Genomic DNA, 50,094 nt, shown 5'->3' with positions numbered 1-50,094 from the left:
GCCTTCCGGCGTGGCATCCCCATCCCCGGCCTCCAGAGTGAAGGAGACGAGTGCGGATCCGCTGCTGATCAGGTCAGCCAGAGAGGAAAACTGGAATGTCCGGGTATTGACAGCCCCCGATGCATCGGGAACCCCCCATGAGAAGGTGAAGGATTGAATGTCATCCAAACCATCGGGATCACCGATGTTGATAACACCAGAAGTTCTAGCAAAGAGGGCGTAGTCAGGGTCACCCGCCAGAGCTGCAGGATCGATGCCGATTTCCGCCACCTCACCTTCACCCAGAACGATGCCGATCCCGCCCGGCCCCTGAAGGGCGTCGTTGGTGGTGGTGGGGGTGGACGGATCTGGAAGCACATCAACGCTCGGAAGTTGATTAACCTCCGGGGTGGTCGGGGTGATGTTGGTGGTGTTCACCACCGTGGTGTTCTCCACGTTGTTGTTCACCACCGTGGTGTTCTCCACGGGGTTGTTCACCACCGTGTTGTTGACCACCGTGTTGTTCACCACCGGCTGAGGCTGGGGCGGCTGCGGCTGCTCTTCCGTGGTGCCCGTGGGGAAGTCTTCGAGCTGCTGCAGCAGCGGGTCCGACTGGGGGACGGGCGTCTGGCCCACCCGGCTCTGCTGGATCGGGGAGAGCGGGGTACCGGGCAGATCGGCCGAGCCGCCGCCACCGCCCTCGGCCACATCAGGGCCCGGAGGTTTCGGCGCGGGCGACTGGACCCTCAGGTTGCCGATGTCGTTGGGACCGCGCGTCTCGACCTGGGTGTTGTCCTGGGCATCACCGAAGCGGGTGTTGCCCCCGGGGTTGTCGAAGCCGCCACTGGGGTCATACACCCTGGCATCCGTGATGTTGCCGGCCGCTTCGTTCTGCCGCTCCAGGCCAGCAGCCGCCAGCTCCACGCCGCTGGAACTCGCAACGCTCTCCTCAGCACTGGGAGTAACGATGGTGACGTCGTCAGCCATGACCTGAAAGCAATGGAACGGTCCGGCCAGCAGGGGGAACCCGGGAGCTGGCTTCTCTTGTTCCAACGTATGCAGGCCGGCGGGTTTGGCTGCAGCGTCAAGGGCAATGCAACAGCTCCGTTCAGTGCCCACCGGTGATCAGGGGCCACAAAAAGCCTCAGAACCCTTGCGCCAGCTCAGGCCTCAGTCTTCTGAGAAGAAGCTGAGAGATTGGGGATGTACAGCCAGGCGGCCCTGCGGAAGGCCTCGCGCAGCAAGCTCCGCCACACAAAAGCCACCCCAGGGGGTGGCAGAAGGACCGGGGTCCGGCAGCAGAGCGGACCCCGGATCGGCCTGGGTGAGGGGCTCAGCGGGATTCCCGCAGGGCCGAATCCAAGGTGCGGGTGAAGGGCTGGAAGATGTAGCGCAGCACGCTGCGTTGGGGCCCCTTGATGTCAGCCACCAGGGGCATACCCACCTGAATGGGGTAGCGGCGGTTCTCGGCATCCATGTACTGCCGATCCAGCTCAATGCGGGCCTTGTAGTAATAGCGGCGGTCATCCGGATCCTGCACCGTCGAAGCGGCGATGCTGCTCACGCGGCCGGGGATGGAGCCGTAGATGGTGGAATCGAACGGCTGCAACTTCACTTCCACCTTCTGGCCCGTTTTCACAAAGCCGATGTCCGAGGAGGGCACCCGCACCTCCACCAGCTTGCGGCTGTCGTTGGGCACCACGGAGAGCACCACCGCGCCCGGACCCACCACGGCTCCAGGGGCCTTGAAGCGCAGATCGCTCACCACCCCGGCCACCGGGGCGGTGATCCGGGTGCGCTCCAGCTGGTTTTTCACCTTCTTGATGTTCTCGGCCACCACCGCCTCCTCGTTCACCAGCTGGGCGATCTGGGAGTTCTGCTCCAGCAGCAGGCCGGACTGCAGACCCCGCAGGTTGGCCCTGGCCTCATCGAGCAGCTTGGTGGCCTCATTGCGCGCGCCGGTCAGCTCGGCCAGCTTGGTGCGGGCGGCGGCCTCCTGCTGCTCCACATTCAGCAGGTTGAGGCGGGAGGCCGCACCGGTGGCCACCAGATCGGCGAACATCTGACGCTGCTCGCCATAGAGCTGCAGCTCGCGGCGGAACTTGCCGATCTGGTCATTCAAACCATTGATCTCCGCCTGCTTCTGGGCGATCTGGGCCTGCACCCGGTCGATCTGATCGGCCCGGTTGTCGATACGGCTGTTGAGCAGATTGCGCTGGGCATCGCCCACCTTGCCCGGCTCGGCCACGAACACCCGATCGCCGCGGATGGCCGCCTGGAGCTGGCGCTGCTGGGCCATCAGGTTCTTGAGCTGCTGCTCGGTGGCCTTGTATTCGCTCTCCACCAGGTTGGGCCGCAGCTCCAGCATCACATCGCCCTTGCTCACCTCCTGGCCATCGGTCACATCCACCGAAGCCACGATGCCGCCCTCCAGGTGCTGCACCACATTCACCTCCCCCTCGGGAATCACCTCCCCGGAGGCATTCACCACCTGGGTGATCGGCGTCAGCGCCGCCCAGGGGAAGAAGATCAGCGCCGCCGCCCCCAGCACGTAGAGGGTGAGCCTGAGGTAACGGTTGTCCGGCTTTTCCTCGAGTTCGAGCGCCTGGCTGAGCCGGTTGCGGCCCACCAGGGTGAGGGCATCGGGGCTGTCCATCCCAGGCAGCCTGGCCAGCAGGCCACCGGCGGGTGGAAGGGCGAGGGACTCCTCGGGAGGGGTGCCCTGGGGAGCGGAAGCGGAAGAGGAGGTCATGGCGGAAGCGCGAAGGAGGATGAACGGGGCAAAAGGGGTGGGGGGCCTCAGGCGGGACCCATTCAGGTGGTTTTCTGCATCCGAGCGCGCAATTCGTCGGGTGTGCCGTTGAAGGAGGTGACGCCCTTGTCCAGGATGCAGAGGCGATCCGCACGCTCCAGCAGCAGCTTGTTGTCCGTGGCGAGAATCACACTGCGCTCCTGCCCGCTGAAGGTGCAGGTGCGCAGGCTGGGCAGGGCCTCCAGCACGATCTGGAACTGGTCGGGGGCCAGACCCTGGCTGACATCGTCGATCATCAGGATCGGGGTGTCCTTGATCACCGCCTGCGCCAGGGACATCAGCTTGCGCACGCCATTGGGAATCCGGTAGACGATCTCATCGGTGAGCTCCGTCTCCAGACCCTGGGGCAGGCTGTCGAGGAACTCCAGCAGGCCCAGCTGACCGCAGATGCGCCGCACGCCGGTGAGCGAGGCGTTCGGGTTCATCGCCGTGAGATTGGACCAGACGCTGCCGGGCAACAGGGCCGTGTCGGCCATCAGCAGGGCGATGTTCCGCTGGATCAGATCGGCGCTGAACTGGCGGTGGTCCTGGCCGTCGAACAGCAGGGTGCCACTGGCCAGGGGGTAGAGCTGATCGATCACCCGCAGGGTGGTGGACTTGCCGCAGCCCGGATTGCCGGTGATGGCCAGGATCTGGCCCGGCGCCACGGAGAGGGAGACGCGGGTGATGGCCAGGGCGCCGTCGGAACCCAGGCGACAGGCCGCCGAATCGAGCAGGATCGAGCCGCGCATCTGGGCCGCGCTCACCGCCGCGCCGCTGGTGCGGCTGGGGGAGCGCAGCCGCAGGAACTGGTTGAGCTGCAGGTACTGGTTCCGCATCGTGGTGTAGCGGAGCAGGGCGTTCATCAGCTGCTGGAACGGCGTGAACACGCGCCACACGAAGAACATGGCGGCGATCAGATTGCCCATCGCCGCCGGGCCCTGGTTGGAGCCGTAGGCCATCCAGACCCCCACAGCGAGGGTGAGGACCCCCGCCAGCTGGGAGGTGGTGCTGGTGATGACCTGCAGCCGCCCGACCTGACGGTTGAGCACCAGGGAGCTGGTGGTGCTCTGGGCCGACAGACCGCGCAGGCGCTGCAGCCACACCCACTCGACGTTGGCGAGCTTCACCTCGAGGAAGCGGCTCACCATCTCCTGCTGGGCCTGGCCGATGCCGAGGCCGCTGGCCAGGTTGAGCTCGGCCGCCCCGGTGTAGTAGCGCGACAGCAGCCACACCAGCAGACCGCTCACCACCATCAGGGCCAGGGGCACCAGCACCAGCCAGCCACTGATCAGGGCAATGGCCCCCAGGTACAGCAGCACGAAGGGGAAATCGAGGCAGGCCACGGCCAGGGGGCCCTGGAGGTAGCCGATCAGGCTGTCGAGATTGCGGAGCCTGTTCTCCAGGCCGGTGCGACCGAGCGCTTCGATCTGGCGGTAATCCAGACCGAACAGCTTCTCCATCAGCGTGACGCCGACCAGCGCATCCAGCCGACCGGAAAGCTGGGAGAGATGGGCCGAACGCCACTGCCGCAGGATCCAGTCCAGAACGAACAGCAGCACCACCCCCAGAAAGATCCAGAACGTGGAGAGCAGGCTGGAACTCGGGATCGAGATGTTGTAGATCGCCCGGATGTAGAAGGGCAGGGTGAGGGCCAGCAGCGCCAGGGCGAAACTCAGCCCGTAGAGCACCCCGATCCGGTTGGTGAAGCGGTAGAGGATCTGCTGCAGCAGGGTGACGCGTTCGGCGCCGGCCTTCTCCTGCAGGAACACCACCCGCCCACCGGTGGGCAGGTCGTAGAGATCGCAGCGGCCGTTCACATTGCCGGCCACCAGCTCGCCCCGGGCCGTGCGGGAGAGCACGAAGGGCACGTTGTCCGGCGCCACGTAGAGCGCCGGCAACAGCTGGGGGTTTAGCTGGTTCCAGGTCTCGAGCACCTCCATCCGGCTGCCGTAGCCCAGCCGGAGCAGCAGGTTGCGGGCATCCACCAGATCCATCTGGCGCGGATCGCGGCCCAGCAGCTCGAAGAGTTCCTCCGGCCGCCCGGTCCACAGCATCTGCTGCAGCAACAGCCGCACGCAGAACGCCATCGGGGCTTCGGGACTGAGCGTCAGATCCCGCAGCAGCATTGAACGCGGTGTCATCGTGGTCATGCCGCCACCTCCCGGCGGATCGCGGGAATCTCCACTTCCTGATCGGTGAAGGAGCTGAGCACCCGGCCGGCGCCGCTGATCAGCACCGTGGTGCGGCCGTGGGTGCGGCGCAGCAGGCGCTGCAGGCCATCGATGAAGTCCTTGCCGTAGGCACAGTCACTCAGATCGAGCAGCAGCAGCTGGGGCCCCCGGGCCAGGGCCGTCACCACGTGGAACAGCTGCTGGGCATCGCGGGAGAGGCCGGTGGGCTGGCTGGTGCCGACGGCCGTGTTGTAGCCGTTGGGCAGGCCCCGCACCATCGCATCGAGCCCGATCAGATACGACCAGAACAGGGCGCGCCGCTGGTAGCGACGGGGCTGGAAACTGGTGATGTTCTGCAGCAGGGTTCCGTCGAAGAAATCCCTGGAGGGATCCACATAGGCGATCCGCTGGCGCAGTTCGTCGCGGTGGTAGTTGCCCACCGGCAGGCCGCTGACGCTGAGCTGGTCATCCGGCTCGATCTGGATGAGCCCCAGGAACAGATGGCGCACATCGGCGCCGAAACTCTGGTCGCGCATCACGACCGTGCTGCCCGAGGTGATGACCGCCAGGGGCTGGCCGGCCCGGCTGAGGCTGATGGCACCCTCCAGCGGAATGGCGAGTTCGGCCTGGCCCCCTTCCGGCTCCACCGGGGTGGCCATCAGGGCATCGAACTCGTCGCGGGCGTGGCTGAGGCGGCGGTAGCTGCTCCAGAGGGCCATGGCCTGCTGCCACGGGGCGAGGATCTTGCCGCCGAGCAACAGGGCCGCCGCCAGGGCTCCCACCAGCAGCTGGCCGCGGATCACTAGCAGCGCCCCCCAGGTGACGATCCCCGCCAGGGTCAGCTGGCTCATCAGGTTGCCGAAGGCCTGCTGCTGGCCGGTGAAGCGGTTGTTCACCATCCGCTGCCAGGCCAGCTCCTCCTGGCGCTGCTCGTTGCCCACCAGGAACTGGCGGCCCAGCCCGGAGTTGGACTTGATCAGATCGATCGCCCCCATGAGCTTGCCCTGGTAGCCCACCCGATCCAGCTCCAGCAGGTCGCGGCGCTTGGCCAGGGCCTCGAAGTCGCGGGCGAAGGCCAGGGCCCTGAGCAGGTAGACCACGATCGCGACCACCGCCACCAGACCGACGCTGCCGGCGATCAGGAACAGCACCAGCACGAACAGAAGCGAGAAGGCCAGGTCGATGGCGGTGGTGAGCGCCTGCAGGGAACTCTCATCCCGCAGCAGGTTGATGCTGTTGAGCCGCTCGGCGTGGGCGGCCGGCGAGAGGCGCAGGTAGTCGCCCAACCGCATCTGGGAGAAATGGATCAGCGCCTCCATGCGGCGGTGGTGCTGCAGCCGGGCCCCATCCGAACCGGTGAGCCCCAGGCGCACGGTCTTCAACCAGCCCCCCAGCACCATCAGCACCACGACCCCGACCGAGAGCACCAGCAGGCTCGACATGGAGCCGGTGGGGAGGATCGAGGTGTAGACGATGTTGATGTAGAGAGGGGAGGCCAGTTCCAGCAGGTTGATCAACACCGAGGCGATCAGGATCGGCCCCAGCTGGTAGGTGCTCCAGTCGACATCGCGCAGGGAGCGGAAGAAACGGTGGTGGACCAGCTCATCGATCAGGTCGAAGCTGGTCTCGAAGGCAGTGCGCCCTCGGCTGCGGGCAGCCTGCACGAAGCCTCCCAGCGCGCTCAGCAGACCGGCGCGTTCAGGCTCCGTGGAGGGGGATCGGGCCACTCGGATCGAGCATATGGCTGAAAGCTAGGCATGTTGACGCTGTTTGCCACCGCCCCGAGCAGCCATGCGCAGGGTTTTGATAACAAGCCGGCCAGAACGGCAGGGCGGCTCTAGCTTGAGCCCAGAATCGCAGCCGGCTCAGGGCCGGGCGAGTGGATGTTCCGCTTTCGCCTGACATCAGGTCATGTTCAAGTGGAGCTGATCGGCAATGGCCGCTCAGCTCGCCTTCCCTTTCAGGTGGTCGGTCCCACCACCGAGGTGGCCTTCCTCGAGGAGTTGATCGAGGAGCGCTTCGGCAGCCTGAGCCTCAACCCCCGGGAGCTGTTCACCTTCCTCCAGCAGGACCCGTGGGTGCAGGAATTCTTCCAGCAGCCCCAGTTGGTGGAGGGTGATCTCGAGGCGGCGTCGGAAGGCAGCCGCAGCTTCACCAGCCAGACCCTCGGCAACAAGCTGGTGGAGGCCGGCGTGCTCGAACTCGAGGATCTCGATCGGCTCCTCGAGGAGTACCGCCCCTTTGCCGCCACCCAGCGCTTCGGCGAGTTCCTGCGCCTGAATCTTCAGGTGTCGCCGCAGATGATCGATCTGCTGCTCAACCCCACCCTGTTCGACGAGCAGGGCTTCAACGAGAAACGGCTGGGCGAACGCCTGCTGGAGCTGGGGGCCATCAGCGCAGAGCAACTGGAGGATGCCCTCAAGGAGCAGCTCCAGCGGGGTGGGCGCATCGGCGAGATCCTCGCCGCCCGCGGACACATCTCCCCCACCATGGCCCGGTTCTTCTCCGAGGCGAAGGTGAACGCCAGGGGCGAGATCGAGTACGCCGCCAGCGTCTGAGCCCTGCCGCAGCTCAGCCCCGGGGACCGGCTGTGATGGCATCGACCATCCGCGCCGTCTGCACGATCGGCCCCACGTCGTGCACCCGCAGCACGGCGGCCCCCATGGTGATGGCCTGGGCACAGACGGCAGCCGTGCCCCAGATCCGGGCCCGCGGACGGGGCTCGGCCAGCACCGCGCCGATGAAGCGCTTGCGGGAGGGTCCCACCAGCACGGGGAAGCCCCCCCCGCACAGCCGTGCCAGCCCCCGCAGCAGTTCCAGGTTCTGCTCGGTGGTCTTGGCGAAACCGAGGCCCGGATCCCAGACGATCTGCCCGGCCGCCACGCCGGCGGCCAGGGCCGCCTCGCTGGCCGTGAGCAGTTCCCGGCGCACCTCCTCCACCACATCGGCATAGACGGCGCGGCCGTCCATCCCCGCGCTGTCGCCGCGGCTGTGCATCAGCACGTAGGGGCAGCCGGCCGCCGCCACGACAGCCGCCATGGCCGGATCGCGGCGATCGGGGCTGCCGCCGCGCACATCGTTGATCCAGTGGGCACCGGCCGCCAGGGCCTGTTCCGCCACGGCGGGGTGGAAGGTGTCGATCGAGAGCAGGGCGCCGGGATGGCTGGCCCGGATCGCCTGCAGCACCGGCCGCAGCCGCGACCATTCCCGCTCGGGGCCCACCTCCTCGGCGCCGGGCCGGGTGCTCTGCGCCCCCAGGTCAAGGAGATCGGCCCCCGCCGCCAGCATCCGGCCCGCCTGGCGCACGGCGTCCTGGGGCCGCTCCCAGCGCCCGCCATCACTGAAGGAGTCCGGCGTGAGGTTCAGCACCCCCATCACCTGGGTGCGGCGGCCCCAGGCCGGCGGCCAGGCGGGATCGCGGCTGGTGGCGGTGGCGCTCAAACGGTGGCGGAAACCCGGAAGTTGGCGATCCGGGCGAAGCTGGCGGGGTCCAGGGACGCTCCACCCACCAGCACCCCGTCGATGTCGCTCTGGGCCATCAGATCATCGATCGTGGCAGGGTTCACCGAACCGCCGTACTGCACCGTCACGTCCTTGTGGCCCACCCAGCCCCGGATCAGGCCGCAGATGCGGTTGGCTTCATCGGCGGCGCAGGTCTTGCCGGTGCCGATCGCCCAGATCGGCTCGTAGGCCACGATCAGCCGGGTGGGGTCGACGGCCTCGAGGCCCTGCTCGATCTGGCGGTGGATGACCCGCTCGGTCTCCCCGGTCTCCCGCTGATCCAGGCTTTCGCCCACGCAGAGGATGGGGATCAGGCCGTGCTTCTGGGCCGTGCGGGCGCGGAGGTTGATCTGCTCGTCCGACTCGCTGAAGTACTTGCGCGGCTCGCTGTGGCCGACGATGGCGTGGGTGACCCCGTGCTCCACCAGCATCGCCGCCGACACCATACCGGTGTAGGCCCCCTTTTCATCCCAGTGCACGTTCTGGGCGGCGATGGCCACGCCGGTGCCCTCCAGGTGGCGGCTGAGGGTGGGGATGGCGGTGAACGGCGGGGCGATCAACACCTGGCGGTCATCCGGAAGATCGCTGATCAGCGGGCGGAAGGCAGCGGCGAACTCCCGCGTCTCCGCGCAGGTCATGTGCATCTTCCAGTTGCCTGCGATCACAGCCTTGGCCAACGGTCCACTCCACGCGACGTGCTGAAAAGCTAATGGGCCGTCCGTCAGCGCTCACGCCGCACCGGGGTGACCAGCAGCTCGTGGCCATCGAGGCTCACCGCATCCCCGCAGGCCAGCTGGCGACCGCGGCGCGTTTCGATCACCCCATTGACCCGCACATCGCCGCGCTGGATGCGCAGCTTGGCCTCGCCGCCGGTGGCCACCAGGCCCTGGAACTTGAGGAACTGATCGAGCTTCAAGGAAGTGGCCGCAGTCACGGGCGATAGCGTGCCCGGATGCTCGCATCGCCCACGGCCCGTCCTGCGCCCCCGGCCGGCATCGGCAGCACCCTGCGCAGGCTGTGGCCCCTGCTCCGCCCCCACCGCCGGCGGCTCGCCGCCGGCGGGGTGTGCATCCTGGTGTTCGTGCTCTGCTGGCCGCTGCTGGCCTGGCTGGCGGGTCGTCTGATTCCGGCGATCGGAGCCGGGAATGTGGTGGTCACCCTGCAGACCATCCTGGCGGCCCTGGCGGTGTTCGTGGTGCAGAAAGCCGCCCAGTTCGGCCAGGACACCCTGCTGGCCGCTCCCGCCCTGCATGTGAGCCAGGCCCTGCGCCACGAGCTGTTCGCCCGGCTGCAGCGGCTCGACTTCAACGCCCTCGAGAAACTCTCGGCCGGCGACCTCACCTACCGCCTCACCGAGGACGCCGACCGGGTGGGGGAGGTGATCTACAAGACGATTCAGGACACCACCCCCAGCGCCCTGCAGTTGCTGGCGGTGCTGGGCTACATGGTGTGGCTCGACGGCACCCTGGCCCTGGCCACGCTGCTGCTGGCACCGGTGGTGGCGCTGCTGGTGAGCGGCTTCGGCGCCCGGGTGATGGGGGCCGCCGAACGCAGCCAGCAGCAGGTGAGCGAGCTGGCCAGCCTGCTGGGCGAGGCGATCGCCGGGCTGCCCCTGGTGCGGGCCTTTGCGGCCGAGCCCTGGCTGCAGGAGCGCTTCGACCGGGAGATCGCGCTGCACCGCCGCGCCCGTTACCGCACCCTGCGGCTGCTGGCCCTGCAGCATCCGGTGGTGGGCCTGCTCGAGGCGGCGGGCATCCTGGCGGTGCTGCTGATCGGGGCCTGGCGGATCCAGTCGGGCGACCTGAACAGCCAGGGCTTCAGCAGCTATGTGGCCGCCCTGCTGATGCTGATCGATCCGATCGCCCACCTCACCACCAACTTCAACGAATTCCAGCAGGGCCAGGCCTCGCTGCAGCGCCTGCGCGCCATTGAACTGGAGCCGGTCGAAACCCCGGACCGCGCCGATGCCCCGCCGCTGGGGCCCGTGAAGGGCGCACTGGTGCTCGAGGACGTGAGCTTCGCCTACAGCCCGGGCCAACCGGTGCTGCATCGGGTGGACCTGCGGGTGCACCCCGGGGAGGTGGTGGCCCTGGTGGGTCCCTCCGGCGCGGGCAAGAGCACCCTCTTCTCGCTGCTGCTGCGCTTCAACGCCTGCCAGCAGGGGCGGGTGCTGCTCGACGGCCACGACCTGGCCGATCTGCGCAGCCGCGATCTGCGCCGGGCCGTGGCCCTGGTGCCGCAGCAGAGCAGCATCTTTTCGGGCAGCGTGGCCGAGGCGATCGCCTTCGGCCGCGAGGCGAGCCCCGAGGCGATCCGCGAGGCCGCCCGCATCGCCAATGCCGATGGCTTCGTGCAGAACCTCCCCCAGGGCTACGCCAGCCGGATCGAGGAGCGGGGCAGCAATTTCTCCGGCGGCCAGCTGCAGCGGCTCGCCATCGCCCGGGCCGTGCTGGGCAACCCGGCCGTGCTGCTGCTGGATGAGGCCACCAGCGCCCTCGACGCCGAGGCCGAGGAGGCCGTGCAGTCGGGGCTGGAGGCGGCGATGGCCGGGCGCACCGTGCTGGTGATCGCCCACCGGCTGGCCACCGTGCAGAACGCCGACCGCATCGTCGTGCTGGAGGCGGGCAGGATCGTGGAGGAGGGCAGCCACAATCAGCTGATGGCGCAGGCCGGTCGCTACCGCGATCTCTGCGAGCGCCAGTTCATCCACCTCGAATCCTGACGCGCACGGCCATGGCCTGGGAGTACCGGGTGATTCACATCAACGTGGAGAGTGGCGCCCCGCCCGAGCCGCCCTCCCCCCGGAGCGACAGCGAGAAGCTGGGCGGAGCGCTCAGCCCGGAGTTTCTGCAGCGGGAATTCCCCCAGCAGTACGGCGCCCTGAATGCCAGGCCCCGCCACCCCGCCGAGCAGCTCCAGTTCTTTCTCAACGCCCTCGGGCGGGAGAACTGGGAGATGGTCGAGGCCGCCCAGGTGGGGCCCCTGCTGATGTTCTTCTTCAAGCGCCCCCTGCCCGCACCGGCGCAACCCGCGGCGCGCCCCGAGGGTCAGGAGGGTCCATCCGTATCCTGAGCGAGCAGCCCAGGAGAGCTTCCCCGTGACCGCCACACCCCAGCAGCCACCCGTGCTCACGTTCGAGGGCAAGCGTTACGACCTGAACTCCCTCCCCGACGAGGTGAAGGAACTGGTGCGCGGCATGCAGGTGGCCGACGCCCAGCTGCGCATGCACGAGGACACCCTCAAGGTGCTGGCCGTGGGGCGCCAGTCGATGGCCAGCCAGCTGAACGAGAAGCTGAAGATGATCGCCCCCCTGCCCTGAGGCCGGGACCGGGGGCGGCCCAGCCGGCCTAGTCAGCCGGCCTGGTCATCCGCCCTGGTCATCCGCCCTGGTCATCCGCCCTGGCCGCTCCCGGCGCCATCGAAGCGATAGGCCCGCGTGAGCCGGAACACCGTGCCGGAGAGCAGCAGCAGGCCGATCAGGTTGGGGATCGCCATCAGGCCGTTGAGGATGTCCGCCACGGTCCAGATGGCGTCGAAGCTGGCCACCGAGCCGATCACCACCACCGCTACCCAGACGTAGCGGAACGGCCGGATGCCGCCGGTGCCCACCAGGAACTCCAGACAGCGCTCGCTGTAGTACCCCCAGCCCAGGATCGTGGTGCCGGTGAAGAACACGGTGGCGAAGGTGACCAGCCACTTCCCACCGGGAAGCCCCCAGTCGAACGCGGCCATGGTGAGGGTCACCCCCTGGACCCCGCTGTCGTAGAGGCCGCTGGCCACGATCACCAGCGCGGTCATCGTGCAGATCACCAGGGTGTCGATGAAGGTGCCCAGCATCGCCACGCTGCCCTGCAGCACCGGATCACCGGGCTTGGCCGCCGCCTGGGCGATCGGGGCCGTGCCCAGCCCCGCCTCGTTGGAGAAGATGCCGCGGGCGATGCCCTTCTGAATCACCGTGCCCAGGGCGCCACCGGCGGCCGCCTGGCCGGTGAAGGCATTGCTGAAGATCACCCCGAAGGCGCCGGGGATCTTGTCGATGTGCAGCAGCAGGATCACCAGAGAGCCCACGACGTAGACGGCGGCCATCAGCGGCACCACCACTTCGGCCACCTTGCCGATCCGCTCGATGCCGCCGATCAGCACCAGGTAGGCCAGCACGGCCATCACCACGCCGGTGGCCAGGGGAGGAATCGCCAGGGATTCGTTGAGGGCCTTGGCCATCTCATGGGCCTGCACCCCATTGCCGATGCCGAAGCCCGCCAGGGTGCCGAACAGGGCGAACAGCACCCCCAGCCAGGCCCAGCGGGGGCCGAGCCCGTTGCGGATGAAGTACATCGGCCCACCCACGTGCTCGCCGAGCCCATCCACCTCGCGGTAATGCACCGCCAGCAGCGACTCGGCGTACTTGGTGGCCATCCCCACGAAGGCGATCACCCACATCCAGAACACGGCGCCGGGGCCGCCCACGGCGATGGCCCCGGCCACGCCGGCCACGTTGCCCGTGCCGATCGTGGCGGCCAGGGCGGTGGCCAACGACTCGAAGGCCGACACATCCCCCTCCCCCTTGGAGGAGCGGATCGAGGCGATCGCCTGGCGGAAGCCGAAGCCGATCCGCAGCAGCGGCATGAACCGCAGCCCCAGCATCAGGTAGAGGCCCGTGAGCCCGATCAGCCAGAGCGTGGCCGGTCCCCAGACCACCGCGTTGATTTGGTTGAGCAACTCCAAGGCCACGCCGCAACGTTGCGGCGATGGTGTCATGGGGGCCCCGTCAAAGCCAGGGCTAGGCGAGGGGCTGGAGGTCTTCGAAACGAAACACCTGGCGGCCGGCGGGGTTCGCGCCGTGGGCGGCGGTGGCGATCACCCGCTCGCTGAGCACCCAGGGACCGTCGCCACCGAGGGGCACGAAGCTGTCGGTGAAATGGCTGAGGCCGCCGCGCAGTTCACCGCTGGCCGGGTCGGCGTACTGGCTCGTGTAGGTGTGGCTCAGGTATCCGGCCCCGGTCTGGGTGACCGACTCGGTGAAGATCGTCACCACCGTGCCGTGGATGTGGCGGTGCACCATGGTCACCACGTCGTCCTTGATCCGGTAGCGATCGCCGGCGTTCTTGCCGCCCACGATCACCTCGGTGCCCACCGCATCGGTGTCGCCGGCGGTGAAGGTGTTGGCGCCGTGGGTCTGCTCGAAGCTGCGGCGCACCCGGTGGATCGCCACCTCCCACAGCTGGCTGGCCATGGCCTTGTGCACCGTCTCATCGGTGATGCCCTCCACCGTGGCCTTGAGATCGGCGCCCACCTGGAAGCTCCCCTCGACCCGCTGGCCGTCCTGCTCCCAGATGCAGCGGCCCCGGTAGCCGCCGAAGCCGGGGGCCCAGGTGTAGCGGTTCTCGTAGGCCGCCCGGAAGGCCGTGGTGCAGTCGCTGCCGGGCAGGCAGGCAGGGGTCCGTGGCGCTTCCGGAGTCGGGCCCGGGGTTGAACTGGCAGGCGCGCTCAGGGGGGCGGTGGTCACGCTGGTTCTTCGGTGGGTCGTCAAACCTACCCACCATGGAGCCGCCCGTGGCCCGGCCCCAGCCGCCCTGTGATCCCAGCACCCACCCTTCCTGAGCTCTCGAATCCGACATGCTGCGGTGTTACCGGGCATGAGCTCACGGCAGGAACTCATGGGCCGATCTCGTCGCTCAGCCAAAGGAGTCATGCGCCAGGGATGCCTCAAGGCATCCACCACCAGGGCCACCATTGGATGGCGGACTTGAGCGCTGAGGCTATAACCCCCATGGCATAGTCAAGGGATGACACTGGCTTGCCACCATCACTGATTGGACTGCAATCAACCCCACCATCCCTAGACGCGAATCCTCACGGCGACAAAGGTCCTTGAACCCTCTGGCCTCCAGCACCTGCCTCTGGCCTCCTGCACCTGAGGAGAGGGGGCCTTTGATGGGCTGATCGCCGCCGAGGCCAGCGCCCAAGTCAGCATTGACCAAGCAACCCAGCATCCTTCTTTCAGGTTTCAGGCAAAACGCGAGCCTATCCATGAACTTACGCATCATCGGGACAATGCGGGACATGGATCTCAATTTGATTACCGATGCAACTTATTACTACCGCAATGATCCCAATTCGCTGCCGATTCGCCATAAATGGATCGCCATCGACTCACACTTGCTCCCTGCCCCCCTTCGCTCAGCCGCGGAGCCAAGATTGGGCATCGATTTAGAGGCCACAAGGCAAGAAATTCAGGAAGCTCCAGCCAATAACCACACTCGCCTACCGGGAAGGGCGCTGATCACCAGCGATCACTGGCTGGCCGGGAACATCTGCCATGTCCTTTTCGATCACCTCTACCGCCATTGGCTGGCAGAACAAATGGGGTTCAGGGCAGACCATGTACTTGTCATTGGAGAATCATGGAAATGGCTACGGTTTGTAGCCGAAGAGGTGCTCAAGATCAGCAATATCGTTTACGTAGAACCTCGCCAAGCCTATCACTGCAAACAACTGTACTTCTTTTCCAACTCTTTCCCGGAAGACCCCAGCCTCCCCGCAGAGACGCGCATATTGAAGCACCCCTGCAACCGCGCCGACAGAGACTATCTACTTCATCTTCGCAGATGCTTCCAGGATTTCGGCAAGGAAGTCAAGCCAGGCGAGAAACCCAAAAGCAAGAAACTGTTCATTTCACGGCAACAGGGTTCACTGCGGAGCTTTAGCAACCTCAGGAGCATTGAGGGCTATTTCCGCATCAACGGCTTCGACGTGACCTACATGGAGGATCACAGCCCTGCCGAACAGATACTCGCCATGAGAGGACGTACTCATATTGCCGGACTCCATGGGGCCGGCCTCACCAACTTCATTGGGGCCGATCATGGCACCAAGCTTCTTGAGATTTACAGTGACAACGGTACGGCTGTTTACAGAAAGATCGCCCTTGCGCTGGACCATCCCTACAGCGAGCTCGACAATCGACTCCAAGAGCAGCCCCGCCTGCTCGACTTATCACGACTTGAGGCTTCTCTGGGCGCATTCCTCAGCGGCCAACACAAGCGGCTGCCGAAAGCAATCCTGATCGGCACGAGCAAGAATTCTTTTTCTGCCCTTGAAGCCAGACTCAGGTCATCAGGTCACAGAACATGGCGATGCAAAGCCCCCAAGCTTGTACGTGCGCTGAGCATTCGTTCAGACAAACTCGAGAAGAATCATGTCATCTTTGTAACCGTCGCCGTCGCCGAGAGGGCTGAACTGATCGCAACCATCCAAAGGCTTGCCAAACCGGATTTCCCGATCAGGACCCGTCGCATCCGTGATCGGCTGCCTCGATGGACCCGGCAGTGGAGGCTGGAACGAGACCTGGCTTGGCTGTGCCGACAAGGTTTTGTCCTGTAAATGAACCATGGCCACTTCAACCTTGATCGTCGGAGCCAACGATCAACAAGGCTTCTCCCCCTACACCACAGCGGCGGGGTGGATGTCCTGCAGGGCGGTGATCTGCAGCGGCTGCTGCTGTAGCGCCGTGATCGCCTCCACGGCGGCGCGGGCCCCGGCCAGGGTGGTAAGGGTGGGCACGGCGTAGTCGAGGGCGGCCCGGCGCAGGTAGGTGTCGTCGAAGGCCGCCTGCCGGCCGATCGGCGTGTTGATCACCAGCTGGATGCGGCCGGAGCGGATGGCATCCTCGATGTTCGGCCGTCCTTCATGCACCTTGAGGATCGACTCCACCTTCAGGCCGGCCGACGCCAGGGCCGCCGCCGTGCCCGAGGTGGCGATCAGCTCGAAGCCCAGCGCCTCCAGCCCCCGGGCCACGGGCACCAGCGCGGCCTTGTCGCGGTCGTGGGTGGAGAGGAACACCCTGCCGGCGGTGGGCAGCCCTTCCCCCGCCCCCTGCTCGGCCTTGCCGTAGGCCATGCCGAATCCGCTGGCGATGCCCATCACCTCCCCGGTGCTGCGCATCTCGGGGCCGAGCAGGGTGTCGGAGCCTGGGAAGCGCTTGAACGGCAGCACGGCCTCCTTGACCGTCTGGAGCGGGGGCCGGGGCTCCTGGGTGAGACCCAGCTCGGCCAGGCTGCGGCCGGCCATCAGGCGGCTGGCCACCTTGGCCAGCGGCACCCCGGTGGCCTTGGCCACGAAGGGCACGGTGCGGGAAGCACGGGGGTTCGCCTCGATGATGAACACCCGTTCCTCGCCGGCCTCGGTGCGCTGCACGGCGAACTGCAGGTTGATCAGGCCCCGCACCTCCAGGGCCAGGGCCAGGTCCCGGCTCCAGCTGCGGATCGTGGCCAGACCGGCCTCCCCCAGGCTCACGGTGGGCAGGCAGCAGGCCGAATCCCCCGAGTGGATCCCGGCGGGCTCGATGTGCTCCATCACCCCGCCGATCAGCACGCTGCCGGTGTGGTCGCACAGGGCGTCGACATCCACCTCCACGGCATTGTCCAGATACTGATCGATCAGCACCGGGTGGTCGGGTTCCACGGTCACCGCCTCGGCCATGTAGCGGTTGAGCTCCTCCTCGCCGTGCACCACCTCCATGGCCCGCCCCCCCAGCACGTAACTGGGACGCACCACCACCGGATAGCCCACCCGCTCCGCCACGGCCCGGGCCTCGGCTTCCGTGCGGGCCAGGCCGTTGCGGGGCTGGCGGATCTCCAGCCGGCGCAGGATGGCCTCGAACTGTTCCCGGTCCTCGGCCGTGTCGATCGACTCGGGGGAGGTGCCCCAGATGCGGCTGCCGGTGGCCTGCCCCTCGGGCGAGTCCAGCCAGCGGAGCAGGGGAATGGCCAGCTTGAGGGGCGTCTGCCCGCCGAACTGCACGATCACCCCGGCCGGCCGTTCGGCCTCGATCACATTGAGCACGTCCTCCAGGGTGAGGGGCTCGAAATAGAGCCGATCGCTGGTGTCGTAGTCGGTGGAGACGGTCTCGGGATTGCTGTTCACCATCACCGTGGCGAAACCCTCGTCCTGCAGGGCGAAGGAGGCGTGGCAGCAGCAGTAGTCGAACTCGATGCCCTGGCCGATGCGGTTCGGGCCGCCCCCGAGGATCATCACCTTCTGACGGCTCTCCGGACGCACCTCGTCCTCGGGCGGCACCGTCGTGATCGCACCCGCCGCACCGATCCGCTCCAGGGGACGTTCGTAGGTGGAGTAGTGGTACGGGGTGGTGGAGGCGAATTCGGCGGCGCAGGTGTCCACGGTCTTGAACACCGCCGTCACCCCGAGGGCCTGGCGATGGCGCCGCACGGCCAGCTCCTCACTCCCGGTGGCCCAGGCGATCTGGCGGTCGGAGAAGCCGAGCTGCTTGAGCTCCAGCAGGGAAGCGGCATCCAGGGCGGCGAGGGGGCGATCCCGCAGCAGCCGCTGCTCGCACGCGACGATGCGCCGCAGCTTGGCGAGGAACCAGGGGTCGATGGCGCTGAGGCTGTGGATCTCCGCGTCGCTGCGCCCGGCGACCATGGCGGCCCGCACGGCGAAGATCCGCTCCGGCGTCGGGGTGCGCAGGGCCCGGTTGAGCTCGGCAGGCTCCCAGCTCGGATCCGGGCGATCGCAGCCCCAGCCGGCGTGGCCGGTCTCCAGGGAACGCAGGGCCTTCTGGAAGGACTCCTCGAAGCAGCGGCCGATCGCCATCGCCTCCCCCACCGATTTCATCGAGGTGGTCAGCACCGCCGGACTGCCCTGGAACTTCTCGAAGGCGAAGCGCGGGATCTTCGTGACGACGTAGTCGATCGTGGGCTCGAAGCAGGCCGGCGTCGCCCCGGTGATGTCGTTGACGATCTCGTCGAGGGTGTAGCCCACCGCCAGGCGGGCGGCCAGCTTGGCGATCGGGAAGCCGGTGGCCTTGGAGGCCAGGGCTGAACTGCGGGAGACGCGCGGGTTCATCTCGATCACCACCACATCGCCGTTGGCGGGGTTGATCGCGAACTGGATGTTGCTGCCGCCGGTGTCGACCCCGATCTCGCGGATGATCGCGATCGACTGGTCCCGCAGCCGCTGGTATTCCCGGTCGGTGAGGGTCTGGGCCGGCGCCACGGTGATCGAGTCGCCGGTGTGCACCCCCATCGGATCGAGGTTCTCGATCGAGCACACGATCACCACGTTGTCGGCGGTGTCGCGCATCACCTCCAGCTCGAACTCCTTCCAGCCCAGCAGCGACTGCTCGATCAGGATCTGGGAGACCGGGCTGGCCTCCAGGCCGCTCTTGCAGAAGGCGCGGAACTCCTCGGGGTTGTAGGCAATGCCGCCGCCGCTGCCGCCGAGGGTGAAGGCCGGTCGGATGATGCGGGGGTAGGAGCCGATGGCCTCCCCGACCGTCTCGGCTTCCTCCAGGTTGTTGGCGATCCCGGAGGGACACACGGCCACGCCGATGCGCTCCATCGCCTCCTTGAACAGCAGGCGGTCCTCCGCCTTGCGGATCGCCTCCAGGTCGGCACCGATCAGTTGCACCCCGTAGCGCTCCAGGGTGCCGTCCTCGGCCAGGGCCACCGCCAGGTTCAGCGCCGTCTGGCCGCCCATCGTGGGGAGCAGGGCATCGGGCTTCTCGGTCGCGATCACCCGGGCCACCACCTCGGGGGTGAGGGGCTCGATGTAGGTCCGGTCGGCCATGTCCGGATCGGTCATGATCGAAGCCGGATTGCTGTTGACCAGCACCACTTCGTAGCCCTCGGCCCGCAGGGCCTTGCACGCCTGGGTGCCCGAGTAGTCGAACTCGCAGGCCTGCCCGATCACGATCGGCCCGGAGCCCAGCAGCAGAATGCGACGCAGGTCCGTGCGGCGGGGCATGGGCGTGGGCGGCGGCCAAACCCATCCAGAGTCTCATGCCCCTGCCGTCAGGAAGGTTCAACCACAACCGGGGTGCGGCGTCAGCAGTGGCTCGGGTCAGCAGTGGCTAACGTGAGCGTCCACCGCACCGCCTGATCCTGTCGATGAGCGAACTCCAGCGCCTCAAGGGGTTGCTGCCTCCCGAAATGCAGAGCTGGGTGTTCGTGGAAGCCGCGGCCTCGGTCGATCCCCCGCTGATCACCATCGAGGAGATCGGCCGCGATGAGATCGAGATCCAGGTGGATCTCGAAAAATGGGACGGCCTCGCCCTCGACCACCGCAACCTGCTCTTCTGGCACGAAGTTGGCCGCATCCAGAACGACGCCGTGCCCCGGGATGGCTGGGAGATGGCGGCTCTGGCCATCGGCCTGGGCGGCGCCATCGGGGAACTGTGGGTGCAGGACGGCCTCCTGCTGGTGATGGCCCTGGGCCTCTCGGGCTTCGCCGGGTATCGCCTCTACCTCAAGAACAACTCCGAGAAGCGCCTGCAGGACGCCATCAGCGCCGATGAGCGGGCCATCGATCTGGCCTGCCGCTTCGGCTACACCCTCCCCAACGCCTACAAGAGCCTTGGCGGTGCCCTCAAGGAGCTGGCGGAGCAGACCCGCAAGAAGAAGAAGCGCGCCTTCTACGAAGACCGGCTCGAGGCCCTGCGCAAGAGTGCCGGCAAGGCCCGCGCCGAAATGGCCCAGCAGCAGGGATCCAGGCAATCCGTCGCCAGTGAGAACGTCTATGGCTGAAACCAGTGAGAACCCCGATGGCTGACGCCCCCGCCGTCCGGGATCCCGACACCGAGAAGCTGGCCCGGCTGGCGGCCGAGGCCTGTGACGACCGCAAGGCCGTGGACATCCGCCTGATTCGGGTCGACGAGGTGTCCTCCCTGGCCGACTGGTTCGTGATCTGCAGCGGCCTCTCCGACGTGCAGGTGCGCGCCATCGCCCGTTCGGTGGAGGACAAGCTGGAGGAGACCGTCGGCCGCCTCCCGCTGCGCCGGGAAGGCCAGAGCGAGGGCCGCTGGGTGCTGCTCGACTACGGCGAGGTGATCGTGCACGTGCTCACCCCCGCCGAGCGCACCTACTACGACCTCGAGTCGTTCTGGGGCCACGGTGAACAGGTCCGCTACCTAGGCTCAGCTCCCGCGCCCACCCCCTGAGATCAACGCCATGGAGCGCCTTGGGCCCTGCCCGGTGCCGCCCGAGCAACGCCCGCTGCGGCAGTACGAAGAGCTGCGGGGCTCCTGGTTCTTCGCCTGGCCGACCGCCGATCTGGCCGGGCTGCTGCGCCCGCTGGCGCTCAGCTGGCTCACGGTGTTGCCCCTCACCCTGCTGGTGGCCAGTGGCAGCTGGGTGCTGCGCCACCAGCCCGCCCGCCTGGTGGCCGCGGGGGCCGTGGCCGCCATCGCCCTGCCCACCCTGATGCTGGTGCGCCAGTGGCTGGGATGGACCACCATCCACCAGCGCCTGGTGAGTGAGCGGGTCGAATACGAGGAATCGGGCTGGTACGACGGCCAGGTGTGGGAGAAACCCCTGCCCTGGCGCCAGCAGGATCTGCTCGTCGCCCAGCACCAGGTGCGGCCGATCCTGCAGCGGCTGCAGCAGGCCATCGGGCTGGCGGCCACGCTGATGCTGGCCGGGGCGAGCCTCTGTCAGGCTCTCTGAACACGGCCTCCCGACCGTCTCCATGACCCTGCCCGCAAGCTTCGGCGGCACCGCCCGCACCGGCATCCCGCCCCTGGAGGTGAGGCTGCTGCGCGATGGCATCGTCGAGTCGCGCCACCGGGTGCATGCGGTGGTCTGCGACGGGCGGGGCCGGGTGCTGATGCGGGCCGGCGATCCCCAGCAGCTGAGCTTCGTGCGCTCCGCCCTCAAGCCCTTCCAGGCCCGCGTGTTCGTCGCCAGCGGCGCCGCCGACCAGGGCAACAGCGGCGAGCGGGGACTGGCCATCGCCTGCGCCTCCCACGCCGGCACGGCCATGCACGCCCGCGAGGCCTTCCGGCTGCTGTGGGGCGCCGAGCTGGACACCGAACAGCTCCAGTGTCCGGTGCCGAGCGGGGGCACCAGCCCGCTGGAGCACAACTGCTCCGGTAAGCACGCCGCCTTCCTCGCCACCTGCCGCCGCATGGGCTGGAGCCTGGAGAACTACCTCCAGGTCGAGCACCCGCTGCAGCAGGAGGTGTTCAAGCGGGTGGCGGAGCTGCTCGCCCTGCCCGCCGCGGAGCTGGTCACGGCACGGGACGACTGCGGTGCCCCCACCCTGCAGCTCCAGCTCGCCCAGATGGCTCTGCTGTACGCCCATCTGGGCGCCGGCGCCCAGCCCGACCTGGAGCGGCTGAGCCGCGCCATGCTCAACCACCCGGAGCTGGTGGCGGGCGAGGGCCGTTTCGACACCGAACTGATGCGGCTCGGCCACGGCCAGGTGCTCAGCAAAGGCGGGGCCGAAGGCATCCAGTGCCTCAACCGCGTTGGCGAGGGCCTCGGCGTGGCGATCAAGGTGGAGGATGGCGCGGCGCGGGCGAAACACGCGGTGGCCCTGCACCTGCTCGAGCAGCTCGACTGGCTCACCCCCATGACCCTCGAGGACCTGGGCAGCCGCTTCCTGCTGCCGGCCCCCCACCTCCGCCTGGAGGTCGTGGGGGAGCTCCGCTTCGACTGAACCCGCACGGCGATCGGCGCCGATGGGGCCCGGACCTGTAGCGCCCGACACCGGCTGGTACAATTTCTCAGTGCCGCGGGGTAGAGCAGCCTGGTAGCTCGTCGGGCTCATAACCCGAAGGTCGCGAGTTCAAATCTCGCCCCCGCCACCAATTGATTGCTCCCAATCAAGCTCCGGATTCCCGGGGCTTTTTTTGTGTTTCAGCACCGGATCTCAGTCCTCTCCTGAGCTCTCCGGTCGCCCGCTTCCACCGGATCCGCCGAACGCCCCGTCCATGCCGGTTGCGATGACCGAACTGCAACAGGCCCTGCTGATCTTCGTGCTGGGGGGACTCGTGACCCTGGCCACCGTGGTGATGATCCTGCGGGGCCACCGGCGCTGGCACCAGCGCGATCCCTTCGACGATCCCAGCCATGACTGAAGCCCCATGACTGAAGCCACGATGCTCGCCCCCGGCACCGCCTGGCTGCTGCTGGTGGGATTTTCGGTGCTCTGGATCGCGCTGGGCATCTGGTGGGGCAGGCGGGGCAAGGGCGATGCCGACGACTACCTGCTGGCCGGCCGCAACATCGGCCTGGCCCTGAGCACGGCCACCCTGATGGCCAGCTGGGTCACCGGGAACACCACCCTGGCCGCCCCGGAGGTGGGGTACACCCTGGGGCTCTGGGGGATGTTCGGTTACGCCCTGGCCGGCCTGGGGCTGTTTCTGTTCGCCCCCCTGGCCGTGCGGATCAAGCGGCTGATGCCCCGGGCGCGGACCAGCGGTGACTTCGTGCGGCTGCGCTACGGCCGACTGTGCTGGGCCATCTTCCTGATCATCACCCTGGCCTACACCCTCGGCTTCCTGATCACCCAGGGCATGGGAGCCGGGCTGCTGCTGCAGTCGCTGTCGGGCTTCGACTACCGGCTCGGGATGGTCTGCGTGATCGGGGTCTCCACCATCTACACCCTGTTCGGCGGCATGCGGGCCGTGGTCGGCACCGACTTCATCCAGTCGCTGCTGATCATGGGCCTGCTGGTGCTGGTGGCGGTGCTGGGATTCAGCCGGTTCGGCCCCGGGGAGGTCTACACGGCCCTGGCGGCCGAGCATCCCTCGCGCCTCAACCTGCTGCTGCCCACCGGGCTGCTGTTCGCCTGGAACACCGGGCTGTTCAGCATGGGGGAGGTGTTCCACAACAACATCTGGTGGTCGCGGGTGTTCGCCAGCCGCCCGGCCGTGGTGTTCCGCTCCTTCGTGCTCGGCGGGCTGGCCTGGGTCACGGTGCCGGTGGTGACCGGCTCGATCGCCCTGATGGCGCTGGCCCAGAACCTCAGCGTTCCCCAGGTGAACATGGTGTTCCCCATCGTCACCGCCCAGCTGCTGGGCAGTGGTGGGGCGGCGGTGGTGTTCATCATCATCTTTGCCTCGCTCACCTCCACCCTCGACTCGCTGCTGGCCGCCAGCGCCGACCTGATCGCCGAGGACGTGGTCGCCCACTGGCTGCGCCCCGGATCGAGCGATCTCCAGATCCGCCAGGCCGCCCGGGCGGTGGTGGTGGGCCTCGGTCTGCTGACGATGCTGCTCTCCTGGCAGTACGTCACCTCGATGTACCAGCTGCTGCTGTTCACCGGCGCCCTGGTGGCCTCCACGATCTGGCCGATCGCCATGGGGCTCTACTGGCGCCAGGCGAACCGCCGGGCCGCCGCCACCGCCATGGTGCTCGGTTCGGTGACCGGCCTGCTCGCCTATGCACTGATCGCCCCCTACTGCGCCGCCCTCGTCTCGGCAGCCGTTTCAGCGCTGGTGATGGGCCTGGGAAGCCACTGGTGGCCCGAGCGGTTCGCCTGGCACCAGCTCGCCGGCCCCGAACCGGCCCGTTGAACCGTCCGCCCGCCCGAGCCGCTGGTCTGCCTGCCGCGGCCCAGCACCTGTAACCCCTGTCGCCATGCCTTTCCTGCTCCCCTGCACTCCCCTGCTCGCCAGCTCCCCTCCGGCGCAGTGGCTGATGTCCGCTCCCCTGTTCAGCCTGGTGGTGAAGGGCAGCATCACGGGCCTGATCCTCGCCACACTCGTGATTGTGCTGATCTGGGTGGTGGAATGGCGCAACGGCAAGGTCTGGTGAAGGCCCCGGGCACCGCCACCGCAGCCACAGCCGCAGCCGCAGCCGCAGCCACAGCCGAACAGGCCGGAGGGGAAGCCGCCTGGAGAGAAACGGTGCGTGTTGCTACATCAGCGCACCTCGATGTTGCAAAAAACACAAGATTTCCTGTCAACGAACTCAGGGCCACCTAAAGGTGGTCATCACCCCCGTTCATTCGCGATATCCCCGATGCAGGGATCAAGCCTGACGATGCATTCACCTCATTTCACGCGACTTGGGCCGGATGTCTATGGGAATGCCCACCCTCAGGCCCTGCTTGGCGAGATTCGTGAAAACGGTGAGGCGCTTCAGGATCTGATCAACCAGCATGTGATCTCCACCCGGCAGTACAGCTCCGATTCACTGCTGCAGGTGTTCCGCTTGGCGGCCAAGTTCGAGAGCAATCCCGAGCGCTACATCCGCTTCAACAGCCCGCTGCAGCGCAAGATTCTGATCAACGCCTTCTACGAGCCAAGCACCCGAACCAGGCTGTCGTTCGACAGCGCCTGGCACCGGCTGGGAGGAGACACGATCACGATCACCGATCGCAGCACCACGGGCATCGCCAAGGGAGAATCGCTGCAGGATGTCGCTGAGATGTTCAACAACTATGGCGACTGCGTTGTTTTACGGGACACCAACGCCAATGCGGTCTACGAGATGAGCGAGTCGCTGCGGATTCCGATCATCAATGCGGGGAACGGCATCGACGAACACCCCACCCAGGCGATGGCCGATCTCTACACGATCTTCAAGTGGCGGCCCCACCTGGTGGAGCGTGAGGTCGCCGCAGCCGATCGCATCCGCATCGGCGTGGTGGGCATTCCCAACCGGATGCGCACGGTGCGCTCGCTGCTGCGGATCTTCGCCAAATTCCCCGGCATGATCCAGGAACTGGTGCTCTTCCACGAGCCATCGATTGACCCCACGGCTGAGCAGAGCTACTTCGACCCAGGCCAGCGCGAGGAGCTCGAAGCGGTGGGGATCAAGGTGAGCACCAGCGCCGATCTGATGCAGGAACTCAGCGATCTGGATGTGATCTACATCAATGCGATTGCCTGGGTTGGCGACAACTACGAGGTGCACGGGCGAAGTTTCCACCTCACCCGGGACCTCGCCTACAAGCCTGAGGCGATCATCCTCCACCCTCTGGCCCGGGGCGCTGAACTGGGAACCTGCCTGGATCAGACCCCCCACAACTGGTACTTCTCCCAGGCCCGCGGCGCCGTCTTCATCCGGATGGCCCTCCTGACCTGCATGGTCGAACGGACCTCCCAGGTGATGGACATCATCTGAACCAACCCAAGTCTGAAGAGAGTCTTTTCGCGAACGAGCTCATGTGTGGCATTGGTGGCATCTTTCAGCGCCGGTCCGACCAACCGATCGACGAGCAACTGCTCGTGAACATGGCGGCCATCCAGGTGCATCGCGGGCCGGATGGGTTCGGGGTGCGCAGCCTCCCCGGCCAGGGGGTGGGCTTCTGCCATGCCCGCCTCTCGATCATTGATCTCGATGCCAACCGGGGCCGGCAGCCGTTCGTGTCGGAAGACCAGCAGCTGTTGATGGCCCACAACGGCGAGTTCTACGACTTCCAGGCCATCCGGGCCTCCCTCACCGCCCAGGGGTCACGCTTCACCAGCAAGAGTGACTCCGAGATCCTGCTGCGGCTCTACCAGCAGCGCGGGCTGGACGCGACCCTGCCGCTGCTGCGGGGTGAATTCGCCTTCGCCCTGTTTGACCGCAGCCTCGACACCCTGTTTCTGGTGCGCGACCGCTTCGGGGTGAAACCCCAGTACTGGGCGCTCACCAAGGAGGGCCTCGTGTTCGGCTCCGAACTCAAGGTGCTGTTCGCCCACCCCGGGGTGGAGCGGCGCTTCAGCTCCGAGGGGTTGTTCCACCAGCTGATGCAGACCATGGTGCCGGGCACCACCGCCTTTGCCGGCGTGCACCAGCTCAAGCCGGGCCACGTCCTGACGGTGCGGCGGCAGGGGGGCGAGTTCCTGATCGATGACCGGCCCTACTGGGATGTGGGATTCCCCCGCCAGGGGGAGCGGGATGGCGGCCGCAGCGAAGCCGAGCACGTCAGCGCGGTGCGGGAGGCCCTGCTCGAGGCCGTGGAGGTGCGCATGGTCGCCGACGTGCCGGTGGGCTGTTACCTCTCGGGCGGCATCGACTCCTGTTCGATCCTCGGGCTGGCGGCGGCCGTGAGTCAGAACCCGGTCAAGGCGTTCACGATCGGATTCGACGATGCCCGCTACGACGAAACCCCGATCGCGGCGAGCATGGCGGAGGCCACCGGCGCTGACCAGCTGGTGATGCGTCTCTCCGGCAACGAGCTCTACGGCCACCTGGAGGAGACGATCTGGCACACCGAACGCACGATCTACAACACCCTGGCGGTGGCCAAGTTCCTGATGAGCCGGGAGGTCAACCGCGCCCACTACAAGGTCGTGATGACCGGGGAGGGCTCCGATGAGCTGTTCGGCGGCTACCCCGCCTTCCGGCGCGACATGTTCCTCCACGGACTGGACACCCTGCCGGCGGCGGATCGCCAGGAATGGGAACAGCTGCTCCAGGAGGCCAACCAGCTGGTGCAGGGGGCCATGCTGGCCGAGGAGCAGGTGAGCGACCCGGCCCTCGAGGCCGTGGTGGGCTTCACCCCCAGCTGCCTGCAGCCCTGGCTCGCCTGTGCCCCCCTGGTGCCCGATCTGCTGGCCCCGCAGCACCGGCAGGCCTGCGAGGGCTACCAGCCGGGTGCCGCCATCGCCGCCACCCTTGACCGCTCCCAGCTGGAGGGCCGCCATGCCCTCGACCGGGCCCAGTACGTGTGGATCAAGACCATGCTCGAAGGCCAGATCCTCACCTGGGGCGGCGATCGGGTCGACATGGCCCACGCCATGGAGGCCCGCCCCGCCTTCCTCGATCACCACCTGGCCGCGGTGGCGGTGCAGGTTCCCCCGGAGCTGCGCATCAAGGGAAAAACGGAGAAGTATGTGCTGCGGGAAGCCATGCGCGGCCTGCTGCCCGAGCAGCTCTACCGCCGCGAGAAGTTCGCCTTCATGGCTCCCCCCGCCCATGCCGATGCCGACAAACGGGCCGCCATGCAGGCCCTGGCCGACCAGCACCTCAGTCCCGAGGCCATCACCGCCGCCGGCCTGCTGGATGCCGAAGGCGTGGCGGCCCTGTTCGAGCGCCACGACCACCCCGACACCACGCCCGCCACGCGGGTGCAGCTCGACGCCGTGATCAACCACCTGATCGGCGTGCAGATCATGCACAAGCTGTTCGTCGCCGCCGATCTACCTGCCCAGGCGCGGCGCCAGGCCGATGCCCTCGGCTGGCGGCTGCACCAGGAGGAGCAGGCCGAACCGGCCTACGCCCTGATCGGCATGTCGGCCGGCTGAGCGACCCCGAGGGTCGTCGGCAGGGTGGCGCGAAAGCCGGTGTAGTAGGGCTTGGCGGTCTCGGCCAGGATCTCCCGCAGCGCCTGCAGGGGCTCGGGGTGGTGATCGACCCGGAAGTCGATGTGGGGATAGCGCTCCTGGTGCATCACCAGCAGCGCGGCCGACTGACGGCCGCGGTGGTCCCCGCCGTGGGCCTCGCCGGCCTCGAGGGCGGCCATCAACCGGGTCTCCAGGGGCAGACCATGGCGCTCGGCCGCCATGTAGGCCTCGGCCATCCCCAGCAGCACCAGCTCGGAAGCCAGGTAGTTGCCGGCCACCGAGAAGCCGGGGTAACAGCGATGGCCTGCCAGCCCGGCGCAGCCGGAGCCCGTCCAGGCAGCTGTTCGGCCGCGGGCGTCGACGAGCTGCAGCTGGCGGCCGTCCCGGCCGGGGTCATCCTGCAGAAGTGAGGCCAGCACCTCGTCGGCGCCCTGCTCCCCCTGGGTGTCGCGCTGCACCTGCTCGAGGCGGTCGAGCCCCCACGGGCCGAAGTAGGGATTCGTGCCGGCCTGGGTGGCCACCGCTCCCACTCCGGGACGGGCGTGGGGCACCAGGGAACCGACCGCCAGATGCTTCGTGGCCACACCCACCCCGGTCATGCCGGTGTGCTCATCCCAGGCAACGATCGAGTAGGTCATCGCGGCAGTGGAGGGGCGGGCGTGAGGCGAGCGGAAGAGGGGAGCACGCCTGGCGCCGGAATCGGTAGAGATGCCGATGATCCACGAACCGGTTGGGGGGGGTCTGTACCTGAGCGCACCGTTTCTCCGATGCGGGCCCGACGGGCCACGGCGGACAGTCGGCCCCCCCGGCGATGTCGGAGGGTGGAGTGAACCCGGTCTGCCCCCGTACCACCTCCCCCAACCTTCCCCAGCCGTCATGAGCCAGCCGAGCATCACCGCCCAGACCCGCCCTGCCGGGGCCGCTGCCGCCCTGCTGGCCGACCGGGAACGGTTGAGCCACAGCCTCGAGGCCCTGGCCCAGATCGGCAGACTTCCCTCCGGTGCCGTCCGCCGGCTGGCCTTCACGGATGAGGACCGGGCCGCCCGAACCCTGGTGATGGGCTGGATGGAGGAGGCGGGCCTGGCCGTGCGGATCGACCCGGCCGGCAACCTGATCGGCCGCTACGAAGGGCTCGACCCCGAAGCCCCCGTGCTGGCCACCGGCTCCCACATCGACACGGTGCCGGAGGGAGGCCGCTACGACGGCGCACTCGGGGTCATGGCCGGCCTGGAGGTGGTGCGGGTGCTGGGCCAGCAGGGCCACCGGCTGCACCACCCCCTCGAGGTGATCGTGTTCGCCGACGAGGAGAGCACGATGGTGGGGTGTAAAAGCATGGTGGGCCGGGCCCCGGACCAACCGGAGAGCTACGCCACCGCCGTGGGGCGGCCGATCCAGGACTGCCTGGCCAGCATCGGCGGGGACTGGGCCCGCCGGGCCGAGGCCCGCCGCCCCCCCGGCGAGATCGCGGCCTTCCTGGAACTGCACGTCGAGCAGGGGGGCGTCCTGGAGGCGGTGGGCAAGGAGATCGGGGTGGTCGAAGGCGTCGTCGGTCAGCAGCGCTACACGATCAGCGTCAACGGCCAGGCGAACCATGCCGGCACCACGCCCATGGCCATGCGGCGGGATGCCCTGACCACCGCCGCCCAGATCATCCTGGCGATCGAGGACATGGCCCTCCACTTCCCCGGGGATCCGGTGGCCACGGTGGGGAAGCTGCAGGTGTGGCCCAACGCCGCCAACATCGTGCCCGGTCGGGTGGAGTTCACCCTCGACATGCGCGACCTCTCGCACACCGTGATCGATCACATGCGTGCCCAGCTGGAGCGCAAGATCGAGAACATCGCCGTGGCGAGCCGCACCCGCATCGCCATGACACCGCAGTTCCTGGTGGATCCCAGCCCGGCCGATCCGATGATCCAGGAGGTGATCACCGAGAGCTGCCAGCAGCTCGGGCTGAGTTACACCCACCTGCCGAGCCGGGCCAGCCATGACGCCCAGGAGATGGGGCGGCTGACGGCGATGGGGATGATCTTCGTGCCGAGCCGCGACGGGGTGTCCCATTCCGCCGACGAGTTCACCTCCCCCGAGCAGTGCGTCCAGGGGGTCAACGTGCTGCTCCAGAGCCTGATCCGCCTGGATGCCAGTCTCGCGGCGAGCTGATCTCCCCTCCCGATGGCCCCTCCCCCCGGTCCGCCCTCCGGCTTCGACGCGATCGTGGTGGGATCCGGGGCCACCGGTGGGGTGGCCGCCATGGTCCTCGCCGAGGCGGGGCTGCGGGTGCTGGTGCTGGAGGCCGGTCCAGCCCTTGACGCCCGCCAGGCCCGGGGGAGCGAGCCCCTGAACAGCCTGCGGCGGGTGGCCCACCTCTCCTCCGGGAGACACCGCCTGCAGCGCCACCATCCGGGGTACTGGAAGCAGAACCCCGAGCTGTTCGTCGACGAACGCCAGAACCCCTACTCCACCCCGGCCGATCGGCCCTTCCTGTGGACCCGCGGGCGCCAGCTGGGGGGAAAGAGCCTCACCTGGGGGGGCATCACCCTGCGGCTGAGCGACTACGAATTCGAGGCCGGCCAGCGGGACGGCCACGGCCCCAGCTGGCCGATCCGCACGGCGGACCTGGCCCCGTACTACGACCGGCTGGAGCGGCTGCTGGAGGTGCATGGCCACGCCGACGGCCTGCCCCAGCTGCCGGACGGCCGCTTTCTGCCGCCGCTGCCCTTCACCCCGGGCGAAGAGCATCTGCAGCGCCGCATCGGCCGCGAGCTGGGCCTGCCCTTCATCCACTCCCGGGGCTTCAACCTCCACAGGGGCCGGGACTGGCCCCGCTCCGCCAGTCCGGGCCGCACGCTGGCCAGGGCCCTGGCCACCGGGCGCACCCAGCTGCGCGCCGGCACCGTGGTGAGCCATCTGCTCATGGACCCCGGCCGCGAGCGGGCCCGCGGCGTGGTGGTGGTGGATGCCGGCAGCGGTGCCCTGGAACGGCTGGAGGCCCCGCTGGTGGTGCTGTGCGCCTCGACGATCGAAACGGTGCGGATCCTGCTGCACTCCCATGAAGCGGAGCGCAGCGGTGGGCTGATCGACCCCTCCGGCAGCCTGGGCCGGTATCTGATGGACCACATCTCCACCAGCCGCTTCTTCTCCATCCCGGGCCTGGCGGGGCCGCCGGAAGCGCCTGAACTCTCCGGGGCCGGCAGCTGCTTCATCCCCAACACCGTGAACCTCGACACTGCCGGCGGCGAGGACTTCCGCCGCGGCTATGGCCTCTGGGCGGCGGTGCAGCGCTTCGATCCCCCCAGCCTGCTGCAACGGCGCCGGGGCGAGGCGGTGGGATTCCTGATCGGCCACGGTGAAGTGCTGCCGGAGGCCGGGAACCGGGTGAGTCTGAACAGCGCGCAGCTGGATGCCTGGGGGCTGCCCACCCCCCACATCAGCCTGGCCTGGGGCGCCAATGAGCAGGCCATGGTCCGCCACATGCAGCAGCGGATGGAGGCGGTGGTGCAGGTGGCTGGCGGCACGATCCGGGCGATCGAGGACCTCTTCGTGCTGCCCCTGCTGGAACCGTGGATCCGCAGCAGCCATGCCGTTGGCACCGGAGCACCACCCCCCGGCTACTACATCCACGAGCTCGGAGGGGCGCGCATGGCCGAGCGGGAAGACGATGGGGTGGTGAACCCGTTCAACCAGTGCTGGCGGGCCGCGAACGTGCTCGTCGTGGATGGGGCCTGCTGGCCCAGCGCCGGCTGGCAGAGCCCCACCCTCACCGAGATGGCCATCACCTGGCGGGCCTGCGAAGCCGCGGCCGCCAGGCTGCGCCGCGGTGACGTGGTTGGGGCCTCAGCTGGGGCCTGAGGCGGCGATGGCGAGCGTCGCCAGAGATCGCGCTGCCGTCAGGAGATGCCCACAGCTCTGAGCTTCCGGTGTCGACGGCCACAACCACCCCGGTCAACCCTCCGCACAATGACGGGGCGACCTTTCCAAGGGTCGGGCAAGGGAGAACCGGGGCGGGGGTTGGCACCTCCGCCTCTTTTTATGCCTGAACCGCTTTTGCCTGAACAGCTTTTGCCTGAACGGCTTTTACCTGAACCGCCCTGAGCGGCAGCGGCGGCGTCTCCCCAGTCTTCGCTCCGCTCAGTGGCTCCGCTCAGTGGCTGCACTCAGTGGCTTTGCTCAACGGCGGAACAGCCCGTTGAGGTACTGCTGGTTCACCCAGGGATCCTTGCAGCCGTTCTGGAACAGGAAGGTGGCCAGGGCGGAGGTGATCACGCTGTATTGATTCCAGTCGGGGTGCGTGTCCAGGAACTGGTGCATCCCGGCGAAGAGCAGTTCCGGCACCTCGGCCTCCAGGCTCACCGCAGCCGCCTCAGCCGGCTCCCCGCCCAGCGACGTCGCCTCGGTCTTCGAACCGCTCTCCTCGCCCCTGTCGCCATCCCTGGACATGCCCGTCTCCGCGCCAACGTTGGGGGCCCAGTAGGCCACACCGCCCCGGGCAGCGTCAAAGCCGTCGGCAAACGGCCGAACCATGCTCCTGCAGGCTGAGACTGTGGGCCTGCACAGTGATCTCCACGCCGACCGCCCTCACCCCTCCCGCTCCTGGCGTGGCTGGGCGGTTGCTGTCAAGCCGACTCTGAACAGATCCCCGAAATCCCCAGCCCAGGGCTCCCAGCCACGTCCATGGGCAGCGTTCTGTGGAAAAACCCCCTCAGAACGGGGGAAAACCCCCTCGAAATGGGGAAAGTCGAAACTGATCAGCACTGCTGATCCGTGGGGATTCTCCTGAGACCCCTCCGGGTCGAGACGGTTGAGCCAGGTCCCAGCCCTAGGAGCGACTTCCTCCGGAGCGCAGGGTTCGCGGCCCGAGCGGATGGTCGGCGTGGGGGTAGGGAGGGTGGTGATGATCGGCCCCAGGCTCATGGTCATGGCTGTGGTCATGGACCTGGCTGTGGTCATGGCTGGAGTTCGCCCCAGGGTTCGCTTCGGGGTTCGCCTGGGAGCTCGGCCCCCCGCCCAGGGGGACCGGCACGCCGTCGGGCTGGCAGGCCCCCGTGCACTCCCTGTCGCAGAGGTCGCACGACTCCGTCAGCCCTTCGACGTGATGGTGATGGCTGTGCTGGGGTGCGCCCACCTCGCTCTCGAAACCGAGGACCTGGGCGCGGTACTTGCAGAGGGAGCAGTTCATGTCGGTGTCCCCCCGCACCACCTCCTCCACCCGCTCCACGAAGGTGTCGAGCACGAGGGGATGGTCCCCGAGGTAGGAGGCCTTCAGGAAGGCCACATCGGGATGGTCCGCGGCCACCCGGTCGGTGTGCTGGAGGATCCGGCTGACCAGCACGCCGGAGAAGAGGAAGTACGGGAAGACCACGATGCGGCGGTAGCCGAGCCGCACCACATGGCGCAGACCGGGCTCCACCAGCGGGAAGGTGACCCCGGAGTAGAGGGTCTCGCCCCAGCCGAAGCCGAAGCCTTCGACCAGCATGCGGGTGACCTTCGCCACATTGGAATTGGCGTCGGGATCGGACGAGCCGCGCCCCACCACCACCAGCAGGGTCTCCGCCAGCGGGACAGGGCTGGGGTCGCGATCGAGGGCCTCGCGGATCCGCGCCCCGGCCGCCTGGATCATCTTGCGGTCGACCCCGAGCTCCCGGCCGTAGTCGATCGTCAGACCGGTCTCGGCGGCGTAGGTGTTGAGCACCGAGGGAATGTCGTTCTTGGCATGGCCAGCCGCGAAGAGCATGGCCGGCACCGCCAGCACGTGCTGCACCCCCCGGCGGCGCAGGGCCTCGAGGCCGTCGCGCAGGATCGGCAGGGCAAACTCGAGGTAGCCGTACTCCACCGGCACCGCGCCGAACCGCCCCTGCAGGCTCCGGGCCAGCGAGGCGAATTCGTTGACCGCCAGGCGGTTGCGGCTGCCATGGCCGCAGACCAGCACGCCGATGGGACCGTGGGGACCGACCAGGGATGGCGCGGGGGCAGGAGAACGCATGGGACCAGATGCCTCCAGCGACCCTATCCCCAGCCGCCACTGGGGCACCGAGGCACAGGGGCATCGGGGCATCGGGGCATCGGGCCCCAGGGGAAGACCGCGACAAGCCGACGCCGACCTGCCGCGCTGCCCGGCCCGGGGGGTTCCTGCACCAGCTGGGCCTGGGCTGATCCGGGTGAGGATGGACCCCTGTGGCCCGTCCGCACCCGATGGCACTGCGACTCCCCCCTTACCAGCAGCTGCCTCCCCCCCGATCCGGCGATCCCCTCATCGAGCTGCCCATCGCCAGCCTCCAGCCCACCCAGCTCTGCGTGGGGCTGGCCGAGGTGCGCAGCCGTCAGATCGACTTTCAGGCCGAGAACCGGGGAGAGCGGCGCCAGTACCTCGGCAGCAAGCCCGTACCCCTGGTGCGCAACGGCGCCGGGGAGGTCTGGATGGTCGACCGCCATCATCGGCTCAGGGCGCTGCTGGAGCTCCAGCCCGACGGCACGGCGTTCGGCTACGTGGTTCTGGAGCTGCCGACCACCGAGCGCGCTGAGGTGCTCGAGGAGCTCGCCCGTCGCGGCTGGCTGTACCTCTACGACGGACGCGGACTCGGTCCCCTCCATCCGGCCGTGCTGCCCCGCCAGCTCACCGGCCTCCAGGACGACCCCTACCGCAGCCTGGTGTGGAAACTCAAGAAGGAGGGGGTGATCGAACCGGCGCCCCTGATCCCCTTCCACGAATTCCGCTGGGGCGCCTGGCTGCGCAGCCGCTCGCTGCCGCCGTTCAGTTCGCTGCATCTCGATCCGGCCCTGCCGGCGGCCCGGGCCCTGGCCCGTTCGGCGGCGGCATCCCATCTGGCCGGCTGGAGAGGGCCGCGAGCCGGCGGCGGCGGTCGCTGAACCATGCCCACCTCGGCCGGGGTCCACGCCTTTCTGGTCCACTCCCCCCTGGCGGTCTTCGCCCTGTTGCTGGGGCTGAGCGTGGCGGTGCCGCCCCTGGCCCGGCGGCTCGGCCTGCCGGATCTGGTCGGCCTGCTCACGGCGGGGGTGCTGATCGGCCCCCACCTGCTCGGCTGGATCAGCAGCGAGAGCCCCACCGTCGAGCTGCTCTCCGACGTGGGGGTGATCTACCTGCTGTTCATCGCCGGGCTGGAGATCGATCTCGGCGAGTTCGCACGGATCCGACAGCGGTCGTTCCGCTTCGGCCTGCTCACCTTCAGCCTGCCCCTGATCGGCGGCATGGCCCTGGGGCTGGGGTATGGCTTCAGCCTGCTGAGCGCCGTGCTGCTGGGGTCGATCCTGGCCTCCCACACCCCGCTGGGCTACCCAATCGTCCGCAGCTACGGCGCCATGCGGGAGGAGTCGGTGATCGTGGCGATCGGCGGCACGATCTTCACCGACCTGGCGGCCCTGGTGCTGCTGGCGCTCTGCATGGGATTGAGCCGCGGGGAGCTCTCGGCCCCGGGCCTGCTGACCCTGCTGGCCAAGGTGGCGCTCTTCGTGGTCCTGGTGGTGCTGAGCATCACCCGACTGGGCCGCACCCTGGTGCGCCGCAGCGTGAACAACGACAGCCAGCTGTTCGTGGCGGCGCTGCTCGCCCTGTTCCTCGCTGCCCTCGGCGCCGAGCTCGCCGGGGTGGAGAAGATCGTGGGGGCCTTCCTGGCCGGTCTGGCGGTCAACAGGGTGCTGCCGGAGGGCCGGGTGAAGGAACAGGTGATCTTCGTGGGGGCCGCCCTGTTCATCCCCGTCTTCTTCATCGATCTGGGCCTGCTGCTCGACCTGCCCGCCTTCCTGCCCACGCTGCTCGGATCGCCCTTCGCCCTGGCCCTGATCGGCACCCTGATCGCGACCAAGGGGCTGGCCTCCTGGTGGGCCGGGCGGATCTACGGCTACGACGGCGCCCAGATCCTCACCCTCTGGTCCCTCTCCCTGCCCCAGGTGGCGGCCACGCTGGCGGCCACCTTCGTGGGCTTCCGGGCCGGCCTCCTGGACGGTGCGGTGCTCAACAGCGTGCTGGCGATGATGGTGGTGACCGCCACCCTCGGGCCCTACCTCACCGCCCGGGCCATGCCGCGCCTGGGGCGGCATGCCGCGGCGGCCCTGACGGCCGAGGCCGCCGGCCAGCTCGCCCTGGTGCGTCGTTCGCTCCGGGTGCTGGTGCCCGTTTCCAACCCGGCCACCGAGGCACCGCTGCTGGCCCTGGCCAGCCTGCTGATCGGCGGCGACGCCGACGACCGCGGCCAGGTGCTCCCCCTGGTGGTGGTCTCGCCCCGCCAGATCGCTGCCAACCAACCGGAGGGGACGGCGGCCACCCCCGCGGCGATGGCCACGGCCCTGGCCCGGGCCCGCAGCCTGCTGGATGCAGCCCTGGCCTTCACGGCCGCCGCCGCGGTGCCATGCCGGACCGTGCTGCGGGTGGACACCGACGTGGCGGGGGGCATTGCCCGGGCAGCCCTCGAACGGGGCACCGACTTGGTGGTGATGGGCCTGGCCCCTCCCGCCCGGCTGGGCCAGTGGCTGTTCGGGGATCTGGTGGATGCCACCTGCCGCCAGGTGTCCTGCCCGGTCGTGGTGGCCCGGTTGCTCGGAGATCCGAGCGGCCTTCGCCGCATCCTCGTGCCGATCAAGGACGTCACGGCCGGCGCCCTGGAACAGTTCCAGCTGGCTGAGCGGCTGGCCGCCGCCCTGGGGGGCAGTGTCACCCTTCTGCATGTCACCGACCCCCGCCACCGGGCCGACCAGCGTCAGCGGCTGCAGGAGCAGCTGAGCCGCTGGCAGCCGGGGGCCACCAGCTCGGGCCAGAGCGTGCCGATCAGCCTGGTGATCGACGACCGCCCCGGTGTCGAGGGCGGGATCGCCCGGGCCGCCGAGGGCCACGACCTGGTGATCCTGCGGTCCCAGCGGCGCTTGGTCGCAGGCCTGCCCATCCCCGCCAGCGACCGAATCGACCGGCTGGTGCGGCGGCTGACCCTGCCGCTGCTGGTGATCAGCGACCCGCTGCACTGAAACGGTCCCAGCCCCTGCGGCGCGTGGGCCCATCGCCCACTAAACCTGGACTGTGCAGCTCGTGCCCCCGATGCCTTACCAGCACATCCTCGTGCCGACGGATGGCTCCGACCTCTCCGGCAAGGCCGTGGAGCAGGCCGTGGACCTGGCCCGCCACCTCGGCGCTCACCTGAGCTTCCTGCATGTGCAGAGCAACTTTCCGATCTCCCTGGTGGGCGTCGGGGAGCTGGTGGACACGAGCACGGTCGAATCCCTGGTGCAGGCGGCGCGGGTGCAGGCGGATCAGATCCTCGAGGCCGCCCTGGCCACCGCCGCCGCCGCGGGTGTGCCCGCCCGCCGCATCAACCTGGTCAGCCCCCAGCCCTACCAGGCGATCGTGGACGAAGCGGCGGCGAAGGCGTGCGATCTGATCGTGATGGCCTCCCATGGTCGCCGGGGCATCACCGGGCTGCTGCTGGGGAGCGAGACCCAGCGGGTGCTGACCCACAGCCCCATCCCGGTGCTGGTGGTGCGTTGAGTGGGGCGCGGCGGCTCTAGGCGGCGGTTGTAGGAAGGGTCATCCCAGGAAACGCTGCCGGTGACGATGGATCCAGGCCTGGCCGCCTTCGGTTCCAGCCTCAGCGCCATCACCCTGGCCGAGCTGGGTGACAAGACCTTCTTCATGGCGCTGATCCTGGCGGTGCGCCATCGGCCGCGCTGGGTGTTCGTGGGCAGTTTTCTCGCCCTGGCCGCGGTCACCCTCATCTCCCTCGGGGTTGGCTACGGCCTGCGGGAACTGCTCCCGCCCCGCCTGCTGCCGTGGATCGCGGCCGTGCTGTTCCTGGGTTTCGGCATCAAGCTGCTGATCGACGCCCAGTCCTTGACCCCCGATGCCGCCCGGGAGGAAGCCAAGGAGGCTCAGGAGGCGGTCGACGCCGCGGAGGGTCAGCATCCGAGCGATCGGCCACTGGCCGTGATCTGGGAGGCCTTCGCCCTGGTGTTCATCGCGGAACTGGGCGACCGCACCCAGCTCACCACCATCTTTCTGGCCACGGCACCGGCGTTCACCTTCGCGGGCCTTCTCGCCGGCACCCTGGCGGGTCACGGGCTGGTGACGGCCCTGGCGGTGGGGGCGGGCAAGTGGATCGGGCAACGGGTGGATGAGCGTCTGATCTTCCGTCTCAGCGGCGGACTGTTCCTGCTGTTCGGCCTGGCGGCTCTCGGGCAGGCCCTGGGCTGACCCTTACGCTGCCCCTCACTGCGGGTGAGTTGGTGGTGGTCAAGGACGAGATCAGCCGGGCGGAGGAGCTTCAGGCCCTCGGCTGGACGGCGGAGGATGTGCGCCGCTACGAGGAGCTCTGGGAATACCGCCAGCGCTGGGGAGCGATCAACCTCGAACCGGAGGACCGGGCGTTCCTGCGCCGGGCCGAGGCCGCCCTGCCCAAGCGCCCCGCCAGCGGCAAGGGTGCCCAGAAGAAGACCCTCCAGGAGAAGTCCCATTACCGCTGGCTGGCGTTCCACCTCGACGCCATGAAGGCCAGCCCCGTGGAGCAGGATCTGGCCGAAGGCGAGGCCGGAGCCTGGCGGATCCTGCTGGAGCAGGAACTGCGGGTGCTCGATCACTACGAGCCGGTGCTCGGGCTCCCCGACACCCTCAAGGCCCGCGACCTGCAGCCCCTGCGCGAGCAGTGGATCGGCGAGGTGGCGGGAGACGCTCGCCTGCTGGAGTTCGACTTCGCAGCCCCCCTCGAGGAGCTGCGCCAGCGCGAGAGCACGAGCTGGAAGCCGCTGCGGGGCGAAGGCAACGACGACCGCCGCTATCCGGTCCTGGCCGGGGAGGCCGCCGAGAACTTCCGCCGCCACATCCACCAGGAACTGGCCCGCCAGATCCGCGCCAGCTTTCCCTCCCTGAAGGACAGCGGCAAGCCCGAACCCCCCGCTCCCTGAAGCGGGGGGAAGGCGACGGGACGCTCCGGTGATCTGGCGCTCAGGTGCTCAGGTGCTCAGCATCGCCGCCACCGTGAGCACCCCGAACACGCTGAGGATCGCCCCGCCACCCAGGATGATTCCCAACCAGAGCTGCCTTGCCCAGGGAGCGGGTTGATCGGCCAGCCAGGCGGGCCGGGGCACACCGGGGACCCAGGGATTGGCACCCGCCGGAGCCCGGCGGGAGGAGCTGTCCCGCCAGTAGGCGTCGTAGCGGGGGGCCTGCTGGTTGAACGGGCGCGCGCCCACGGACTGGCCGGCGAGGGTGCGGGAGCGCTGGTAGGGCACCCGGTCCTCGCCGAAGTGGGTGAGGTATTCGGGTGACGTGAGCAGCGCATCGACGAAGGCCGGCAGACCCTGTTCGGCGATCAGGATCGACCAGGCAATCCGCTCCTGCTCGCCGTAGACAGGCCGTCCGAGCACCCGGCCGACCAGCTGCTCGACGATGCGGTAGTTGCTGTTGCAGCGGTAGAAGTCCTGGCGGAACTTCTCGGAGAGCAGCAGACCTCGGATGAAGTCGCGCACCCGGATCTGACCGGAGCGCAACTGCGACTCCAGCACCGGATCGCGATCGCTGCGGAAGGCATGGAAGAAGATCTGGCGGTAGGCCTGTTCGATCTGGGCATCGAGGGCCGCCGGATCCTGCACGGCGGCGGCAGGAGCCTGGTGCGGCGACTCATCCGTGCCCGGCATGAAGTTGCGCACCCGCGCGTTGAGGGCCGTGGGCTTCACGTTCAGCAGGGGGAGGGGCATCAGTGCAGGGGAAGGGAGTCGCAGGGAAGGTATCCAGGGGGATCCGGGCTCAGCCGGCCCGGGCGCAAAAGCTCACACAGCGTGACCAGTCTTCATGGAGGTTTATGGAGCGCTCCCCGCTCGGCAGACTGCCCTCCCCCCACGGCCCGCCGCGACGCAGCCCTTGATGCAGCCGAGTACCTGGCACCCCCATCTCTGGCACCCCACCACCCAGGTGGCCCATGCCCCCGTGCCGCTCAAGGTTCTGCAGGCCCACGGCGCGACCCTGCAGCTCGCGGATGGCCGCCAGCTGATCGATGCGATCAGCAGCTGGTGGGTGACCCTGCACGGCCATGCCGAGCCCACGATCGCCGCGGCGATCGCGGCCCAGGCCCAGCAGCTGGAGCAGGTGATCTTCGCCAACTTCAGCCACGAGCCCGCCGAATCCCTGGCCGACCGCCTCAGCGCCCTCAGCGGCCTGGAGCGGCTGTTCTTCTCCGACAACGGATCCACCGCCGTGGAGGTGGCCCTCAAGATCGCCTGGCAGTGGTGGCGCAACCGGGGCGAAGCGCGCCATCGCCTGATTGCCTTCGAAGGCGCCTACCACGGCGACACGGTGGGGGCGATGGCCGTGGGGGCCCGCTCCATCTTCACGGCCCCGTTCGAGCCGCTGCTGTTCGATGTGGCCCGGGTGCCCTGGCCCCACACCTGCTGGCATGACGAGGGCGTGGAGGAGCGGGAGGCGGCGGCCCTCGCCGAACTGGAGCAGGCCCTGCAGACCCCCAGCGCCGCGGTGATCCTCGAACCGCTGATCCAGGGGGCGTCCGGCATGGCGATGGTGCGGCCCCCGTTCCTGCGGGCTGTGCAGGAGCGGGTGCGGGCGGCGGGCAGCCTGCTGATCGCCGACGAGGTGATGACCGGCTTCGGCCGCACGGGCAGCCTGTTCGCCTGCGAGCAGGCCGGGCTGCGGCCCGATCTGATGGCCCTGTCCAAGGGCCTCACGGGAGGCTTCCTGCCGATGGGCGTGACCCTGGCCAGCGAGCGGCTCTACCAGGGGTTCATCAGCGACGATCCGACGGCCACCTTTTTCCATGGCCACAGCTTCACCGCCAACCCCCTGGGCTGTGCGGCGGCCCTGGCCAGCCTCGATCGGCTGGAGGCCGACCCGGAGCGTTACACGCACTTCGAAGCCCGCCATCGCCCTCACCTCGAGCTCCTGAGCCACCACCCGCTGGTGCGCCGGCCGCGCTGCCTGGGAACCGTGGCCGCCTTCGAGGTGGCCGTGGATCAGCCGGGCTACCTGAATGCCGTGGGGCGACGGATCCAGCACCTCTGCCTGGAGCGGGGGGTGTACCTCCGCCCGCTCGGCAACGTGGTGTATCTGCTGCCGCCCCTCTGTCTCAGCGACGCCCAGCTGGAGCGCTGCTATGCCGCCATCGGCGCTGCCCTGGAAGCCTCACCAGGTTGAAGCGGTCGATCCGGTTGTTGGTTGTTCAGCGCCAGCGCCAGCGGCATGGCGCGTGTGCTGGGGCTCAAGCCAAGGGAATCGGGCCAAGGGAATCGGGGCGACAGGGATCCCCGTCGAGCTGCAGGGCGGGGTGGTTGGAGGCCCGCTTGCCCCCCACCCGCTCCCTGCCGGCGACGCGATCAGCCGCTGCTGAAGGTAACGGCTCAAGAGCAGCAGGCTGACCTTGACCGGCGGCTCAGGGGCTCAGGGTCAGGGGCTCAGGGTCAGGGGGGCGTTCCAGCAGCGGATCGCCGGCACCCCCCGGTACCAGGACAGAACCGTGAGGGTGGAGGTGTCGAGCAGGAAGTGCGCGCCGCCGGCGGTCGGCAGACCGATCCAGCGGGCACCCAGCACCCGCAGCACATGGCCGTGGGCGAACAGGGCGACCGGGCCATCCACAGCCCGGACCCGCTCGATGACCCGATCCACCCGTGCGCTGACGGCCTGGGGGGATTCCCCACCCGGACAGCCATCGCGGAACACCAGCCAGTCGGGCGTCTCCGTCCGGACCTCAGCCGGGGTGCGCCCCTCGTAGAGGCCGTAGTCCCACTCGAGGAGGTCGGGCTCGATCTGGGCGCCAGCCCCCAGGCCGGCCAGCTCGCAGGTTTCCCGCGCCCGTTGCAGGGGACTGCAGAGCACCTGGTGAAACTCCCGCCCCGCCAGCACCGGTGCCAGACCACGCGCCACCTCCCGCCCCCGCTCCGTGAGGGGGAGATCGGTGCGGCCGGTGTGCTGGCCGGAGAGACTCCAGGCTGTTTCGCCGTGGCGGATCAGCACCACCTCCGCCGGTCCTGCCTTGGCCATCAGCTCACCTCGCAGCCCATCGCCACCGGCAGGGGCTCCACCCCCCACACCCGCTCGGCGTACTCCCGGATGGCCCGATCCGAGCTGAAGTACCCGCTGCGGGCCGTGTTGAGGATCGACGCGCGCTGCCAGGCGGATGGATCGGCCCAGAGTCGCGAGGCGTCGTTCTGGCTGACCAGGTAGTCGGGCAGGTCGGCCAGCAGGAAGTAGGAGTCGCGGCCCACGATGTTCTGCACCAGCGGCCGGAACAGCTCTCCGTCGCCGTTGCTGAAGTGACCACGCTCGATCAGATCCAGGGCCTCACGCAGCAACGGCACCTTCTCCACCCATTCCCATGGACGGTAGTCGGAGCGAAGCTCGGCGATCTGCTCGGTGGTGTGACCGAACAGGAAGAAGTTGTCCGTGCCCACCTGCTGGCGGATTTCCACGTTGGCACCATCCAGGGTGCCGATCGTAAGGGCGCCATTGAGGGCGAACTTCATGTTGCCGGTGCCCGAGGCCTCCAGACCGGCCGTGGAGATCTGCTCGGAGAGGTCGGCGGCCGGATACACCCGCTCCCCCAGCTTGACGTTGTAATCGGCCAGAAACGCCACCCGCAGCAGGCCGCGGTTGTCGGGATCGGCGTTGATCGTCTCGGCGATGCCGCTGATGAAGCGGATGATCAGCTTCGCCATCCAGTAGCCAGGCGCCGCCTTGCCACCGAAGATCACCGTGCGGGGCACCATGCCCTCGGTTTCGCCGTGTTTGATCCGCAGGTACTGGAGCACCACCTGCAGGGCATTGAGATGCTGGCGCTTGTATTCATGAATGCGCTTCACCTGGATGTCGAACAGGGAGGTGGGATCCACCAGCACCTGCGACTGTTCAGCGATCACGCCGGCGAGCCGGCGCTTGCACGCGAGCTTGCAGGCCGCCCAGCGCTGCTGGAAACCGCTGTCGGTGGCGAGGGGCTCCAGCTGCCGCAGACGCTCGATGTGGGCCGGCCAGTCATCGCCCAAGGTTTCGCCCAGGAGCCGGGCGAGGGGCGGGTTGGCCAGGGCCAGCCAGCGCCGCGGGGTGACGCCGTTGGTCACGTTGGTGAACTTCCCGGGCCAGAGGGCGGCGAAGTCGGGGAAGAGATCGGTCTTCACCAGCTGGCTGTGGAGCGCTGCCACACCGTTGACGTGGTGCGCCGCCACGGTGGCCAGATGGGCCATGCGCACGGCCTTGGTGCCGTCCTCGTGAATGATCGACACCCGTCGCAGCAGATCCAGATCACCGGGTGCGTGCAGCCGCACCTGCTGCAGGAAGCGGGCGTTGATCTCGTAGATGATCTCCAGGTGCCGTGGCAGCAGGGAGCCGAACAGACCCACCTCCCAGCGTTCCAGCGCTTCCGGCAGCAGCGTGTGGTTGGTGTAGGCGATCGAGGCGGTGGTGATCGTCCAGGCTTCGTCCCAGCCGAGTCGGTGCTCATCCACGAGCAGCCGCATCAGCTCGGCCACGGCGATGGAGGGATGGGTGTCGTTCAGCTGCACGGTCCAGTGCTCGGCGAACGACTGCACCGGGGCTCCGCGCAGCGCGAGGGTGCGCAGCATGTCCTGCAGCGAGCAACTCACGAAGAAGTGCTGCTGCTCGAGCCGCAGCCGCTTGCCCTGGTCGGTGCCGTCGTTGGGGTACAGCACCTTGGAGAGGGTCTCGCTGGCCACCTTCTCCTGCACCGCGCGCTGGAAATCACCCTCGTTGAAGGCATGCACATCGAAGGATTCCGCCGCCACGGCACGCCACAGCCGGATCCTGTCGCAGCTGTTCACCCGGTAGCCCAGCACCGGCACGTCGTGGGGCACGCCGAGGGCACGGTGGGCCGGCAGCCAGCGCCGGCGCTCGGCACCCTGCTCATCGCCATAGCTCTCCACATGGCCGCCGAATCCCACGGACACGCTCTGCGCTGGATAGACCAGCTCCCACGGCCATCCCCCCTTGAGCCACTTGTCGGTGATCTCCACCTGCCAGCCGTCTCGGATCGCCTGATCGAAGATCCCGAACTCGTAGCGGATCCCATAGCCGCTGGCGGGAAACTCCAGACTGGCCAGTGACTCGAGGTAACAGGCGGCGAGGCGGCCAAGGCCGCCATTGCCCAGGCCGGGTTCCTCCTCCACGTCGAGCACCTGGTCCAGGCCTGGCCCGCCGAAGCGTCGCAGCGCTTCCGCCGCCTCCGCCTGCATGCCCAGCATCAGCAGGTTGTTGCCCAGCTGGGGGCCGATCAGGAATTCGGCCGAGAAGTAGGCCACAACCTTGGCTGACCCGGCACGCAGCTGATCCTTGGTGGCCAGATGGCGGGTCATCAGCCGATCGCGCACGGCATGGCTCAGGGCCATGTAGAGGTCGTGCACGCTGGCGCCTTCGGCCCGGGTCCCCAAGGTGTAAAAAAGATGTTCGGCCATGCCGTCGAACAGGTCGTTGGCGGTCAGACCGTTGCGCTGGGGATCGCCGTAGCTGGCGGGCACCGGGATGCCGTGGGGTACAGGGGAACTGCTGACCATGGCCGAGGGGCGATCCACACATCTCCACCCTGACCCGTCCAAAGCACAGTTGGTTAAGAAGGCATGAATGCGCGGCCCCGGGTTGATGAACGGACGGAGCGCGGCAGCGAGGTGGCGCAGCAGTGGGGTGGCGCGGCAGTGAGGTGCCGCGGTGATGTGTGGAACTCGCGACGATGGTGTCGGCGATGACAGGCCGGAGATCGCACGCGGAGTTGAACTGTCACTCAGCGCACTGGACGGTCCGGGCAACCATGGCCAGCTACACCATCACCCTCGATGACGGCCGCAGTTTCAGCTGCAGCGACGACACGTACATCCTCGACGCGGCCGAGGAGGCCGGCATCGACCTGCCCTTCTCCTGCCGCGCCGGTGCCTGCAGCACCTGCGCCGGCAAGGTGCTGAGCGGCAGCGTCGACCAAGCCGACCAGAGCTTCCTCGACGACGACCAGATCGCCGCCGGTTTCGCCCTGCTCTGCGTCAGCTACCCCCAGAGCGATTGCCAGATCCAGCCCGACATGGAAAACGAGCTCTGATCCCGGGCTGCACCGCACGATGACCCGCTTCCCGCACATGGCCCACGCTTGGTAGTGCTCGCCACAGCACGCCCCTGCTAGGCGGCAGCAGAACGGAAGCAGTTCCATCGCCGTCCGCGGCTTCCATGGCCGAATCCTTCCGCTCGAGCACCAGCCCCTGCCAGACCAGCAGCAGGGCCCTAGCCGAGGCCATGCAGCGGCATCTGTTCTTCAGCCAGGCGAAATCCCCATCCCTGGCCACCCGCCATGACCACTACCGCTGTCTGGCGCTGGCGGTGCGCGACCGGCTCCTGCACAACTGGGTGGACACGGCCGAGACCTACACCCAGGCCCAGGTGCGCACGGCGGTGTACTTGTCGGCCGAGTACCTGCTGGGGCCGCACCTCGACAACAACCTCGTCAACCTGGGGCTGCGGCAGGAAGCCGAACAGGCCTGCCACGAGCTGGGGCTGGACCTGGAGGAGCTGATCCGGGAGGAGCCCGAGCCGGGCCTGGGGAACGGCGGCCTGGGCCGGCTGGCGGCCTGTTTCCAGGAGTCGATGGCGACCCTCGAGCTCCCTGCCATCGGCTACGGCATCCGCTACGAATTCGGCATCTTCCGCCAGCAGATCACTACCCAGGGGCAGCAGGAGAGCACCGATTCCTGGCTGGCCCAGGGCAACCCCTGGGAAGTGATCCGCCCGGAGTGGAGCTACCCGGTGACCATCGGCAACCACACCGTGATCGGGGTGGCCTACGACACCCCGATCCTGGGCTACGGCGTTCGCACGACCAACACCCTGCGCCTCTGGGCGGCCTCGGCGCCCGAAGCCCTGGACTTCGCCTCCTTCAATGCCGGCGATTACACCAAGGCCGTGCTGCACAAGATGCAGTCGGAAACCCTCTCCAAGGTGCTCTACCCGAATGATGAGCCGGAACAGGGCAAACGCCTGCGCCTCTCCCAGCAGATCTTCTTCGTGAGCTGCTCCCTGCAGGACATGTTCCGCATCCTCAGGGGTCAGGGCCTTCCCGCCCGGGAGTTCCACCGCAAGTTCGCCGTTCAGCTCAACGACACCCACCCGGCCATCGCGGTGGCCGAGCTGATGCGTCTGCTGCTCGATGAGCACCGGCTCGACTGGGACACCGCCTGGGGGGTGACGACGGCCAGCCTCAGCTACACCAACCACACCCTGCTGCCCGAAGCCCTCGAGACCTGGGGGATCGACCTCTTCCAGCAGCTGCTGCCCCGGCAGCTGGAGATCATCTATGAGATCAATGCCCGCTTTCTGCGCATGGCCCGGATCCGCTATCCGGGTCAGCCCGACAAGCTCGCCCGGCTCTCCCTGATCGAGGAAGGTCCGCATCGGAAGGTGCGCATGGCCAATCTGGCCGTGGTGGGCTGCCACCACACCAATGGCGTGGCCGAGCTGCACAGCGAACTGCTGCGCCGCCACGTGCTCGCCGACTTCGCCGAACTCTGGCCGGATCGTTTCACCAACGTGACCAACGGCGTCACCCCGCGCCGTTGGATGGCCGTGGCCAATCCGGCCCTGGCCAACCTGCTCGACGACGTCATCGGCTCCCACTGGCGCCGCGATCTCACCCATCTGCAGGCCCTCGGGAAGCACACCGGCGACGACGCCTTCCTGCAGCGCTGGCGCGGGGTGCGGGATGCCTCCAAGCAGCGACTGGTGCAGCACATTCACCAGACCCAGGGCATCCTCCTCGACCACAGCTCCCTGTTTGACGTGCAGGTGAAGCGCATCCACGAGTACAAGCGCCAGCACCTGGCCGCCCTGCACGTGGTGGAGCGCTACCTGAGGCTCCGCAACGGCGAGGACCTTCCCCCGCGCACGGTGATCTTCGGCGGCAAGGCCGCCCCGGGTTACGCGATGGCCAAGCTGATCATCCGGCTGATCGTGGGCATCGCCGAGATCGTGAACATGGATCCGGCCATGGCCGGACGCCTGCGGGTGGTGTTCGTGCCCAATTTCAGCGTCAGCCTGGGGCAGCTGATCTATCCGGCCGTGGATCTCTCCGAGCAGATCTCCACGGCGGGCAAGGAAGCCTCTGGCACCGGGAACATGAAGATGGCCCTCAACGGGGCCCTCACCATCGGCACCCTGGATGGGGCCAACATCGAGATCCGGGATCAGGTCGGCGCCGACAACTTCTTCCTGTTCGGCCACACGGCCGAGCAGATCCACGAGTTCGATCGGATGGGCTACCACCCGATGCCCTGGATCGAGAAGGATCCGATCGTCCGTGAAGTGATCGAGCTGATCGGCTCCGGACACTTCAGCGAGGGAGACCGGGACCTGTTCCATCCCCTGCTGGCCAACCTGACCAGCCATGACCCCTTCAAGGTGATGGCCGACATCGGCGATTACCGCCAGGCCCAGAACCACGTCGATGCCTGCTGGCAGGACCCCAGCCGCTGGGCCCGGATGTCCGTGGCCAACACGATGGGCTGCGGCTTCTTCTCCAGCGACCGCTCGATCCAGGAATACGCCGAGCGCATCTGGAAGGTCGCACCGGTGCCGGTGGAGGCCACCACCCGCAGCCTCTGAGCAGACACCCGGAGGCCAGCCAGAGGCCACCTCGAGAGCACGCCCAGGCCACGTTGAATGGGGGAATGGAGCACCCCCATTCCCCCCCCCTGGTGCTGGTGCACGGGCTGCTCGATCGCCCCACGGTGTTCAACCGGCTCAAGCAGCGCCTCGGCGGGCAGCGGGAACCGCTGCTGATTCCAGCCCTGCCGCTGCGGCTGGGGGCCACCCCGGTGACCGAGGCCGCCGCCCTGCTGGGCAGCCACATCGAGGCCGCCTTCGGCCTGGAGCAGCGGGTGGACCTGCTGGGCTTCTCCATCGGCGGGGTGATCTGCCGCGCCTGGATCCAGCTGCTGGGCGGGCACCGGCGGACCCGCCGCTTCATCAGCGTCGGCAGTCCCCAGCAGGGCACCCTCACGGCCCTGCCCTGGCCGCGGCGGATCACCGCCGGGATCGCCGATCTCAAGTGGGGCAGCCCCCTCCTGGAGCGCCTCAACGGCGATCTGGCGACCCTCGAGACGGTGGAGTGCTGCAGCTTCTATTCCGTGGTCGATCTGGCGATCGTGCCGGGCTGGCGGGCGGTGCTGCCGGTCGGTCCCCGCCACAGACTGCCGGTGCTGACCCACCCCCAGCTGCTCCGCGATCCCCTGGCCCTGGCACCGCTGGCGGAGGAACTGCTCAGGCCCTGAACCCGCCTAGCATGGTGGCGCCCAGGGAGACAGGCCGATGGACTGGCTTGCCGTTTCCCTCGTGGGGCGCTGGATGATCGGCTGGCCGTTGAGCCTGTGGCTGCCGGTGTTGCCCGCCGCCGATGGAGACGGCGCTACCGCCAACGACGACTACTCGGCCTCGGTCTCGGTGCTCATCCCGGCCCGCAATGAGGCCGCGACACTGCCCAAGCTGCTGCAGGCTCTGGCTGCGCAGACGCTTCGCCCTCAGGAGGTGATCGTCATCGACGACCACTCCAGCGATGCAACGGCCGCGATCGGCAGGACAGCGGGGGTGCGGGTGCTGCAGCCGCCGCCCCTGCCGCGGGGCTGGTGCGGCAAGACCTGGGCCCTCCACCAGGGGGTCCAGGCCTGCAGCGGAGAGCGCCTGGTCTTCCTCGATGCCGACACCGAGCCCGCCCCGGACTTCCTCGCCAGCCTGCTGGCGGCCCTGCGGACCTACGGCGGCCTGGTCTCCGTGCAGCCCTACCACCGGACGGAGCGGCCCTACGAACAGCTCTCGATGCTCTTCAATCTGGTGGGCCTGATGGCCGTGCCCCTGGGGCCCGGTGGGGGGGTGGCCTTCGGACCGGCCATGGCCACCAGCCGGGCCGACTACCTGCGCATCGGCGGCCATGCCGCCGTGGCCGACAAGGTGGTGGAGGACTGGTTCCTGGCCCACCTCTACCAGCGGGCCGACCTGCCCGTGAGCGCCTGGATCGGGATGGGGCGGATCGCATACCGCATGTATCCCGGCGGAATCGCCGACCTGGTGAGCGGCTTCAACAAGAACTTCGCCACCGCGGCGGGGGAGGTCCGCTGGCCCTGGATGCTGGGCGTGCTGCTGTGGCTCTCGGGGCTGTTCTGGGCCGCCTGGTGCCTGCCGGCCTCCCTGCTGGGCTGGCCGATGATCGGGGACCCGGCCCTGCTGCCCAACCTGGTTCTCTATGCGGCCTTCGCCATCCAGCTGCTGGTGATCACCCGGCGGGTGGGCCGCTTCAGCTGGATCAACCTGGTCTTCCCCATCCCGGTGCTGTTCTTCCTGGGGGTGTTCCTGCTGGCGATCCTCAACCTGGAGCGGGGTCAGGTGCGCTGGAAGGGCCGCAGCGTGCCCACCCGCTGATGGGGATCGACCCCCTGCTGAGCAGTGGCCTGGGCTGGCTGGCCTGGTCGGTGCTGGTGGGAGGGCTGGCCAACCGGGTTCCGGCCAGGGTGCTGGCCGGGAATCCGGCGCTGCCCGGCCGGCCCCGCGGCCGGTGCTCCCGGCAGGAGAGGCTGCGGCGGTTCGAGCAGCAGCTGGCGATCCGCGCCTGGAAAGGCTGGCTGCCGGATGCCGGAGGAGCCCTGCCCGGAGGCATCCCCAAGGCCCGGCTGGTGGGCCGGGATCGCGACGGGCTGGAGCGGCTGGTCGTCGAGACCCGTCGGGCTGAGCTGGTGCACCTGGCGCTGTGGCCGTTCTGGCTGGTGACGGCCCTCTGGCTGCCCCCGCTGGGCGTGGTGATCAACCTGGTGTTCGCCACCCTCTTCAATCTCCCCTGCATCGCCCTGCAGCGCTACAACCGGCTGCGGCTGGAGCGGCTGCTGGAGCGGTGGGACGGTACCCCTCAGGCCGGGGGGGACTTCCCGGTTCCCGGCAGGGTCAGGGGCCGAGGACCCCGGCCTTGAGGAGCAGCTCCACCGCGAGGCCCTCGTCCTCGGCGTGGCGGGCCAGCCGCACCACATGGGGGCCAGCCTCCAGGCAGAAGCCATCCTGGCGGGGATCGAAGTAGGCCAGCCGCCGCAGGGGAATCCCCAGCGTCACCCGCCGCTGCTCCCCGGGCGCCAGCTGGTCCAGGCGGGTGAACCCCGCCAGGAGCCGGGCGGGCCGCTCCAGCAGCCTGCCGGGGGGATCCACGTACACCTGCACCACCTCGTCGGCCGCCATCGGCCCGCGATTGGCCACGGTGAAGTCCAGCTGCAGGCTGCCGCCCTCCGCCCCCCCGGCCTCGACCTGCGCCGTGAGATCCCCATACGCGACGTGGCTGTAGGACAAGCCGAAGCCGAAGGGGAAGGCGGCGGCATGGCCGTCGCGCCGCAGCCGCCTGTAACCGTGCCAGAGGTCGTAGGTGACCCGGCAAGCCCGGGGATCGAACGGTGGCAGGTGGGTGGCGTCCGTCGGCAGGGCATAGGGGAGCCGGCCCGAGGGCGAGACCCGGCCATCGAGCACATCGGCCAGGGCGTGCCCCCCCTGCTCACCGGGATAGCCCAGCAGCACGATCGCGGGCACCGCCTGCCGCCAGGGCTCCATGAGGATCGCCCCGCCGCCCATCAGCACCACCACCGTGCGCGGATTGGCCGCCACCACGGCCCGGATCAGCTGCTGCTGG

44 protein-coding genes and 1 tRNA gene are annotated in these 50,094 nt (G+C 68.5%); 28 read left to right on the top strand and 17 right to left on the bottom strand.

The window, feature by feature from the left end; translation table 11 throughout:
• The 4 genes from ACLNEE_RS13610 to ACLNEE_RS13595 all read right to left on the bottom strand — a co-directional run.
• On the bottom strand, window positions 1–966 hold a 966-nt coding region (locus tag ACLNEE_RS13610; protein WP_412007224.1), incomplete at its 3' end, for a hypothetical protein.
• Window positions 967–1,312: 346 nt separating this feature from the next.
• Window positions 1,313–2,731 (bottom strand): HlyD family type I secretion periplasmic adaptor subunit, encoded by a 1,419-nt coding sequence (locus ACLNEE_RS13605; RefSeq protein WP_411422073.1) that lies wholly within the window; start codon window positions 2,729–2,731, stop codon window positions 1,313–1,315.
• A 62-nt stretch (window positions 2,732–2,793) separates the two neighbouring features.
• Window positions 2,794–4,914: an ATP-binding cassette domain-containing protein gene (locus ACLNEE_RS13600; protein ID WP_411422072.1), complete on the bottom strand. Its 2,121-nt coding sequence runs from the start codon at window positions 4,912–4,914 to the stop codon at window positions 2,794–2,796.
• A gap of 5 nt (window positions 4,915–4,919) precedes the next feature.
• A complete protein-coding gene (locus ACLNEE_RS13595; protein ID WP_411422071.1) occupies window positions 4,920–6,671 on the bottom strand; it encodes an ABC transporter transmembrane domain-containing protein in 1,752 nt (583 codons plus the stop codon).
• Between the two features lie 156 nt (window positions 6,672–6,827).
• On the opposite strand from ACLNEE_RS13595, the gene ACLNEE_RS13590 reads away from it, so the two are divergent.
• Window positions 6,828–7,502 carry a hypothetical protein gene (locus ACLNEE_RS13590; protein WP_411422070.1) on the top strand — a complete coding sequence of 225 codons (675 nt, stop codon included), beginning with the start codon at window positions 6,828–6,830 and terminating at the stop codon, window positions 7,500–7,502.
• 13 nt (window positions 7,503–7,515) lie between these two features.
• On the opposite strand, the gene folP is transcribed toward ACLNEE_RS13590, so the two are convergent.
• The 3 genes from folP to ACLNEE_RS13575 are packed head-to-tail and all read right to left on the bottom strand — an operon-like array spanning window position 7,516 to window position 9,379.
• Complete coding sequence (gene folP, locus ACLNEE_RS13585) at window positions 7,516–8,385, bottom strand: dihydropteroate synthase (RefSeq protein ID WP_411422069.1); 870 nt, start codon at window positions 8,383–8,385, stop codon at window positions 7,516–7,518.
• Window positions 8,382–9,122, bottom strand: coding sequence for a triose-phosphate isomerase (gene tpiA / locus ACLNEE_RS13580; protein WP_411422068.1), 741 nt, complete (start codon window positions 9,120–9,122; stop codon window positions 8,382–8,384). The genes folP and tpiA overlap by 4 nt, the downstream gene beginning before the upstream one ends.
• A 44-nt stretch (window positions 9,123–9,166) precedes the next feature.
• Window positions 9,167–9,379 carry an RNA-binding S4 domain-containing protein gene (locus ACLNEE_RS13575; RefSeq protein ID WP_411422067.1) on the bottom strand — a complete coding sequence of 71 codons (213 nt, stop codon included), beginning with the start codon at window positions 9,377–9,379 and terminating at the stop codon, window positions 9,167–9,169.
• Between the two features lie 18 nt (window positions 9,380–9,397).
• Between ACLNEE_RS13575 and ACLNEE_RS13570 the strand changes: the two genes are divergently transcribed.
• Genes ACLNEE_RS13570 through ACLNEE_RS13560 form a run of 3 tightly spaced genes read left to right on the top strand, consistent with a single transcriptional unit; the run spans window position 9,398 to window position 11,764 of the window.
• The gene (locus tag ACLNEE_RS13570; RefSeq protein WP_411422066.1) at window positions 9,398–11,167 is read left to right on the top strand and encodes an ABC transporter ATP-binding protein; all 1,770 of its coding nucleotides are present in this window, start codon (window positions 9,398–9,400) and stop codon (window positions 11,165–11,167) included.
• A gap of 11 nt (window positions 11,168–11,178) precedes the next feature.
• Complete coding sequence (locus ACLNEE_RS13565; RefSeq protein ID WP_411422065.1) at window positions 11,179–11,517, top strand: hypothetical protein; 339 nt, start codon at window positions 11,179–11,181, stop codon at window positions 11,515–11,517.
• A gap of 25 nt (window positions 11,518–11,542) precedes the next feature.
• Window positions 11,543–11,764: a DUF6447 family protein gene (locus ACLNEE_RS13560; RefSeq protein ID WP_411422064.1), complete on the top strand. Its 222-nt coding sequence runs from the start codon at window positions 11,543–11,545 to the stop codon at window positions 11,762–11,764.
• Between the two features lie 71 nt (window positions 11,765–11,835).
• Here ACLNEE_RS13560 and ACLNEE_RS13555 read toward each other — a convergent pair whose 3' ends face one another.
• The gene (locus ACLNEE_RS13555; RefSeq protein ID WP_412007223.1) at window positions 11,836–13,170 is read right to left on the bottom strand and encodes an alanine/glycine:cation symporter family protein; all 1,335 of its coding nucleotides are present in this window, start codon (window positions 13,168–13,170) and stop codon (window positions 11,836–11,838) included.
• A 55-nt stretch (window positions 13,171–13,225) separates the two neighbouring features.
• The gene (locus ACLNEE_RS13550) at window positions 13,226–13,951 is read right to left on the bottom strand and encodes a DUF3386 domain-containing protein (RefSeq protein WP_412007222.1); all 726 of its coding nucleotides are present in this window, start codon (window positions 13,949–13,951) and stop codon (window positions 13,226–13,228) included.
• A 524-nt stretch (window positions 13,952–14,475) separates the two neighbouring features.
• Between ACLNEE_RS13550 and ACLNEE_RS13545 the strand changes: the two genes are divergently transcribed.
• Window positions 14,476–15,828 carry a glycosyltransferase family 61 protein gene (locus ACLNEE_RS13545; protein ID WP_411422061.1) on the top strand — a complete coding sequence of 451 codons (1,353 nt, stop codon included), beginning with the start codon at window positions 14,476–14,478 and terminating at the stop codon, window positions 15,826–15,828.
• 60 nt (window positions 15,829–15,888) lie between these two features.
• Here ACLNEE_RS13545 and carB read toward each other — a convergent pair whose 3' ends face one another.
• Window positions 15,889–19,209, bottom strand: a complete 3,321-nt coding sequence (gene carB / locus ACLNEE_RS13540) for a carbamoyl-phosphate synthase large subunit (protein ID WP_411422060.1) — start codon at window positions 19,207–19,209, stop codon at window positions 15,889–15,891.
• A gap of 143 nt (window positions 19,210–19,352) precedes the next feature.
• Here carB and ACLNEE_RS13535 point away from each other — a divergent pair, with 143 nt between their 5' ends.
• From ACLNEE_RS13535 to asnB, 10 genes are all read left to right on the top strand, one after another.
• On the top strand, window positions 19,353–19,988 hold the full coding sequence (locus tag ACLNEE_RS13535) for a DUF3318 domain-containing protein (RefSeq protein ID WP_411422059.1): 636 nt from the start codon (window positions 19,353–19,355) through the stop codon (window positions 19,986–19,988).
• Window positions 19,989–20,005: 17 nt separating this feature from the next.
• Window positions 20,006–20,401: a ribosome silencing factor gene (rsfS, locus tag ACLNEE_RS13530; RefSeq protein ID WP_411422058.1), complete on the top strand. Its 396-nt coding sequence runs from the start codon at window positions 20,006–20,008 to the stop codon at window positions 20,399–20,401.
• Window positions 20,402–20,411: 10 nt separating this feature from the next.
• On the top strand, window positions 20,412–20,906 hold the full coding sequence (locus ACLNEE_RS13525) for a CGLD27 family protein (protein WP_411422057.1): 495 nt from the start codon (window positions 20,412–20,414) through the stop codon (window positions 20,904–20,906).
• Window positions 20,907–20,928: 22 nt separating this feature from the next.
• Complete coding sequence (locus ACLNEE_RS13520) at window positions 20,929–21,900, top strand: asparaginase (protein WP_411422056.1); 972 nt, start codon at window positions 20,929–20,931, stop codon at window positions 21,898–21,900.
• Window positions 21,901–21,974: 74 nt separating this feature from the next.
• A tRNA-Met gene (locus tag ACLNEE_RS13515) sits at window positions 21,975–22,051 on the top strand.
• A gap of 135 nt (window positions 22,052–22,186) precedes the next feature.
• Window positions 22,187–22,321: a hypothetical protein gene (locus tag ACLNEE_RS13510; protein ID WP_412007221.1), complete on the top strand. Its 135-nt coding sequence runs from the start codon at window positions 22,187–22,189 to the stop codon at window positions 22,319–22,321.
• Window positions 22,322–22,327: 6 nt separating this feature from the next.
• Entirely contained in the window at window positions 22,328–23,761 is a 1,434-nt protein-coding gene (locus ACLNEE_RS13505; protein ID WP_411422054.1) for a sodium:solute symporter family transporter, read from the top strand.
• 64 nt (window positions 23,762–23,825) lie between these two features.
• The gene (locus ACLNEE_RS13500) at window positions 23,826–24,002 is read left to right on the top strand and encodes a hypothetical protein (RefSeq protein WP_411422053.1); all 177 of its coding nucleotides are present in this window, start codon (window positions 23,826–23,828) and stop codon (window positions 24,000–24,002) included.
• 228 nt (window positions 24,003–24,230) lie between these two features.
• Window positions 24,231–25,316, top strand: coding sequence for an aspartate/ornithine carbamoyltransferase family protein (locus tag ACLNEE_RS13495; RefSeq protein WP_411422052.1), 1,086 nt, complete (start codon window positions 24,231–24,233; stop codon window positions 25,314–25,316).
• Between the two features lie 41 nt (window positions 25,317–25,357).
• On the top strand, window positions 25,358–27,424 hold the full coding sequence (asnB, locus tag ACLNEE_RS13490; protein ID WP_411422051.1) for an asparagine synthase (glutamine-hydrolyzing): 2,067 nt from the start codon (window positions 25,358–25,360) through the stop codon (window positions 27,422–27,424).
• Here asnB and ACLNEE_RS13485 read toward each other — a convergent pair.
• Window positions 27,394–28,101, bottom strand: coding sequence for a DUF1028 domain-containing protein (locus ACLNEE_RS13485; protein WP_411422050.1), 708 nt, complete (start codon window positions 28,099–28,101; stop codon window positions 27,394–27,396). The two genes, asnB and ACLNEE_RS13485, sit on opposite strands and share 31 nt — an antisense overlap.
• 238 nt (window positions 28,102–28,339) lie before the next feature.
• Between ACLNEE_RS13485 and ACLNEE_RS13480 the strand changes: the two genes are divergently transcribed.
• Window positions 28,340–29,623, top strand: coding sequence for a Zn-dependent hydrolase (locus tag ACLNEE_RS13480; RefSeq protein WP_411422049.1), 1,284 nt, complete (start codon window positions 28,340–28,342; stop codon window positions 29,621–29,623).
• A 12-nt stretch (window positions 29,624–29,635) separates the two neighbouring features.
• Window positions 29,636–31,312 carry a GMC oxidoreductase gene (locus tag ACLNEE_RS13475; RefSeq protein ID WP_411422048.1) on the top strand — a complete coding sequence of 559 codons (1,677 nt, stop codon included), beginning with the start codon at window positions 29,636–29,638 and terminating at the stop codon, window positions 31,310–31,312.
• Between the two features lie 318 nt (window positions 31,313–31,630).
• Here the strand turns inward: ACLNEE_RS13475 and ACLNEE_RS13470 are convergent, their stop codons facing one another.
• Window positions 31,631–31,984, bottom strand: coding sequence for a DUF2811 domain-containing protein (locus tag ACLNEE_RS13470; RefSeq protein ID WP_411422047.1), 354 nt, complete (start codon window positions 31,982–31,984; stop codon window positions 31,631–31,633).
• A gap of 295 nt (window positions 31,985–32,279) precedes the next feature.
• Window positions 32,280–33,443 (bottom strand): sirohydrochlorin chelatase, encoded by a 1,164-nt coding sequence (locus ACLNEE_RS13465; RefSeq protein ID WP_411422046.1) that lies wholly within the window; start codon window positions 33,441–33,443, stop codon window positions 32,280–32,282.
• A gap of 209 nt (window positions 33,444–33,652) precedes the next feature.
• Here ACLNEE_RS13465 and ACLNEE_RS13460 point away from each other — a divergent pair, with 209 nt between their 5' ends.
• From ACLNEE_RS13460 to ACLNEE_RS13440, 5 genes are all read left to right on the top strand, one after another.
• Entirely contained in the window at window positions 33,653–34,327 is a 675-nt protein-coding gene (locus ACLNEE_RS13460; protein WP_411422045.1) for a ParB-like protein, read from the top strand.
• A gap of 3 nt (window positions 34,328–34,330) precedes the next feature.
• Window positions 34,331–36,433 (top strand): cation:proton antiporter domain-containing protein, encoded by a 2,103-nt coding sequence (locus ACLNEE_RS13455; RefSeq protein ID WP_411422044.1) that lies wholly within the window; start codon window positions 34,331–34,333, stop codon window positions 36,431–36,433.
• 70 nt (window positions 36,434–36,503) lie between these two features.
• Window positions 36,504–36,950: a universal stress protein gene (locus ACLNEE_RS13450; RefSeq protein WP_412007220.1), complete on the top strand. Its 447-nt coding sequence runs from the start codon at window positions 36,504–36,506 to the stop codon at window positions 36,948–36,950.
• 66 nt (window positions 36,951–37,016) lie between these two features.
• Window positions 37,017–37,652, top strand: coding sequence for a TMEM165/GDT1 family protein (locus ACLNEE_RS13445; RefSeq protein WP_411422079.1), 636 nt, complete (start codon window positions 37,017–37,019; stop codon window positions 37,650–37,652).
• 35 nt (window positions 37,653–37,687) lie between these two features.
• A complete protein-coding gene (locus ACLNEE_RS13440) occupies window positions 37,688–38,359 on the top strand; it encodes a hypothetical protein (RefSeq protein ID WP_411422042.1) in 672 nt (223 codons plus the stop codon).
• Between the two features lie 48 nt (window positions 38,360–38,407).
• Here ACLNEE_RS13440 and ACLNEE_RS13435 read toward each other — a convergent pair whose 3' ends face one another.
• Complete coding sequence (locus ACLNEE_RS13435; protein WP_412007219.1) at window positions 38,408–39,151, bottom strand: phycobilisome rod-core linker polypeptide; 744 nt, start codon at window positions 39,149–39,151, stop codon at window positions 38,408–38,410.
• A gap of 166 nt (window positions 39,152–39,317) precedes the next feature.
• Here ACLNEE_RS13435 and bioA point away from each other — a divergent pair, with 166 nt between their 5' ends.
• Entirely contained in the window at window positions 39,318–40,598 is a 1,281-nt protein-coding gene (bioA, locus tag ACLNEE_RS13430) for an adenosylmethionine--8-amino-7-oxononanoate transaminase (RefSeq protein ID WP_411422040.1), read from the top strand.
• 249 nt (window positions 40,599–40,847) lie between these two features.
• Here bioA and ACLNEE_RS13425 read toward each other — a convergent pair whose 3' ends face one another.
• Window positions 40,848–41,441, bottom strand: coding sequence for a histidine phosphatase family protein (locus ACLNEE_RS13425; RefSeq protein WP_411422039.1), 594 nt, complete (start codon window positions 41,439–41,441; stop codon window positions 40,848–40,850).
• Complete coding sequence (locus ACLNEE_RS13420; protein WP_411422038.1) at window positions 41,441–43,960, bottom strand: glycogen/starch/alpha-glucan phosphorylase; 2,520 nt, start codon at window positions 43,958–43,960, stop codon at window positions 41,441–41,443. Before ACLNEE_RS13420 ends, ACLNEE_RS13425 begins: the two co-directional genes overlap by 1 nt.
• A gap of 251 nt (window positions 43,961–44,211) precedes the next feature.
• Here ACLNEE_RS13420 and ACLNEE_RS13415 point away from each other — a divergent pair, with 251 nt between their 5' ends.
• The 5 genes from ACLNEE_RS13415 to ACLNEE_RS13395 all read left to right on the top strand — a co-directional run bounded on the left by ACLNEE_RS13415 (window position 44,212) and on the right by ACLNEE_RS13395 (window position 49,393).
• Window positions 44,212–44,493 carry a 2Fe-2S iron-sulfur cluster-binding protein gene (locus ACLNEE_RS13415; protein ID WP_411422078.1) on the top strand — a complete coding sequence of 94 codons (282 nt, stop codon included), beginning with the start codon at window positions 44,212–44,214 and terminating at the stop codon, window positions 44,491–44,493.
• A gap of 125 nt (window positions 44,494–44,618) precedes the next feature.
• Window positions 44,619–47,042, top strand: a complete 2,424-nt coding sequence (locus tag ACLNEE_RS13410; protein ID WP_411422037.1) for a glycogen/starch/alpha-glucan phosphorylase — start codon at window positions 44,619–44,621, stop codon at window positions 47,040–47,042.
• 65 nt (window positions 47,043–47,107) lie between these two features.
• Entirely contained in the window at window positions 47,108–47,710 is a 603-nt protein-coding gene (locus ACLNEE_RS13405; RefSeq protein WP_411422036.1) for an esterase/lipase family protein, read from the top strand.
• Window positions 47,711–47,747: 37 nt separating this feature from the next.
• Window positions 47,748–48,851, top strand: coding sequence for a glycosyltransferase family 2 protein (locus ACLNEE_RS13400; RefSeq protein ID WP_411422035.1), 1,104 nt, complete (start codon window positions 47,748–47,750; stop codon window positions 48,849–48,851).
• Window positions 48,851–49,393: a glycosyl-4,4'-diaponeurosporenoate acyltransferase CrtO family protein gene (locus ACLNEE_RS13395; RefSeq protein WP_411422034.1), complete on the top strand. Its 543-nt coding sequence runs from the start codon at window positions 48,851–48,853 to the stop codon at window positions 49,391–49,393. The genes ACLNEE_RS13400 and ACLNEE_RS13395 overlap by 1 nt, the downstream gene beginning before the upstream one ends.
• Here the strand turns inward: ACLNEE_RS13395 and ACLNEE_RS13390 are convergent.
• On the bottom strand, window positions 49,368–50,094 hold a 727-nt coding region (locus ACLNEE_RS13390), incomplete at its 5' end, for a glycoside hydrolase family 3 C-terminal domain-containing protein (RefSeq protein ID WP_412007218.1). The genes ACLNEE_RS13395 and ACLNEE_RS13390 overlap by 26 nt on opposite strands.

The sequence above is a fragment of the Aphanothece stagnina RSMan2012 genome (assembly GCF_046764815.1).
Lineage (GTDB): Bacteria > Cyanobacteriota > Cyanobacteriia > PCC-6307 > Cyanobiaceae > NIES-981.
The sequence above is the reverse complement of the archived record's forward strand: the minus strand, read 5'-3'. Positions and strand labels throughout refer to the sequence as shown.

Bases quoted from the DNA above. Each gene is read 5' to 3' on its own strand.
- ACLNEE_RS13605 (WP_411422073.1), bottom strand. From the start codon at position 2,731: ATGACCTCCTCTTCCGCTTCCGCTCCCCAGGGCACCCCTCCCGAGGAG.
- ACLNEE_RS13600 (WP_411422072.1), bottom strand. From the start codon at position 4,914: ATGACACCGCGTTCAATGCTGCTGCGGGATCTGACGCTCAGTCCCGAA.
- ACLNEE_RS13590 (WP_411422070.1), top strand. From the start codon at position 6,828: ATGTTCCGCTTTCGCCTGACATCAGGTCATGTTCAAGTGGAGCTGATC.
- ACLNEE_RS13570 (WP_411422066.1), top strand. From the start codon at position 9,398: ATGCTCGCATCGCCCACGGCCCGTCCTGCGCCCCCGGCCGGCATCGGC.
- ACLNEE_RS13565 (WP_411422065.1), top strand. From the start codon at position 11,179: ATGGCCTGGGAGTACCGGGTGATTCACATCAACGTGGAGAGTGGCGCC.
- ACLNEE_RS13545 (WP_411422061.1), top strand. From the start codon at position 14,476: ATGAACTTACGCATCATCGGGACAATGCGGGACATGGATCTCAATTTG.
- carB (WP_411422060.1), bottom strand. From the start codon at position 19,209: ATGCCCCGCCGCACGGACCTGCGTCGCATTCTGCTGCTGGGCTCCGGG.
- ACLNEE_RS13535 (WP_411422059.1), top strand. From the start codon at position 19,353: ATGAGCGAACTCCAGCGCCTCAAGGGGTTGCTGCCTCCCGAAATGCAG.
- rsfS (WP_411422058.1), top strand. From the start codon at position 20,006: ATGGCTGACGCCCCCGCCGTCCGGGATCCCGACACCGAGAAGCTGGCC.
- ACLNEE_RS13525 (WP_411422057.1), top strand. From the start codon at position 20,412: ATGGAGCGCCTTGGGCCCTGCCCGGTGCCGCCCGAGCAACGCCCGCTG.
- ACLNEE_RS13520 (WP_411422056.1), top strand. From the start codon at position 20,929: ATGACCCTGCCCGCAAGCTTCGGCGGCACCGCCCGCACCGGCATCCCG.
- ACLNEE_RS13510 (WP_412007221.1), top strand. From the start codon at position 22,187: ATGACCGAACTGCAACAGGCCCTGCTGATCTTCGTGCTGGGGGGACTC.
- ACLNEE_RS13505 (WP_411422054.1), top strand. From the start codon at position 22,328: ATGACTGAAGCCACGATGCTCGCCCCCGGCACCGCCTGGCTGCTGCTG.
- ACLNEE_RS13500 (WP_411422053.1), top strand. From the start codon at position 23,826: ATGCCTTTCCTGCTCCCCTGCACTCCCCTGCTCGCCAGCTCCCCTCCG.
- ACLNEE_RS13495 (WP_411422052.1), top strand. From the start codon at position 24,231: ATGCATTCACCTCATTTCACGCGACTTGGGCCGGATGTCTATGGGAAT.
- asnB (WP_411422051.1), top strand. From the start codon at position 25,358: ATGTGTGGCATTGGTGGCATCTTTCAGCGCCGGTCCGACCAACCGATC.
- ACLNEE_RS13485 (WP_411422050.1), bottom strand. From the start codon at position 28,101: ATGACCTACTCGATCGTTGCCTGGGATGAGCACACCGGCATGACCGGG.
- ACLNEE_RS13480 (WP_411422049.1), top strand. From the start codon at position 28,340: ATGAGCCAGCCGAGCATCACCGCCCAGACCCGCCCTGCCGGGGCCGCT.
- ACLNEE_RS13475 (WP_411422048.1), top strand. From the start codon at position 29,636: ATGGCCCCTCCCCCCGGTCCGCCCTCCGGCTTCGACGCGATCGTGGTG.
- ACLNEE_RS13470 (WP_411422047.1), bottom strand. From the start codon at position 31,984: ATGGTTCGGCCGTTTGCCGACGGCTTTGACGCTGCCCGGGGCGGTGTG.
- ACLNEE_RS13465 (WP_411422046.1), bottom strand. From the start codon at position 33,443: ATGCGTTCTCCTGCCCCCGCGCCATCCCTGGTCGGTCCCCACGGTCCC.
- ACLNEE_RS13460 (WP_411422045.1), top strand. From the start codon at position 33,653: ATGGCACTGCGACTCCCCCCTTACCAGCAGCTGCCTCCCCCCCGATCC.
- ACLNEE_RS13455 (WP_411422044.1), top strand. From the start codon at position 34,331: ATGCCCACCTCGGCCGGGGTCCACGCCTTTCTGGTCCACTCCCCCCTG.
- ACLNEE_RS13450 (WP_412007220.1), top strand. From the start codon at position 36,504: ATGCCTTACCAGCACATCCTCGTGCCGACGGATGGCTCCGACCTCTCC.
- ACLNEE_RS13445 (WP_411422079.1), top strand. From the start codon at position 37,017: ATGGATCCAGGCCTGGCCGCCTTCGGTTCCAGCCTCAGCGCCATCACC.
- ACLNEE_RS13435 (WP_412007219.1), bottom strand. From the start codon at position 39,151: ATGCCCCTCCCCCTGCTGAACGTGAAGCCCACGGCCCTCAACGCGCGG.
- bioA (WP_411422040.1), top strand. From the start codon at position 39,318: ATGCAGCCGAGTACCTGGCACCCCCATCTCTGGCACCCCACCACCCAG.
- ACLNEE_RS13425 (WP_411422039.1), bottom strand. From the start codon at position 41,441: ATGGCCAAGGCAGGACCGGCGGAGGTGGTGCTGATCCGCCACGGCGAA.
- ACLNEE_RS13420 (WP_411422038.1), bottom strand. From the start codon at position 43,960: ATGGTCAGCAGTTCCCCTGTACCCCACGGCATCCCGGTGCCCGCCAGC.
- ACLNEE_RS13415 (WP_411422078.1), top strand. From the start codon at position 44,212: ATGGCCAGCTACACCATCACCCTCGATGACGGCCGCAGTTTCAGCTGC.
- ACLNEE_RS13410 (WP_411422037.1), top strand. From the start codon at position 44,619: ATGGCCGAATCCTTCCGCTCGAGCACCAGCCCCTGCCAGACCAGCAGC.
- ACLNEE_RS13405 (WP_411422036.1), top strand. From the start codon at position 47,108: ATGGAGCACCCCCATTCCCCCCCCCTGGTGCTGGTGCACGGGCTGCTC.
- ACLNEE_RS13400 (WP_411422035.1), top strand. From the start codon at position 47,748: ATGGACTGGCTTGCCGTTTCCCTCGTGGGGCGCTGGATGATCGGCTGG.
- ACLNEE_RS13395 (WP_411422034.1), top strand. From the start codon at position 48,851: ATGGGGATCGACCCCCTGCTGAGCAGTGGCCTGGGCTGGCTGGCCTGG.